Origin of the sequence: Thioalkalivibrio sp. ALM2T (assembly GCF_000381505.1) — a bacterium.
GTDB classification, from domain to species: domain Bacteria; phylum Pseudomonadota; class Gammaproteobacteria; order Ectothiorhodospirales; family Ectothiorhodospiraceae; genus Thioalkalivibrio; species Thioalkalivibrio versutus.
Window position 1 is genome coordinate 1 of sequence record NZ_KB906568.1, and the last position, 57,671, is coordinate 57,671.

Annotated in this window: 51 protein-coding genes and 1 tRNA gene (1 of these 52 running past the window's edge); 27 read left to right on the top strand and 25 right to left on the bottom strand. The window is 64.8% G+C overall.

The genetic code is table 11. The annotated features are described in order from the left end of the window. On the top strand, window positions 1-303 hold a 303-nt coding region (locus tag F816_RS0111740), incomplete at its 5' end, for a transposase (protein WP_019594878.1). Window positions 304-405: 102 nt separating this feature from the next. On the opposite strand, the gene F816_RS0111745 is transcribed toward F816_RS0111740, so the two are convergent. From F816_RS0111745 to F816_RS0111780, 8 genes are all read right to left on the bottom strand, one after another. Then, window positions 406-1,680: a DUF2254 domain-containing protein gene (locus F816_RS0111745; RefSeq protein ID WP_026333253.1), complete on the bottom strand. Its 1,275-nt coding sequence runs from the start codon at window positions 1,678-1,680 to the stop codon at window positions 406-408. 172 nt (window positions 1,681-1,852) lie between these two features. Continuing rightward, a complete protein-coding gene (locus tag F816_RS0111750; protein ID WP_231363400.1) occupies window positions 1,853-4,222 on the bottom strand; it encodes a catalase in 2,370 nt (789 codons plus the stop codon). Between the two features lie 129 nt (window positions 4,223-4,351). Then, window positions 4,352-5,638 (bottom strand): mechanosensitive ion channel family protein, encoded by a 1,287-nt coding sequence (locus F816_RS0111755; protein ID WP_026333254.1) that lies wholly within the window; start codon window positions 5,636-5,638, stop codon window positions 4,352-4,354. A gap of 93 nt (window positions 5,639-5,731) precedes the next feature. Beyond that, the gene (locus tag F816_RS0111760; RefSeq protein ID WP_019594882.1) at window positions 5,732-6,184 is read right to left on the bottom strand and encodes an MgtC/SapB family protein; all 453 of its coding nucleotides are present in this window, start codon (window positions 6,182-6,184) and stop codon (window positions 5,732-5,734) included. Then, a complete protein-coding gene (locus F816_RS0111765; protein ID WP_019594883.1) occupies window positions 6,169-6,795 on the bottom strand; it encodes a DUF1989 domain-containing protein in 627 nt (208 codons plus the stop codon). Before F816_RS0111765 ends, F816_RS0111760 begins: the two co-directional genes overlap by 16 nt. After that, complete coding sequence (gene gntA, locus F816_RS0111770) at window positions 6,792-7,433, bottom strand: guanitoxin biosynthesis heme-dependent pre-guanitoxin N-hydroxylase GntA (protein ID WP_051080103.1); 642 nt, start codon at window positions 7,431-7,433, stop codon at window positions 6,792-6,794. Before gntA ends, F816_RS0111765 begins: the two co-directional genes overlap by 4 nt. A gap of 428 nt (window positions 7,434-7,861) precedes the next feature. Beyond that, entirely contained in the window at window positions 7,862-8,179 is a 318-nt protein-coding gene (locus F816_RS0111775; protein WP_019594885.1) for an HPF/RaiA family ribosome-associated protein, read from the bottom strand. A gap of 10 nt (window positions 8,180-8,189) precedes the next feature. Then, a complete protein-coding gene (locus tag F816_RS0111780) occupies window positions 8,190-9,344 on the bottom strand; it encodes a hypothetical protein (protein ID WP_019594886.1) in 1,155 nt (384 codons plus the stop codon). Between the two features lie 315 nt (window positions 9,345-9,659). Between F816_RS0111780 and F816_RS0111785 the strand changes: the two genes are divergently transcribed. The 8 genes from F816_RS0111785 (at window position 9,660) to F816_RS0111820 (ending at window position 17,100) form a co-directional block, all read left to right on the top strand. Then, window positions 9,660-10,934, top strand: coding sequence for a DUF2254 family protein (locus F816_RS0111785; RefSeq protein WP_019594887.1), 1,275 nt, complete (start codon window positions 9,660-9,662; stop codon window positions 10,932-10,934). 384 nt (window positions 10,935-11,318) lie between these two features. Continuing rightward, window positions 11,319-12,596, top strand: coding sequence for a GGDEF domain-containing protein (locus F816_RS0111790; protein WP_231363401.1), 1,278 nt, complete (start codon window positions 11,319-11,321; stop codon window positions 12,594-12,596). Window positions 12,597-12,915: 319 nt separating this feature from the next. Next, entirely contained in the window at window positions 12,916-14,181 is a 1,266-nt protein-coding gene (locus tag F816_RS0111795; RefSeq protein ID WP_019594889.1) for a phosphatidylserine/phosphatidylglycerophosphate/cardiolipin synthase family protein, read from the top strand. A 296-nt stretch (window positions 14,182-14,477) separates the two neighbouring features. Continuing rightward, window positions 14,478-14,657 (top strand): CsbD family protein, encoded by a 180-nt coding sequence (locus tag F816_RS0111800; protein WP_018146287.1) that lies wholly within the window; start codon window positions 14,478-14,480, stop codon window positions 14,655-14,657. Next, window positions 14,654-15,061 carry a PRC-barrel domain-containing protein gene (locus F816_RS0111805; protein ID WP_019594890.1) on the top strand — a complete coding sequence of 136 codons (408 nt, stop codon included), beginning with the start codon at window positions 14,654-14,656 and terminating at the stop codon, window positions 15,059-15,061. Before F816_RS0111800 ends, F816_RS0111805 begins: the two co-directional genes overlap by 4 nt. A gap of 163 nt (window positions 15,062-15,224) precedes the next feature. Beyond that, on the top strand, window positions 15,225-15,458 hold the full coding sequence (locus F816_RS0111810; RefSeq protein ID WP_019594891.1) for a DUF3185 family protein: 234 nt from the start codon (window positions 15,225-15,227) through the stop codon (window positions 15,456-15,458). A gap of 14 nt (window positions 15,459-15,472) precedes the next feature. Beyond that, complete coding sequence (locus F816_RS0111815; protein WP_019594892.1) at window positions 15,473-16,654, top strand: AI-2E family transporter; 1,182 nt, start codon at window positions 15,473-15,475, stop codon at window positions 16,652-16,654. Continuing rightward, the gene (locus F816_RS0111820) at window positions 16,651-17,100 is read left to right on the top strand and encodes a hypothetical protein (protein ID WP_019594893.1); all 450 of its coding nucleotides are present in this window, start codon (window positions 16,651-16,653) and stop codon (window positions 17,098-17,100) included. Before F816_RS0111815 ends, F816_RS0111820 begins: the two co-directional genes overlap by 4 nt. Before the next feature lie 7 nt (window positions 17,101-17,107). Here F816_RS0111820 and F816_RS0111825 read toward each other — a convergent pair whose 3' ends face one another. The 8 genes from F816_RS0111825 to guaB all read right to left on the bottom strand — a co-directional run bounded on the left by F816_RS0111825 (window position 17,108) and on the right by guaB (window position 30,042). Beyond that, window positions 17,108-17,341, bottom strand: coding sequence for a hypothetical protein (locus tag F816_RS0111825; RefSeq protein WP_018146292.1), 234 nt, complete (start codon window positions 17,339-17,341; stop codon window positions 17,108-17,110). A gap of 41 nt (window positions 17,342-17,382) precedes the next feature. Then, the gene (locus tag F816_RS0111830) at window positions 17,383-17,667 is read right to left on the bottom strand and encodes a YqjD family protein (RefSeq protein WP_019594894.1); all 285 of its coding nucleotides are present in this window, start codon (window positions 17,665-17,667) and stop codon (window positions 17,383-17,385) included. A gap of 429 nt (window positions 17,668-18,096) precedes the next feature. Then, window positions 18,097-19,779 carry a diguanylate cyclase gene (locus F816_RS0111835; RefSeq protein ID WP_019594895.1) on the bottom strand — a complete coding sequence of 561 codons (1,683 nt, stop codon included), beginning with the start codon at window positions 19,777-19,779 and terminating at the stop codon, window positions 18,097-18,099. Then, window positions 19,776-20,159, bottom strand: a complete 384-nt coding sequence (locus tag F816_RS0111840; RefSeq protein ID WP_019594896.1) for a response regulator — start codon at window positions 20,157-20,159, stop codon at window positions 19,776-19,778. The genes F816_RS0111835 and F816_RS0111840 overlap by 4 nt, the downstream gene beginning before the upstream one ends. Window positions 20,160-20,245: 86 nt before the next feature. Continuing rightward, complete coding sequence (locus F816_RS0111845) at window positions 20,246-23,449, bottom strand: PAS domain S-box protein (RefSeq protein WP_019594897.1); 3,204 nt, start codon at window positions 23,447-23,449, stop codon at window positions 20,246-20,248. Further along, entirely contained in the window at window positions 23,446-26,784 is a 3,339-nt protein-coding gene (locus tag F816_RS0111850) for a PAS domain S-box protein (protein ID WP_081622702.1), read from the bottom strand. The genes F816_RS0111845 and F816_RS0111850 overlap by 4 nt, the downstream gene beginning before the upstream one ends. Window positions 26,785-26,932: 148 nt before the next feature. Then, window positions 26,933-28,510 carry a glutamine-hydrolyzing GMP synthase gene (gene guaA, locus F816_RS0111855; RefSeq protein WP_019594899.1) on the bottom strand — a complete coding sequence of 526 codons (1,578 nt, stop codon included), beginning with the start codon at window positions 28,508-28,510 and terminating at the stop codon, window positions 26,933-26,935. Window positions 28,511-28,581: 71 nt separating this feature from the next. Then, window positions 28,582-30,042 (bottom strand): IMP dehydrogenase, encoded by a 1,461-nt coding sequence (gene guaB, locus F816_RS0111860; RefSeq protein WP_018650432.1) that lies wholly within the window; start codon window positions 30,040-30,042, stop codon window positions 28,582-28,584. Window positions 30,043-30,232: 190 nt separating this feature from the next. On the opposite strand from guaB, the gene F816_RS0111865 reads away from it, so the two are divergent. Further along, complete coding sequence (locus F816_RS0111865) at window positions 30,233-31,006, top strand: DUF4197 domain-containing protein (RefSeq protein WP_019594900.1); 774 nt, start codon at window positions 30,233-30,235, stop codon at window positions 31,004-31,006. Window positions 31,007-31,020: 14 nt separating this feature from the next. Next, entirely contained in the window at window positions 31,021-32,430 is a 1,410-nt protein-coding gene (xseA, locus tag F816_RS0111870) for an exodeoxyribonuclease VII large subunit (protein ID WP_019594901.1), read from the top strand. A gap of 372 nt (window positions 32,431-32,802) precedes the next feature. Here xseA and proB read toward each other — a convergent pair whose 3' ends face one another. From proB to rplU, 4 genes are all read right to left on the bottom strand, one after another. Continuing rightward, a complete protein-coding gene (gene proB, locus F816_RS0111875) occupies window positions 32,803-33,936 on the bottom strand; it encodes a glutamate 5-kinase (protein ID WP_026333256.1) in 1,134 nt (377 codons plus the stop codon). Continuing rightward, a complete protein-coding gene (gene cgtA / locus F816_RS0111880) occupies window positions 33,933-35,015 on the bottom strand; it encodes an Obg family GTPase CgtA (RefSeq protein WP_019594903.1) in 1,083 nt (360 codons plus the stop codon). Before cgtA ends, proB begins: the two co-directional genes overlap by 4 nt. A gap of 78 nt (window positions 35,016-35,093) precedes the next feature. After that, the gene (gene rpmA, locus F816_RS0111885) at window positions 35,094-35,354 is read right to left on the bottom strand and encodes a 50S ribosomal protein L27 (RefSeq protein WP_017941884.1); all 261 of its coding nucleotides are present in this window, start codon (window positions 35,352-35,354) and stop codon (window positions 35,094-35,096) included. A gap of 29 nt (window positions 35,355-35,383) precedes the next feature. Beyond that, complete coding sequence (rplU, locus tag F816_RS0111890) at window positions 35,384-35,695, bottom strand: 50S ribosomal protein L21 (RefSeq protein WP_018146302.1); 312 nt, start codon at window positions 35,693-35,695, stop codon at window positions 35,384-35,386. A gap of 323 nt (window positions 35,696-36,018) precedes the next feature. Between rplU and ispB the strand changes: the two genes are divergently transcribed. The 7 genes from ispB (at window position 36,019) to F816_RS0111925 (ending at window position 42,247) form a co-directional block, all read left to right on the top strand. After that, window positions 36,019-36,987 carry an octaprenyl diphosphate synthase gene (gene ispB / locus F816_RS0111895; RefSeq protein WP_019594904.1) on the top strand — a complete coding sequence of 323 codons (969 nt, stop codon included), beginning with the start codon at window positions 36,019-36,021 and terminating at the stop codon, window positions 36,985-36,987. A 107-nt stretch (window positions 36,988-37,094) separates the two neighbouring features. Then, a tRNA-Pro gene (locus F816_RS0111900) sits at window positions 37,095-37,171 on the top strand. A 101-nt stretch (window positions 37,172-37,272) separates the two neighbouring features. Continuing rightward, complete coding sequence (gene gmk / locus F816_RS0111905; protein ID WP_018146304.1) at window positions 37,273-37,923, top strand: guanylate kinase; 651 nt, start codon at window positions 37,273-37,275, stop codon at window positions 37,921-37,923. A gap of 37 nt (window positions 37,924-37,960) precedes the next feature. Next, complete coding sequence (gene rpoZ / locus F816_RS0111910) at window positions 37,961-38,236, top strand: DNA-directed RNA polymerase subunit omega (protein ID WP_018146305.1); 276 nt, start codon at window positions 37,961-37,963, stop codon at window positions 38,234-38,236. Window positions 38,237-38,248: 12 nt separating this feature from the next. Then, window positions 38,249-40,429 carry a bifunctional (p)ppGpp synthetase/guanosine-3',5'-bis(diphosphate) 3'-pyrophosphohydrolase gene (locus F816_RS0111915; RefSeq protein WP_019594905.1) on the top strand — a complete coding sequence of 727 codons (2,181 nt, stop codon included), beginning with the start codon at window positions 38,249-38,251 and terminating at the stop codon, window positions 40,427-40,429. A gap of 78 nt (window positions 40,430-40,507) precedes the next feature. After that, entirely contained in the window at window positions 40,508-41,584 is a 1,077-nt protein-coding gene (locus F816_RS0111920; RefSeq protein WP_019594906.1) for an SO_0444 family Cu/Zn efflux transporter, read from the top strand. Next, entirely contained in the window at window positions 41,585-42,247 is a 663-nt protein-coding gene (locus F816_RS0111925; RefSeq protein WP_019594907.1) for a class I SAM-dependent methyltransferase, read from the top strand. A gap of 83 nt (window positions 42,248-42,330) precedes the next feature. Here F816_RS0111925 and F816_RS15150 read toward each other — a convergent pair whose 3' ends face one another. Further along, window positions 42,331-42,753 (bottom strand): hypothetical protein, encoded by a 423-nt coding sequence (locus F816_RS15150; RefSeq protein ID WP_369773420.1) that lies wholly within the window; start codon window positions 42,751-42,753, stop codon window positions 42,331-42,333. Window positions 42,754-42,872: 119 nt separating this feature from the next. On the opposite strand from F816_RS15150, the gene F816_RS0111935 reads away from it, so the two are divergent. The 3 genes from F816_RS0111935 (at window position 42,873) to F816_RS0111945 (ending at window position 46,204) form a co-directional block, all read left to right on the top strand. Then, the gene (locus F816_RS0111935) at window positions 42,873-43,412 is read left to right on the top strand and encodes a hypothetical protein (protein ID WP_019594909.1); all 540 of its coding nucleotides are present in this window, start codon (window positions 42,873-42,875) and stop codon (window positions 43,410-43,412) included. After that, window positions 43,412-43,936 (top strand): cytochrome c, encoded by a 525-nt coding sequence (locus tag F816_RS0111940; protein WP_019594910.1) that lies wholly within the window; start codon window positions 43,412-43,414, stop codon window positions 43,934-43,936. Before F816_RS0111935 ends, F816_RS0111940 begins: the two co-directional genes overlap by 1 nt. Window positions 43,937-44,128: 192 nt before the next feature. Further along, entirely contained in the window at window positions 44,129-46,204 is a 2,076-nt protein-coding gene (locus F816_RS0111945; protein WP_019594911.1) for a bifunctional diguanylate cyclase/phosphodiesterase, read from the top strand. Between the two features lie 45 nt (window positions 46,205-46,249). Here F816_RS0111945 and F816_RS0111950 read toward each other — a convergent pair whose 3' ends face one another. Both F816_RS0111950 and F816_RS0111955 read right to left on the bottom strand, forming a co-directional pair. Continuing rightward, a complete protein-coding gene (locus F816_RS0111950; RefSeq protein ID WP_019594912.1) occupies window positions 46,250-49,009 on the bottom strand; it encodes a cation-transporting P-type ATPase in 2,760 nt (919 codons plus the stop codon). Window positions 49,010-49,108: 99 nt separating this feature from the next. Further along, window positions 49,109-49,651 carry an outer membrane beta-barrel protein gene (locus F816_RS0111955; RefSeq protein WP_019594913.1) on the bottom strand — a complete coding sequence of 181 codons (543 nt, stop codon included), beginning with the start codon at window positions 49,649-49,651 and terminating at the stop codon, window positions 49,109-49,111. Between the two features lie 293 nt (window positions 49,652-49,944). Between F816_RS0111955 and F816_RS0111960 the strand changes: the two genes are divergently transcribed. Together F816_RS0111960 and F816_RS0111965 are read left to right on the top strand one after the other, a co-directional pair. Further along, entirely contained in the window at window positions 49,945-50,265 is a 321-nt protein-coding gene (locus tag F816_RS0111960) for a high-potential iron-sulfur protein (RefSeq protein ID WP_019594914.1), read from the top strand. 237 nt (window positions 50,266-50,502) lie between these two features. Beyond that, on the top strand, window positions 50,503-53,733 hold the full coding sequence (locus tag F816_RS0111965) for an EAL domain-containing protein (RefSeq protein WP_019594915.1): 3,231 nt from the start codon (window positions 50,503-50,505) through the stop codon (window positions 53,731-53,733). 27 nt (window positions 53,734-53,760) lie between these two features. Here F816_RS0111965 and F816_RS0111970 read toward each other — a convergent pair whose 3' ends face one another. Further along, on the bottom strand, window positions 53,761-54,486 hold the full coding sequence (locus F816_RS0111970) for a hypothetical protein (RefSeq protein ID WP_019594916.1): 726 nt from the start codon (window positions 54,484-54,486) through the stop codon (window positions 53,761-53,763). Between the two features lie 63 nt (window positions 54,487-54,549). Here F816_RS0111970 and F816_RS0111975 point away from each other — a divergent pair, with 63 nt between their 5' ends. From F816_RS0111975 to F816_RS0111990, 4 genes are read left to right on the top strand one after another with little or no spacing between them, the layout of a single operon-like run. Continuing rightward, window positions 54,550-55,191: a TetR/AcrR family transcriptional regulator gene (locus tag F816_RS0111975; RefSeq protein WP_019594917.1), complete on the top strand. Its 642-nt coding sequence runs from the start codon at window positions 54,550-54,552 to the stop codon at window positions 55,189-55,191. Further along, window positions 55,181-55,741, top strand: coding sequence for a carboxymuconolactone decarboxylase family protein (locus F816_RS0111980; RefSeq protein WP_019594918.1), 561 nt, complete (start codon window positions 55,181-55,183; stop codon window positions 55,739-55,741). The genes F816_RS0111975 and F816_RS0111980 overlap by 11 nt, the downstream gene beginning before the upstream one ends. Window positions 55,742-55,777: 36 nt before the next feature. Next, complete coding sequence (locus F816_RS0111985) at window positions 55,778-56,155, top strand: DsrE family protein (protein WP_019594919.1); 378 nt, start codon at window positions 55,778-55,780, stop codon at window positions 56,153-56,155. Window positions 56,156-56,208: 53 nt separating this feature from the next. Beyond that, the gene (locus F816_RS0111990; RefSeq protein ID WP_019594920.1) at window positions 56,209-57,303 is read left to right on the top strand and encodes a DUF3524 domain-containing protein; all 1,095 of its coding nucleotides are present in this window, start codon (window positions 56,209-56,211) and stop codon (window positions 57,301-57,303) included. On the opposite strand, the gene mltF is transcribed toward F816_RS0111990, so the two are convergent. After that, a protein-coding gene (mltF, locus tag F816_RS0111995) for a membrane-bound lytic murein transglycosylase MltF (protein ID WP_019594921.1) crosses the window boundary here: on the bottom strand, window positions 57,290-57,671 show its 3' portion. 1,085 nt of this gene lie beyond the right edge of the window; only the last 382 of its 1,467 coding nucleotides appear in the window; its start codon lies beyond the right edge, outside the window; the stop codon is at window positions 57,290-57,292. The genes F816_RS0111990 and mltF overlap by 14 nt on opposite strands.

Here is a 57,671-nt window from a genome sequence, read left to right on the forward strand (position 1 = left end):
CTCTTACGCGACGAACTCAAGAGACTGTGGTTCCAGCGCAGCCCCGAGCGGACGTACCAGGCGTGGCGGCAATGGGTGCAGCAAGCGCACGAGAGTGGAATCCAGGCCCTGCAGCGCTTCGCACGCCTGCTGGAGCCCTACCTACCCGGCATCGTCTCGCGCTGCCGCCACCGGCTGAACACCAGCGTCGTCGAGGGCATTAACAACACGATCAAGGTCATCAAGCGTCGGGCCTATGGCTACCGCGACCAGGAATACTTCTTCCTCAAAATCCGCGCAGCCTTCCCCGGTAATGCTCGATGAACCTTTTTTATGCCTGGACTCCACATCTCCAGTACCACATACCTGCACGCAATAGTGTTCGCTATATCGATTTCCGCCCGGCGGCGTTCTACTCGTCCTGTACTACTCGGCCGAAAATGCTGCTGCCCTGCGTACCGCCTCGATATCGTCCTGCAATGACATGGCCTGTTCGGAACGGGCCAGTGCCATGCGTGAATGCCTTTTGGCGACTGCGACCATCGCCTGGTCATCGGTCTCGGCCAAGGCACGAAAAGCCTTCTGCAGTCGGATCGCCACTTCCACGAAACCGGCACCGTCACGAGCCAGAGCCGTAAATGCGTCGTCGAACAAGTCGTCGATCTCCAAGCTCGGCACGAATACCCGGTCATAGGTGATTTCCGCCACCCGGTCCTTCTCCAGCGGTGACACCCAAAGTGTAAACAGTCGGACCATTGAGCCGATTACATTGATCGCGGTCCCCGGATCATTGGTGCCAGGCGACAGCGCCTTGTCGGCGATCTCCGACAACGCGACAAGCGCGAACCGCGGGTCATCATCAAACGCACGGTTGGGACAAATCTTGAAGGCGACAGCAAAGGCCTCCGGGTCGAACGCCTCGCATCCTTCAATGCGAAGAAGAGGACGGCGCGCGCTGACGAACGTACCCGGCAGAGCCGTCACCAAAACGCGGCAGTTGGCATCTTCGGCGACCGACTGCAACGTCTCCAGATCAATATGCTGGACATAACCAACCGTTGGCGAGAATACCGGGGCCCCAATGCCCCTGGTCGGATTCATGGGGCCTGCCAAAGCGCCCAGCGTGGGCGCATGACGACGCCGATCGAGTGCATCCGTGGCCGCCTCTTCCACTTTCTCAATGGTGTTGACCACGCGCCCCAGTCGGGCAATTCGGTCGACCCAGCGCACGAAGGTGACGATAACAATCACAAACACCAGAAGGGTCAGCGAAAAAATCGAAAACAGGCCGGCATGGCCAAATATCTCATTTTGCACGGATATTAGAGAAACAATACTAAAGATGAAGGCCCCTATAAACGCCGACAATGCGTTCTGGGTAACATCATCGGAAATCACGAGCGGGATGGATCGGGGGGTCGCACTGACACTGGCCGACGCATAAGCGGCGACCATGGCGCCTACTGCAAAGGTCGCAATAACCAGCATGCTGGACGCCATGATGGTCAACAAGGATTCGACAGAGTCCAGCTGGATGCGGGGCAACACCTTTGCAAGCCCCGTGCCGTCAGCGAGCCGGGCAACGAACGTACCGCCCACGGCAAGCACGCTAAGGCCCAGTGGCCTGACCCATAAACGATCTTTGAGCCGACTGAAAAAGACGCGCAGCCGGTCGGTCGTCAACCGGCGTAACTGGGGCATGATTTCGCTCTCCGACCGCGAGGGAAACACGGGTTTTCGATGAAACGGCTACGTTGTAGCGGGTCTGCGGCGGGGCCCCCACAACCAGGCGAGGCCCCACCCCGCTTTGGCGAGGCACGGTAACGTCTTCGGAAGACCGCGTAGTCGCGAGATCGCCGAAGGTTGGGTTGCATCACTTCGCGGGTGGATCGCTGTCGCGGGAGAAATGACGATGAGCGGTGAGCGCGTCGATGAATGTTGATGCGCCCTCGGTCACGCCGCCAGCGTCCGTCAACAGGATGCCCGGATCTTCTTGCATGGCGGAGTCAATGCCCGCCTTTTCCAGAAGCTCGCGACCGGCCCCCAAGGCCAGGATCGTCTTGCAGTGCCTGAACTGGTCCTTGATGAACTCCATGGTGTGTCCGTTGGCTGCGAGCGTCTGGACCGCATCGCTCCCATCGGGCAGCACCAATGCATCGAACAGGACGGCCGGAGAATTCTCCATGGACTTGTTGGCTTCGATCTTTTCGCCGGAATCGCCGACGAACGTGCCCACTCGTGAACCCACAAAATGCACGATGCCACCCGCGTCCGTCAGCGCGCCATGAAGATCGACGAGCGAGGCATGGTGGACGCACTCCTCGACCAGTACCGCAATCTGGCGTGTGCGGATTCCGGTTTCGCCGGGCCGCGCCATCAGCGACAACGCTGGCGACTCGGTGATCTCCGGCGGTTCCGGATCGGTGACGGCCTTCGGCATGGCATCCGGCACCTCCATGCCCAAGCCAGTGGCGACCTCTGCAGCCAGTTCCCGTGAAACATTCACCAGCGAGGACACCATCCGTTCGCGGATCGCGCGGACATCGACCTTGCTCAGCTCGAAGCGGAATGCGGCTGCAATGTGCGCCTTCTCGACGTCGGTCTGACTCTCGAAGAACAACGTGGCTTGCGCATAGTGCTCGGAAAACTTCTCCGGCTTGCCACGGACCTTGTCCTCCGCATGGGCATCCGGGAACGACACGAAGCCGGCGGTCCCGGCCTGAAACGGGCAGCCACCCCCCAGTGAGTTCGGCTCGTAGGCCACGCGCCCGCGATGCACGGCCTGGCGGTGCATGCCGTCGCGCTGGTTGTTCTGCACCGGGGCAAGCGGCGAATTGATCGGGATCTCGTGGAAATTGGGCCCCCCGAGTCGCGTGATCTGCGTATCCGCATAGGAATGGATCCGACCGGCGAGCAACGGATCATTGGAAAAGTCGATGCCGGGGACGACATGCGCCGTGCAGAACGCGACCTGCTCGGTTTCGGCGAAGAAGTTGTCCGGGTTGCGGTTGAGCACCATGCGCCCCACGGGCGTCAGCGGGACCAGCTCTTCCGGCACGATCTTCGTGGAGTCGAGCACGTCGAAGCTGAAGCCGTCGGCCTGTTCCTCGGTGAAGATCTGCACACCCAGTTCCCATTCCGGGAATTCGCCCGATTCGATGGCCTCCCACAAGTCACGCCGATGAAAATCGGCGTCGGCGCCCGCGATCTTCACGGCTTCGTCCCAGACCAGCGAGTGCGTTCCCTGGAGCGGCGTCCAGTGGAACTTGCAGAACACGGACTCGCCCTGCTCGTTGACCAGGCGAAAGGTGTGCACACCAAAGCCCTGCATCATCCGGTAGCTGCGCGGTATCGCGCGATCCGACATGGCCCACATCAGCATGTGAGTGGACTCCGGCGACAGCGAGACGAAGTCCCAGAACGTGTCATGTGCGGACCCCGCTTGAGGCATGCCATGATGCGGTTCCGGCTTGAGGGCGTGGACCAGATCGGGAAACTTCATCGCGTCCTGAATAAAGAACACCGGGATGTTGTTACCCACCAGGTCCCAGTTGCCTTCGTCGGTATAGAACTTCACCGCAAAGCCACGAGCATCGCGCGCAGTGTCCTTCGAACCGCGTTCACCCGCCACCGTGGAAAATCGCACGAACACCGGCGTGACCTTGCCCTTCTCGGCGAACGGCGCTGCCCGGGTGTATTGGGTCAGTGCATCGTAGGCTTCAAAGTATCCGTGCGCCCCGGAGCCGCGTGCATGGACGATCCGCTCCGGGATACGCTCGTGATCGAAATGCGTGATCTTCTCCCGCAGGATGAAATCTTCGAGTAACGATGGCCCGCGCAGCCCCGCTTTCAGGGTGTTCTGATTGTCGCCAATCCGAACACCTTGGTTGGTGGTCAACGGTTGATCGCTGGGATCGACCCGGACCCGGTCGAGCGGGGCGACCGTCGCGTTCGTTCCGAGCCGAGCCGGCCCGCCAGTTTTCGACGTACCGGGTTCCTCGGTCATCGTGCTCGCAGTCAACGCACTGGACCCCGGCTCCGTAGTAGGACCGGCCGGCGGCGCCACCGCGTTGTCGTGACCGTGGTCTTGCTCCTTGATGGTGTTGTAGGGCATCGCGGCAACAAAATCGTCGCTGGCCGCAGCTTGCTCCGCAACGATGTCGTTGGTTCTGAGCGCGGCTGGGGCAGATTTACCGCCTTTGCCTGGCGCCTGTGATGAACGACCTGTTTTTTTCTTGGCCATGATTTTTCTCCAGGGCGTCGGGGGATGGACGCACCCTGGCATCGATACCACGGGGGACGGGGACGCTCTGTGCGGCAACAAACGGAGTGGCAAGAAATACCCGGAGACGTCGATGGCGGTTCAACTGGATCACTGGTCGAGCAGGTTTTCTCCCTTTTCCGGCATGGGCGCAAGCGCGGCCTGGTTGCGAATGACCTCGCCTTCCGGGCGGGTCTCGGCCTCGGACACGGTCATGGCTGCCGCCGATTCTTCCGCGGGACCGACTGCAATCGGTTCCACGTATTGACGTTGTTCGGCCTGAATCGTCATGCCGGCCTCCAGCAGCGCGCGCTTGGTGAGCCGAATGAGCGCCGAGCGCAACTGCTGGCCATTGGTGTTTCGTGAATCAAACCAGAACGACAGTTTGATCAGCACGGCCGCATTGCGAATCTCCTCGGCGACAACCCATGGCTCGGGGTTCTCCAGCACCGCCGGGTGACCCGCAAGCACGGCCAGGCCAATCGCCTGGGTGTCGGTGATGGAGTCGCTGAGACCGATCATCACGCCGAACTCCATGCGGTCATTGGGGTTGGCCGAGAAGTTGGTGATGTCGCTCTTGTAGATGGTCGCGTTGGGTACCTGCACGTGGTTGCCGTCCAGGGTCATCAGCACCGTGGCCCGAATCGTCATGCTTTGCACGAACCCGCGGGTTCCCCCGACCTCGATCAGATCACCGGTCCGGAAGGGGTTCTGTGCGCTCAGAAAGATGCTCGCCAGAAAATTCTCGGTAATGTCGCGAAAGGCGATACCCAGCGCGATGCCGGCAAGCCCCGTACCACCCAGAACGGCCAGCGCGACGTTGGTCAGCCCGGCCACGTGGAACACGCTGTACAAGCCGGCAACGAACACCAGGACACCCCCGCCCCGGGCGACCACGTCCTTCAGCAGATTGTTCCGTTTACTGGTCTTTGTGGTCCAGCGCAGCAACCGCGTGACAAGCACGCCCAGGGACCAGGCCAGCGCGAGGAGCAACAGACTGAAAAGCACGTAAGGCAGGCTTCTCAGCACCGTTCTGCCGAGCTCGTTCAAACCACTGAGCGCTGGGCTCAGGTCCCAGATCGACGGCTCGATCAACTCAAGGTGATTGACGACCGCGACCACGTCCTGGGTGCTGCGTGCCAGATCGCCGGCCCACTGACGGTGGGTCTGGCGGCGGACCTGGCCATACAGGAATGCCACCCCTTCATCGACCGTGACCGCCGGCTGCTCGTACCAGCCCGTTGCAACCAGAATCCGCTCCAGCCGGGCGGCGATGGCCTCGTCGGACGCTTCCGGCACAATGCCGACACTCGCCGGGGCCTCCAGCCGTTCCTCCGACTCCAGGGGCGTCAGGACGAGCGGTGGCTCGGCCGCGATGCCCCCTCCCGGCAGGGCCATGCCTATAACAACCAGGACAACGGCAATCCGCATCATCCCGAGACAGTAGCCAGCCGACCCGGAACCGTTCCGTGCGGTACCGAACCCAGCCTGTTATTCCCCGGATTTCTCGGAAGCATGCATTAGCGGCTTGAGATAGCGCAGCGTCAAAAACGTCGCGATGCTGATGAGGATCGCAATCTCGAACCGGTGCGCGGCGACTGCCAGGCCGATCGCGCCCGTTGCCCAAAGGCTGGCCGCCGTGGCCGTACCTTCCACGCTACCACCGCTTTTGAGGATCGCTCCGCCACCGATGAACCCAATGCCGGTGATCAGGCCCTGCATGATCCGGGCCTGTGCGTCGGGCGACTCTAGTACCGAGAAGCCGATCAGCGCGTAGCCACAGGCGGCAACGGCGACCAACGGGAACGTCCGCAGCCCCACGGCGCGATCGCGGACTTCCCGGTCCCAGGCACTCGGAATCGCGAGCAGGTAGGCCAATACAAGATCGCGCAGGTGACCGAGCATGCGGTACCCATCGAATTCCGGTGTCAGCCATTCGAGCATGACGGCGGATTTCTGCGCACAACTTGAAAATCGATCGGCTTGAACGAGAAATTATTCGACTGCCCGGCGGAACATGCGGACATCGCCACCACGAGGGGCATCTCGGCGCGCAGGCGAACGAAATCCCCGGCTTTACTGAGCGGAGGCAGAACGCCGAACGCCCCCGTTGTGGCGTCGATCGACACATGCATGAACGCATTGAATGCGATGGGAATACGATCGACACCAATGCCGTAAGGGGCCAGTGCCGTCGCCAGATTGCCTTCGCAACCCGGACGACCCTCGTGCTCCCCATAGATGATTCTGAAGGTGTCTTTCGAACAAGGTGTCAAAGTGAAGTCATGCCGGCCGCAGGTATCCTCCATGATGGTGAACATTGGCCGACTGCGGTTCGAGTACAGTACATCGCCCGTCGTGAGCCAAAGGCGTGAGGCATAGTCAAGAGAACGCCCTGAAGACAGATACTCCCCATGATCCGGATTCCCGAATGCGACCACATCGCTTACCTGCTGGCCTTCGGGATCGATCACCACCAGTTCGTCTCCAGGGCCAAGCTCGACCGTCTGCGCGGAGCAGGGAGGGATTCTCACCGTCGGTACGTCCGTGTTCACGGCTTCTCCTTGAAATGAAATGGGCATTTCCAGTTGGCTTCGACTTCACGGCCACTGTACTGCCTGGCCTCACTTGCTTCTCCAAACTCGGCCAGATTGGGGTTTCGGGATCCTTGCAACGCGATATCACGTGCCCGAGTCGCTGCCTGAATCTTCTTGAAACGTCCATCCTTTCTTAGCTTCTCGAACTGGCGGTGAGAATTGAACACCAATACCGGGTTGGAAAACCCTCTGGCGAGCCGCGAAGCGTTTGCGTGAAGCCCAATGGCAAAGAACGGATGCCCCGCTATGCTCAGGCTGAACAGCGGGCTGTCACTATCGCTGCTGACATCGCCGGCAGGAGGATTGCCTGCCAGAACGTCCAGCTTGTGGATTCGCCACAACTGCGACCACATCAAGGACTCGAAACGAAGCTCGCTCATATCGCCTGGCCCACTGAACAGGGCGACATAAGAGTGCACGATATCCTCGTTGCAAGTACTGGCTTCGATCAGGGCAACGAATCGAGAAAGGCCATCCAGGATCGCCCGGTCATTGCCGGGATCCCCTAGGGAAACACTGATCAATGAACGCGTTCGCGCTCGAGTCGCTTTTGCGTGCGAACAAGGCGCGGTGACTGCCGTGCAGTCATTCTGCACAAGGGAGCCGCAACGCTGTGCGCGCGCCCGTTTTCGTCCGCAACGGGCGGCCGAGCCCCTCCTTTCAATAACTTGCGGGGTTGGCACCCCAGGTTCCCCGATCCTGCGTTGCGCCGCTTACAGGTAGAACCACTACCTGTTGCACGACGCGCCTTGTCTCGGAAAACCTGGGGTACCAACGCGAACGCGTTCATTGATCAGTGTTTCCCTAGAGCGCCGAACTCATGAGTTTCGATCGAGCCACGGGCCAACGCGGACTTGGCCCCCACACAGGGATACGTAGCCTCGGCGAGCAACGCCAGAAAGCGCCCGCCCAGGTCCGGAACGGGCTTGAGGCCCACTTCGTTAGTACCAGGATCTCCAGGGTGTTTCATCCGCTTTTCGACAGGTCACCATTGGCCAACGGCGATCGGTGCTGGCCGGTAACCTCAGTGGTTCTTCCGCTTTCCAAGCGTGCTGTCCAGGGAACGCCTCATCTTGCGTGCTGCGCCATCGACAGCCTGTCCCACGGTCATCGCTTCGTCGGTCACGGCCACGGGCTGGAGACCTTCGACCCTGACTTCCAGCAGACAGCGTATGTCGGCGTTGCCGGATTTCTTGTCACTGTTCTCGTCGCTGAGGTGAACCTCCACGCGCGTCACCTGATCCGCAAAGCGCTCCAGGACGTTTCTGATGGTGGCTTCGGTCTGCTCCGGCTGTGCACCGGACTGGTCGATGTTGTCATCCGTGTTGATCTGAATCTGCATGTCACTTGCCTCAGTAGCGGTAGATTGCGGCGATTCCCGTACCGGTCGGCATCCGTTCCTTCGGCACCACGACCACCTCGCCGCCCATCTTGAGCACCAGGGCTCCCAGGTCATCGAGCACGTCGTCCGTTTCGGGGTGGGAGAGATCGTCGAACTCAAGCTCACCGGTCGTCGCATCCACCCGACCGGGGATTTCCCGGCGCGCTTCGATCAGCAGGGTCGCCACGCGCCCGCCCACGGCGGCCCGGGCCACCTCGGCCAGGTCGTCGGAGCCGAGGCCCTTCGGCTGGTTACTGCCGAAGGCATCCACCAGCCCGGACAGGCGCTCGAGGTAGCGGGGTTCGATGGTTTGCCAGACCCGCTCGCGAAAGTCGTCGTTCGACGCAAGCGCATCCGGATGCACGTCCAGGCTCTCGGAAATCAGGAAAGGGTTGTGGCTGAGCGCGTGAAACATGTGGTGGTGCTCCGGCAGGGCGGCGAGTAGCAGCGGCAGGCCGGAGGGCTTGGAATGGTGTTCCAGGACCGCGCGATCGACCGCGCGGAAGAATCGCTCCGCATCGTCGTCCAGTTCGGCTTTCCTGCCCCCATGGCCATGGTGCATGGGGGCCTGGCCACCGCCGCTGCCGCCGTAGGCCGAGACCGTCTGGCGGGAATCGGTGAGTTCGTCACCGAGCGCCTCGGTGATCGTCTGCGGCACGCCATCGGCAGGCGTGATCTGATCCAGGGCGTCACGGTTGCCCTCGAACACCTTCATCTCGTGCCGGTTCAAGGCGAGCACCTGATAGCGATCCGCCGATTGCAGGATGCGCAGCAAGGGCTTGGTGTGGAAGCTGTCCGCCACAACCGCCAATTCGGGTACCGGGCGCTGGAGCTTGTAGACCCGAAACCGATTCCTGTCGCGCAACACGGCCAGGCCGTCGAAGGTGCAGTTCCAGAACTCGCGATCGTCCGCGAGGGCCAGCAAGGGTTCGAGCAAGAGCTGGATCTCGTCGCTCGCAAACTTTTGTCGCAGCGAGTCCTCCAGCGCTTTCACCAGATTCTTGAAGCGTATTGGATCCTGCTCATTGTCCGGGTGATCCCGATGAGTCGGTTGATAAAGCGAAAGGCACGGCGGGTCACATTCTTCCCAGAGCCCCGCTGCGGCATCCTGGTCGACATGGTTCATTGGCATTCTGAATGGCTCCAACAAGGCACACGATCCGTATAGCACGCCGGCACGTCCATTTATGTGCGGCGTCGCGCTTAGCTCCGCGCGGCCGATGGCACCAGCGCACCCCGATTCCAGCTCATGTCGACATGGCTGCCGCGGGCTTCTGCTCCCGGGTCCAGATGATCAGAGTGCTGCGCCCCTCAGTGTGGCAACGCACCGACACAACGATCCCGCCCGGTGACTCTACGGAGCACATCCGCCCGAACTGATTCGTCAGGAATCGCCGAGGGGCCTCTACACGCCAATCAGTCACCACTTGGAGGTGACAGCATGGGGGAGACGAACCGCGGCAGGCCCCGGCCCTACTGGGCCACCCTCCGCCTTGGCGAAATCACGGTGGCGATGGGCATGGCGATGGCGGCCGGTGTGAGCGTGGGCCTGGCGGCGTTGGCCGTGGACACCGCATGGCTGTGGCCCCCGCCCGTCGAGCTCGGCACTGTGGGTAGCGCGCGGGTCCTGCTGGGGTCAGTGACCGGGGGCCTGATCACGGTCGCGGTGTTCGGCCTCTGGATGCGCACCGTCGTGGTTGGCCTGATGGCCGCCCACTTCTCGCCCCGGACGCTGCTGACCTTTCTGGACGACCGCTTCCAGCGGAATCTGCTCGCATTCATGTCGGCAGGCGTCGTGGCCGTGCTGGTCATCCTGGTAAGGATGCCCTCCGACGAACAGGCGGCCGCGCCCATTGTCAGTACGGTGCTGGCGGTAATCATCGCACTGGCCGCGATGGCGGGAGTACTGCTGGCGATCCAGCACGCCACGCGCAGTCTGTCGCTGTCGGAACTGGTCAGCCATCTCGCCGATAACGCCCTCAAGGTACTCGATCGCCACCCCGGGGCTCGGGTCGAGATCAGCGAGGTGCCACCGCCCACGTCCGCAGCGCGGACGGTCCTGGCCCCGGGCACCGGCTGGGTTACCGGCATCGACATCGACCGGATGCGCAAGGCGCTGCCGGCCGGCGGGGTCGTACATCTCCGTTGCCGCGTTGGTGAGTTTGTCACCCCCCGCTGCACGGTCGCGCTCGTCTCCCCCGCCGATGCCAACCTCGACAGCGTGGCCGAAGCGATCAGCCTTGCCCGCACCCGCAGCGCTGATATGGACCTCGCCTTCGCCGTGAGCCAGCTGGTCGACGTCGGGACGTTCGCGTTGCAGGCACACGCGGACACCGCGACCGCCCACGAGGTGCTGGTCCACCTGGAAGCCGTCCTCGTGGAGATCGTCGAGCGGGGGCTGCCGCGGCTGCACGACAAGGACCAGGACGGCCGCTGTATCTACGACGAGTTCGGCTGGGACCCTGCCGACCTCGTGCAGTTATGCGCGGAACGACTGCGGGAGCCCGCCGCCCGCGACCCGGAAACGGCCCGGCACCTGATGCACATGCTCGATCGGGTCCGCGAGGCCGCCGAGGAACGCGAGGCGTTCGCGGTCCTCTCGGAAGTCCGACGCCAGGTGGAGATGGTGCTGGCTCAGGCAGACGCCAACGGAATGCTGGCTCGCGACCGTCAGCGGCTTGAGCGGGAGGCCGAGGCTTTTGTCGAAGGACACTGACGGGGCTCGGAGCGACGTCTTGTGGGATAGCACATCGTGCAATCGACACCCCCGCAAGCGCCCCCGAAGAACGCCATGACCGGGCCGCAGCGCTGCTGGCGCATCCCCCCTGCGGCGAAGCCCACGACGTCGGTGTCAGGGATACGCTGATTAACAGGCGAGCGCGTGACATCATCCAAAATAACACTCATCAGAACCCGCGGCGCATGATAACAAGTGCAAACCCGTTCACACTTTTTAGGAAGTTAGCTCGCATTCCTGACATGAATCTAAAAACACCAATATCCCAACCAACACAAACGGACCCGCCAACCCCTTCTGCTATTATTACCAACCCAATCCATGAATACCCCTATGCACCTCGCTGAATTTCTCAGGAAAGAAATGGAGCCGATTCTTCAGGACTGGGAAGAATTTGCCGGAACCCTTCTTCATGCCAGCCAGATGGGGACGACCGGACTGCGTGACCACGCCAGGGACATGCTGCTGACCATTGCCGACGACCTCGAGTCCCACCAGAGCGAATCGGAACAGGCCGACAAATCGAAAGGCTGCGAGCCGAAGACGGGGGACGAGTCCTGGGCAGAAGTCCACGGCGGTGATCGACAGACCAGCGGCTTCAGCGTCATTGAGACCGTTTCCGAATTTCGCGCCCTGCGCGCGAGCGTGGTCTCACACTGGACGAAAGATTACCCAACGATCGCTGGCCAACAGCTTGAGGATCTCACCCGGTTTCATGAAGCGATAGACCAGGCCGTCGCCGAATCGCTGGAACAATATGCGACCGTCAAGGAGATGGAAACCCGACTGTTCGGGGCCATTCTGGTCGCGTCGCCAGATCCGATTCATGTGCTGGACCCCGAGGGGCGATTTGTTTACGCAAACAAGGCCACAGCCGATCTTTTCGGTCTCGCGCCCGAGGCGATCATCGGCAAATCCAGCTTTGACCTCGGCTTCCCGTTCGCCCCGGCCTTCCAGCACAGCATCGACAAAGTCGTTGCTGACCAGTGCACGCAACGAGGAAAATTCGTCCACATGTTTCCCTCTGGTCAGGGTGACCGATTCGAGTATGTGCTTGCGCCCGTACTCGACGAGCATCGCAACACCGAAGCAATTGTCTGCACCTCTCGGGATATTACAAAACAAGCCGTCGCCGAGGAAAAAATATGGCATCACGCCAATCACGACCTGTTGACTGGGCTTCCGAATCGACGTCTTTTTCTTGATCGCCTGGAACAGGGCGTCAACCATGCGAAACGCAGCGGCCAGTCCCTTGCGGTCCTCTTCATGGACCTTGATGGCTTCAAGGCGATCAACGACTCGTTTGGGCATGAAGCGGGTGACCACTTACTTTCGGAGGTCGCCAAGCGACTCACGCATTGCATCCGGGAGGAGGATACGGTTAGCCGCTTGGGCGGCGACGAATTTACCGTCCTGGTGACGGGCGTCAAACAGCTCAAGGATGTCGAGCGTGTGGCCAGAACCATTACTCGGGAACTCGCCAGGGCCATCGATATCGGGCAAACCTCTGTCCACATCTCCGCGAGCATTGGCATCTCGTTCTACCCCAAGGACGCGACCTCTCCGGTCTCTCTGCTGGAAACGGCCGACAAGGCCATGTATCAAGCCAAAAAGAGCGGTTCGCGCTGGATGTGTGCCTAGGGAAACACTGCTCACGAACGTCACTCGCTTCCAGCGACCGGGCGGATGGCATCCGCACCTCCGAGATAGACCACCCCCGGCACGCTGCGTGCGGTTTCGCACGGACGGGCGTCTACAAGCGTCGCATCATCCGACTTGCGCCGTTGGCATGGTTGGTGAGCTGACCACTTGAGTTCGGTCACCCCGCGCGTCGTGGACCGACCATGAACGTGCTCCCCCTCGCGTTTTTGGCGCCAGCCAGGGAGCCACTTCGCAATGCCTGGCCGCTACACCCGATTGGAGTACCTCCGCGATGTCACTGGCTGGGAGCCGACGATCGATGTTCTGGGTTATTGGCATCACCGCGCTCGCCACCACACTGACCCTGGTTCTGTTGCAAAACTTCTCCACATCCGCGGAGGTGGTCGATCGCAAGATCGAACATCGCTACGGGGTCTCCGACCCGCAGTTTCGGCGCGAGATGTCCGTGATGCTGGGCCCCGCCATCGTGCGCGGCAATCAAGTGACCGCGTTGCAAAACGGCAACGAGATTTTCCCGGCAATGTTGCTGGCGATTCGCTCGGCACAAACCTCCATCACCTTCGAGACGTTCATCTACTGGTCAGGCGAGATTGGAGCAGAGTTCTCACAAGCCCTTTCCGACCGTGCGCGCGCAGGCGTGCAGGTGAGCGTCATCATCGACTGGGTCGGTAGCGCCAAGATGGATCAGTCGCTGCTGGATGCCATGCAGGCCGCCGGGGTGCAGCTGCATCGCTATCGGCCATTGCGCTGGTACAACCTCGGACGCATGAACAACCGCACCCATCGCAAGCTTTTGGTGGTCGACGGTCGCATTGGCTTTACCGGAGGGGTGGGCATCGCGGACCAGTGGGCCGGCGACGGAGGGGACCCAGAGCAATGGCGTGATACGCACTTTCGGGTCGAAGGGCCCGTAGTGGCGCAGTTGCAGGCAGCCTTCAACGATAACTGGATCAAAAGCACCGGCGAGGTGCGAAACGGCCCGAGCTACTTTCCGGCCTTGCAGGAGGAGGGCCAGATCGACGCGCACGTGTTTATCGCTTCGCCGTCCGGCGGCAGCGAGAGCATGCATCTAATGTACCTGCTTGCCATCGCAGCGGCCGAGGCGACAATCGACCTGGCCGCGTCGTATTTTGTGCCCGACAAGCTGTTGCTCGACGCCTTGGTGGCGGCGCGCGGTCGCGACGTCCGCGTCCGTATCCTGTTACCCGGACCACACATCGACGCGCTTACCGTCAAAATCGCCTCGAAGGCCGACTGGGGCGAGCTCCTGCGCGCAGGGGTCGAGATCCACGTCTATCAGCCCACCATGCTGCATACCAAGCTCCTGGTCATCGATGCCGAGTTTGTCTCGGTCGGATCGACCAATTTCGACATGCGATCGCTTCGGCTCAATGACGAAGCGAGTCTGAACATCTACAACGACGCATTCGCCAGGGAGATGACGGGCGTCTTCGAGACAGACCTGCTGGCCGCAAAGCCGTATTCCCTTGAGCGCTGGAATACCCGCCCACTGCGGGAAAAGCTCTCCGAGAAGCTCCTGCTACCGATCAAGTCCCAGCTCTGATCCGGCGATGCCTCCACGCGGCATGCAGGGATCTCCATCGGAACCCGCCTCGCTCGTGCGAAAGCCCTCGCGGGCGCACGGGGCGCCACGCCCTCCCCACCGCCCATGATCCCACTTCGCCTCCAACATCCTTGCACACGGGCTCTTGATCCCGTGGTCTTCCAGGGCCTCTGTATATGTTGGGCAGCGCACAGACCCACCCCCGGGCTTGCCCTAGTTTGGAAGCTTCAAGCTGCCTCTACTGACCGCCTGGAAGAGGCCGACAACGAGCGGTACCACTACCTGGAGATTATCTGATGAACAAGGATCAAACCAAAGGTCATGGGAAAGAAGCCAAAGGGAAGCTAAAAGAAGTTGCTGGCAAGGCTACCGGCGACAAGAGCACCGAGGTCAAGGGTAAGGCCGAAAAGCATGCCGGCAAGGCTCAAGCCAAGTACGGGGACCTCAAGAGCGACGCCAAGAAGAAAACCGAATGATCGGCTCTGCACCCGGCGCGAAAGGTGGCCAAGAAGCCTCCAACGACACCCATGTCGGACCCACGCTAGTGAGCGCCAGCACCATTACCGGTGACGAGGTCTGCAACCTGCGGGAAGAGAAGCTCGGCAAGATCCTGGACGTGATGCTTGACATCAGCGAGGGCGAAATACGGTACGCGGTCCTGGCCTCAGGCGGTTTTCTAGGCATGGGTGACCGTTTATTCGCGATCCCGTGGAAGGCCTTGAAGCACGACAAGGAGCACAAGCGATTTTTGCTTGACGCCGATCCCGAGTGGTTAAAGAACGCACCAGGGTTTCCCAAGGATGAATGGCCCAACATGGCCGACGCCACCTGGCATTCAACCGTGGATTCCTACTACACCAGGGATCACGCTGCAGGGTGATCGCGCGAGGTACCGATGGACCCTTGTGGCCGGCTTATCCGTGTAGGCGCCCCCATGCATGGTGGACACTATTGACGGTCGCGGTTTCCAGCACCGCGACTTTTCCCGAACGCCATCATTGAATAACGGATTAACGACCCCTCATCCATTAGGACGATTAACCATGGCGACTAATGAAACTCTGGCACTGAACAAGATCCTGGCAGTTGTTTTGATTGTTGTGGGCCTGATCCTGCTGTTCTTTGCGTATCGGTCCTCCCAAAGTCTCGGCGACCAGGTGACCGAGGCCGTTACCGGCCGTTTCACGGACTCCACGATTTGGTTTCTGGTCTTGGGCGCGGCTTCCGCAGCGGCCGGTGTCGGGTTGTTCTTCTTCGGCAAAACGTCAAGGACCTGAGCCAGGCCCCCACAATGCCCCACGACACGGAGGAATCCCTCGATGAAGGGGGCAGGAGGGCTGCTCAGGACCGCGCCGAGTTAGGCCCGCATAAACGATTGTTCAACGCGGCCGAGCTTCGCTTGTTCCGCTATACGGCGGTCTTGCTGTCCCTGGTGGCGTTGACCGCGCTGATCGCGATTGTTGCGTGGTCTCTAGGCTGGATACTGAGCACGTTCTACAACCTGCTCCTGTCGCTCTCGATCGCAGGCATCCTGGCGCTGGTGCTCCATCCAGTGGTGAATTTTCTCGAGACCCGGCTTCGCTTACCCAGATGGCTGGCCATCATGCTGCTGATGGCGATTTTCTTTCTTGGGGTCGGCGCCCTGTTGTTCTTTCTTGTTCCCACCCTGACCGCCCAGATCGTTCAGCTGGTAACCGCCTTGCCCGAGACCCTGGCGCGCTGGGAGGATCATTTTTCGTTTTACTTTCCAGAAATTAGCGCGATGATTTCGGATCGCCTGGAAGCCGGAAAAGGGGAGGAGTCCGAGTCTTCTCTGGAAGTCACCGGAGAGACCGTTATGTCCTATTTGGGGATGTTGGCGGGTATCAGCTTCGTTCCGCTGTTTCTCTTCTTCGCGCTGCTCTCGGGTGACTCGCTGCGGGGAAAGGCATCGGAGTTGCTATCCATATTCCAAGGGCGCACTCAGCAGAAATTACTCTATTTTATGGATGTTTTCGTGGGATACATGACCGCCTTCTTCCAGGGCCAACTGATGATCGCCATGATCATGGGTGCCCTGTATGCACTCAGCTTTACGCTGATCGGCCTGCAATACGGCGTGCTTGCCGGGCTCGTGCTGGGACTGCTGAACATCGTCCCCTTCCTGGGAACCCTGATCGGACTGTTGGTGATTCTGCCCCTGGCCTACCTTCAACCGGATGGCGGCATTGAGCTATTGATGCTGACCGTACTGGCGTTCGCAGTGATACAACTGATCGAAAGCTGGTTGCTGACGCCGAAGATCATGTCCAACCGCTCTGGCCTGCACCCCGCACTTGTCATCATTTCCCTGTTCTTCTGGGGCACAGCCCTGAACGGGATTATCGGGATGGTACTCGCGATTCCTTTGACGGCATTCTTTGTGGCCATCTGGGGTGAAATCAAGTCCAGCCTGAAACACGCGCTGAGCAGCCGGGAGGACGCACGACCATGAAGGAAACAGATCCCAGTCAGGACGAGGACGGCGGTCACGACCACAGCCAGGACATCACGCAAATCCTGAAGACCCTGGCGGCGGACATCGCTCGCCTTCTTGCGGTAGAGGCGCGGCTGTTCGGACACACGGTGCTGATGATGATCGGGCTCACCGTGATGATTGCGCTTCTGTTGGTGGGCGGCTGGCTGTTTGCCGGGGCGAGTCTCGTGGTCACCCTGGCCAGCCTGCAGGCCTTCAGCCTGACGGGCGCGTTGCTGACGGTAACGCTGGCACATCTGGTGCTGGCGGCGCTGGCCTTCTGGCGACTCCGGCACATCACCCGCGACCTCACGTTCCGTGAAAGCCGGGCGAGCGTTAACAGCTTGCTCGTCCAGGCGAGATCGCTCGTTGACGCTGCAGAGCAGCAACCCCCGGAAGCAGAACCGCAATCCCCCGAGAAATAAGTCGCGGTCAGCGAAGCGGCGAGCCGATCAGACTGGATGCAATCCGCCAGGCTTTCATCTGGCCTGCCAGAATTCCATAGGTATATTTGATGCCGGGCATATCCAAGCGACCGGCCAACAGGCCACACCCAAAGGCAATAGCCAGCACAGCAGGCCGGCGGGCCAGGGCCCGTGCCCGGTGCAGCAAGCGGTCGATCCGCCAGCGAACAAGGCCGGCACCGTGATCAATTCGGCCGCGCAAGTGCGCGGCCTCCTGCCTTAACTGGTGGCCACGGAACACGATCAACGGCGTCGTAAAGCAGAGACCAAGGTCCCCGCGGCGAAGGCGAGACCCAGGGAAAGCAAAGGATTGTCCCGCACGAAGCCACTAATTGATTGCAGGGCCTCGTCGGAGTGTTCCTTGACTTTCGCCCCGGCCTCCCTCGCTTTCTCCTCCGCGCTCGCGGCCTCATGGCGGATCCTTTCTTCGGCCTTGCCCGCGCCCCTGGCGGCTTTGTCTACGGTCTCGTGGGCACGCTCGGAGAGCCGGTCTGTAGTGGCGTGTTCGCTACTGCCTGGAGTATTCATGGTGATTTCCCGTTGCTGTGGTGGAAAATGGATAAACGCCGGTCAGATTCCACTGACAAGCAACGAAAAGTTTCTCGCACAGGCCACCCCCCGTCTGCGCGGTAGCGAACAAAAGCACCAACTCCACCCCCATCACGGACCAACACACTCATCCGCCGAGCCACGCGGGCATCCGCATCTAGGCCGGGGATACGCCAACGGGGTATGGCTCCATATTCAGCGCGCCCAGGTGAACCTGCATCGGCCGCCAGGGGAGGAGCGAGTGCTGCGCGAGCAGTCACTGGATAGTCGGAGATTCTCGATGAAGCCAAATACTGTAGTGGATCACGCTGTTGTCATGAGCCGATGAGTTCTTCGCCTTCATCTCATCCAAGGCACGCAGCACCAAACTTGTAAAACCCTAGCCCCACCCCGGTCATACGGGCGACCTCAGTTCGTCTTACCGCGCGCGAAAGACGGGGGCGGCTGCTGGACCTGATTGCGGCCACCCCGCTTCGCCGCGTACAACGCCTCGTCGGCGGCAACCAGCAGGTCGTCACCATCGGACTCGGGGTATTGGCCTGAACACGCCAGGCCGATGGAGACGGTGCAGCCGAAACGCTCACCTAGCTGAGCGAATTCCAGCGAGGCGAAATTCAAACGGATATCCTCCATTACCTGACGGGCGTGCTCCGCCTCACAATCCGGAAGCACGGCCACAAACTCTTCCCCGCCATAGCGGCCGATGATGTCGGACTGACGCAGACGCTGGCGCAGCAGGGTCGCGATCGAGGCGATCACCACGTCGCCCGCCGCATGGCCATAGGTGTCATTGACGACCTTGAAATGGTCGATGTCGAGCATCGCCAGCGTCACGGGGCGACCGATCCGCCGGGCGCGCAGCACCTCGCGACTGGCCGCCTCCTTGATACTGGCATGCTTGAGCAACCCGGTCAGGCTGTCCTTGCTGATGTATTCCTCTAGCTGGCGGGCGCGTGCAATCCGCGAGCGCGCTGCCGCCACCAGTTGCAGATCGGGAATCGGCTTGGTCAGGAAGTCATCTGCACCCGAACGCATGGCATCAATCTGTCGTTCGAGATCGGTCTCTGCAGAAAGATAGACGATCGGAAGATTCGTGTAGGCCTCGTGCTGACGTATCACCCCGGCCAGATCGGTCCCCGCGTACTCGGGCATATACAAGTCCATCAGAACCAGTTCCGGCCGAAACGCGGCAATCGTGTCCATGATCTCCTGCGGTGTCTCCAGTACCCGGGCCTCCATCCCGGCCACTTCGAGCACCAGGCGCATGTACTCGGCGAGATCGGCATCGTCGTCCACGATCAGCACACGTTGCGGTGGCGCACGTTGCGCTTCGAAAATCTGCGTGATGCGATTGACCAGACGCGGCACATCTAGGGGTTTGAGGAAATAGCCCTGCGCCCCCAGCTGCACCGCGCGCACGCGCGACGGGAAATCATCATGCGCGGAGAGGAAGATCAGCGGACACGTCAGCGCCTGAATCTCCGGACAGTCCGCCAGCCGTTCGGTCGCATTTTCGCGGCCCTGCTCCAGCGTCACGTCCACTAGTAGCAGATCCGGCTGCTGATTTTCGATTGCCCGCTTTAATTCGTCGACGCCCCGAAACCAACGCACCCGGTAGTTGAAGGACTCGAGTTGTTGCCCGAGTTGCCAGCCCAGGTCCGCATTGTCCTCCACCAGCCAGATTGATCGGGCCTCGTCCGCGATAGCGCGATCCGCCGGAAGCACCGACGCGGCCGGGCTTTCCGGGCTTTCGCTGATCGTATGGGCCAGTGCCGCGATGTCCTCCGCCAGGGATTGCCGAGCCGATGCTTCCAGGGAAAACTCGTTCGCCTCCAGCCAGCCCCCGATGCGCTGCTCCAGCGCGCGGGCCGCGCTGCTCAGTACCGGGCAACCGAAACTGCCACCGGAACCCGCCAGCTTGTGCAGGCGCTGCTCCAGTTCCGCCAACACGTCGCGGTCCTGCTCAAGGCCCGTCAGCGTGCCCTGAAGCGCATCCAGTTCGGCCAGCTCGCCCGGCAGGCGCTCCAGGTAACGGGCTCGCAGTTGTTCCAACCGCTCAGTCAGGGCCTGCTCGGCATCATTCGGCGTCATACCGCCCCCTGCCAGATCCGCCGTACCTCATCTGCCAGCTGCATGGGGTCAAACGGCTTGGCAATCACGTCACGTGCCCCCAGTGACTTGTAGTGTTCGATCTCGGAGGGCTGCACCTTGGCGGTCATGAACGCCACTGGCACCTCGACCAGCGCCGGAATCTCGCGCAGGGCCTCAAGGGTCGACGGCCCGTCCATACCCGGCATCATCACATCCAGAAGAATCAGGTCGGGCGCGAAGTCCTCGGCATCATGGGCCGCCTCCTCGCCCGAGCCGCAGACCTTCACCGTAAATCCCCCGACCGTCTCCAGTGCCAACTGGGCAACCGCCCGAATATCCGGTTCGTCTTCGACATAGAGAATGCGCTGCAATTCGGCCACTTCGAATTCCTTCAGTCTGGATGGTTCCGGTACTGCGTTCATTTCGGTCCGAGCGGCTACCGGCCTGCAATCGGTGGCACGGACACTCAGTCCCGAACCAGGGGGAGTTCGAACCAGAACGTGGCCCCCTCGCCCTCAACCGAATCGAAGCCTATGCGCCCACCCATATGTTCCACCAGTTCCCGGCTAATCGCCAGGCCCAGTCCGGTGCCCCCCTTCTGCCGCGTATCGGAAGCATCGGCCTGGGCGAACTTCTCGAAGAGACGGTCGCGAAAGTCGTTCGGCACGCCGGGGCCCTCGTCCACGACGCTCACCCGCACGCAGTCGCCCGGCGCGGTCAGCGCCTGTGCCACCACCCGCACCGCCCCACCCGGGGGCGAGAACTTGACCGCGTTCGACAACAGATTGGCCATCACTTGCATCAGGCGTTGACCGTCGACCCGAACATCACCTTCGGGCACGTCGCCTTCCAGTATCAGTTCTACACCGTGCTGTTCGCCAAAGCTGCGATGGCTCTCCAGGGCCTGCTCAAGCAGAGGCTTGAGCGTCTGCGATGTCATCTCGAAGTGCAACTTGCCCGCCGCGATCTTCTCCATGTCCAGCAGATCGTTGATCAACAGCATCAGTCTCTGGCTGTTGCGCTGGGCAATCGCGACCATCTCGTCCACTTTTTCCGGCAGTGGGCCGAGGGCTCCGCTGGCCACCATGCCGAGGGAGCCGGAGATCGACGTAAGCGGGGTGCGCAGCTCGTGGCTGACAGTGGAGACAAATTCGTTCTTCATACGCTCCACCCGCTTGCGTTCAGTGATATCGCGCACCATGCCCACGTAAAGGGGCTGACCATGCTGGGTGATCTCCGACAGCGCCAGCTCCATCGGGAACAGACGGCCATCCTTGCGCTGCCCCTCCACCTCGCGACCCATCCCGATAATGCGCGCCACTCCGGTAGTCTGGTACGTGTGCAGGTAGCGGTCGTGAGCGCTGCGGTGCGGTTCAGGCATGAGCGTGCTCACGTTCCGACCCAGCACGTCGTCAGGCGTGTAGCCGAAGATCCTCTCGGCGGCGGGATTGAAGGAACCGATGATTCCATCTGCATCGATAGTGATGATCCCGTCCACCATGTTGTCGAGGACCGCCTGGGTGTGCTGGGCCTGCTCTGCCAGTGCGATTTCGGCCTGCTTGCGCTCGGTGATGTCTTCGTTGATACCGATCATCCGTTCTACCCGGCCTTCCGGACCGGGTATGCCCTGGGCCATGGCGCGTATATGACGGATGTGTCCATCCGCACGACGAATGCGAAATTCCGACTCATAGGGACTCTCGGGGTGAGCTAGTCCACGCTCGAAGTCCGCGGTCGCCTGCTCCCGGTGTTCCGGCAACAGGGCGTGGGTCCAGTCTTCCACGGCATGCCTGAAATCCTGCTTCGCGACACCGTAGATCCGGAACATCCCTTCGTCCCAGTCAAGCCGGCCACTGACCCGATTCAGATCCCATATGCCCAGTTGTGCCGCCTTGGTGGCCAGGGTTAGCTGCTGGGCGGTATCCCGAAAGCGTTGTTCGCTCTCGCGCAGGGCCTGCTCGGCGGCCTTGCGCTCGGTGATGTCCTCGGCGATCCCCAGGTAACCGGTGATATTCCCCTCTTTGTCGACCTTCGGAGTTACTGTCAACGAGACGGGAATGTGCTGCCCATCCTGGCGCACAAACGTCCATTCCCTGGTTTCCGCGCCCTCGCGATCCGCGATCTCGACAAATGCCCGGAAACCCTCGATAGACCGCCCATAGGCCGTGCTCAGTTCAGCGCCGCGCGCGGCAATCTCCTCGGGCAGATGGAACAGGGCGGGTGACTGCTTGCCCACCAGGTCGTCGGCGGCATAACCGGTGATCTTTTCCGCACCCGGATTGAACAGGGTGACCAGGCCATTGCGATCCGTGACGACAATCGCGAACTCCGACGCAGCCGCCAGCACTGCCTGCAACTGATCCGCCGTGTGCGCGAGTTCCGCGGTACGTTCGCGAACCTGGGACTCGAGCTCAACCCGGGCCTGGGCTTGCTGGCGAAAACTGGCACCCAACTGCCGGGACATATCGCGCAGGGTCCCTGCCAGGCCGTCGTACTCGAAGATCCGGCTGGCCGGAAGCGCCGGTGAACGTCCCTGCGCGATGTCCGTCCCCAGTCCGGCGCTTACTGCTTCCAGTTTGCGCAGGGGGCGGCTGATGGCATGACTCAGCCCGGCGGAGACCAGAATGGCCAGGGCGATGATCACCGTCAGGAGTGCAAACAACTCGACCCGCTGTTCCTCCAGGGCCCTGACCACCGGGGCGGCCGGCATCTGCGCATACACCCGGTCGATTCCGGGGTCGGCCTCTACCGGTACTACCAGAAAGTAGGAACCCTGTCCCCAGCGACCCACGGCCGACATCGATCCACCCGGCAGCCAGATCGAGAGTCCGTCGCTGCGGACCTCTATCGAGCCCTCCGGGCCCTCGCCCACGATCGGCGCATCGCCGCGGCTGGCGAGCATCTGCCCGTCCGGCGAGACAATGGCCAGCACAAGGTCCTCGCGACTCTGCACGCGTGCCAGGTGGTAATCGTAGCGCTCGCGGCCCTGCCGGTAATCGGTTTCAAGCCGACCCGCCAGATCGACGGCACGATCATGGAGACGCTCCGCCATGAAGGCCTCCTGCTCGCCGCGCTGGGTATAGCTTTCGTGCAGGATCGGGGCGATACCTGCCAGCAGGGTCACCGGAAGCATCGCATGAAACAGCAGGCTCGCCAGCGAAGGCCTGTCGCCCCGGGAGGCCTGCTCACCGCGTCCCGACAGCCGCCAGAGCATCACCAGCAAGCTGGCGATCAGCGTGTTGAACAGCGCGTTGACCCCCTGTTTCAGGGCAATCATCGTGGTCGGTTCCCAGTCCATCCCGACCAGGCCGCGGTAGAACAGCAGCACCAGCGGAATACCGATGACCAGCCAGTACAACAGATCGGCCAGCACCACATTGCGCACCCAGCGCCGGTACACGAGGCCGACCACCAGGGCCTCGATCACGAACACGATCATCGGATAGGGGACGCCCCACAGGACCAGGGTGTAGAGACCCCCGGCGATCGCGACGATGACGGCAGGCAGCGTTCCCAGGAGCAGAACGGCCAGCATCACCGCAATGGACCCGAAGATGAAATCCAGGCCGAACAGGAGCGGCAGGTGGAAGTAATTGCCGGCCACCGCCAGCAGCGCAAGCGCGAACGTCGCGAGTCCGCGATACGCCGGATCCGACAGACGCGGCATCATGCGGCACCCCCTTCGCGGGTGCAGGCCAGTTCGAACCAGAAGGTCGCACCCGCACCCGGCACCGATTCAAACCCGACCTCGCCACCCATGCGTTCCACCAGTTCGCGGGTAATCGCCAGCCCCAGACCGCTGCCGCCTTTCTGACGGGTGTCCGAGGCGTCCGCCTGGGAAAACTTCTGGAAGATGTGTTCGCGGAATTCTTCCGGGACGCCGGGTCCACGGTCCGTGACCGAGACCCGGACACGATCCTCGTCGGTGGCGACAGAAACCCGCACTTCGCCGTCCTCGGGCGAAAACTTCGCCGCATTGGAGAGCAGATTGGCCAGCACCTGCTGCAGACGGTCGGCATCCACCTCGACCCGGATCCCGGCATCCACCGCGTCCAGCAACAAGCGGACACCGTAACGATCGGCGTAGCCCTGGTGGTCCCGAACGGCCTGCTCCAGCAATGGAAATAGCGCCTGCACCTGCATCGCGAAGCGCATCTTGCCCGCGACCAGCTTTTCCATGTCCAGCAGATCGTTGATCAGAACGCCCAGGCGCTGGCTGTTCTTGTGCGCGATATCGAGCATCTCCTGCATGCGCTCCGGCAAGGCGCCCGCCGCACCCCCTGTCACCAGGCCCAGGGCACCGGAGATCGAGGTCAGCGGTGTACGCAACTCGTGACTCACCGTAGAGATGAACTCGCTCTTCATGCGCTCGATGCGCTTGCGTTCCGAGATGTCCTCGATGATCGACCAGATCAGTTTGCGCCCGGTGTTGTCGTGCACCACCATCCCGTTCAACAGCACTGGATAGCGGCTGCCGTCCTTGCGGATATATTCCTTCTCGAACGGGCCGTAATGGCCGGTACGCTGCATGCTCTCCAGTTGCTGCAACTCCTGGGGCTCGTATTCCCGGGGAGTCACATCCCAGTAGCTCAGGGCAGTAAATTCTTCGCGGGTATAACCGGTCGGGCGCACCAAGGCCTCGTTGAGGTCCACGAATGCGCCGGTATCAAAGTCGTTCAGGGCGATCCCCACCGGCGAGAGCTCGAACAGCCCGCGCAGGCGGGCCTCGCTGAGCCTCAGCGCACGTGCAGCCTCGTCGCGCTCGATGGCCGAACCGACCCAGCGCGCAAGCAGAAGCACGAACATGCGCTCGCCATCTCCGAACGGACCCAGGCGCGGCTGGACCGAGGAGAAATTCAGGGTACCGTAGCGCTGCCCCTGCACCTCCAGCATGGCCCCGATGTAGGCCTCCAGCCCGAAGTGTCCGTAACACGGATGCCCACGGTTTTCCGATGCGGCCATATGCTCGATAGCCACCAGATCGTCGCTCGCCAGGGTCAGGTCGCAATAGGTGTTGCCCAGTTCAAAGCGCTGGCCACGCGCCAGCGGCGAGCCGGGCGGAGCGACAAAGGCGCGCACCTCGTAATCCTCACCCCGGACCCGGCTGACGATCCCCAGCTCCAGCCCCAGGAAGTTGGCCCCCAGCCGCAATGCCCGCTCGAGCTGTTCGTCCAGCCCGAGGGTCGTCGTCGATGCAATATCGTTGAGCGCCGCGAAGGCCTCGAGCTGGCGCTCTCGCTGTTCGCGGTTTTCCCGGTCGCGGGTCACATCCAGGATAAAGCCATCGAGATAGCGCACTCGACCCGCATCGTCCCGCACTGCGCAACCGCGTTCCTGGGCCCAGCGAATACCGCCATCGCGATGCCGGATCCGATACTCGACGAGCCAGTCGGTCCCGGCACGCAGCGCCTGCTCGACGGCGTCACCAACCGCCGCCACATCCTCGCGATGGATCACACTGGCATAGCTGCGCACCGCGTTGTCGATGAAATCGCTCGCCGGATAGCCGGACAAGGGGTCTACCTGGTCGCTCATGTAGAGCATGGTCCAGTGCTCATCCATCAGGCAGCGATAAGTGATGCCGGGGATGTTGCCCACGAGCGAGCGGAACTGTTGCTCGCTCTCGCGAATACGTGCGGCGTCCTGTTTCTCGCGCGTCACGTCGGACTCGATGGCCATGAACCCCTGCCGTGCCCCCTGCTCGTCACGCAGCGGATTGCCGTAGATCCGGACCCAGTACGCCTGGCTATCCCGGCGGTAGTTCAGCATATCGACTTGAAAGGGCTCGCCCCGAGCGACGGCTTCCCCGATCCGCGCTGCCGCCTCCGGATCCGTCCCCTCTCCCTGCAGGAGCTTGCCGGGCTTGCGCCCGCGCAGTTCGTCCAGGGTATAACCGCTCAGCCGGGTAAAGCCGTCATTGATCCACTCGACCCGGCCCTCGGCATCGGTGATGATCACGCCATTGGTGGTCTCGCTCGCCACCCGCGACAGCCGCGCCAGTTCCACCTGATTGGCGCGGTACCGACGCTGGGTATGCGCCGCATCGACAAGCTGGCCCAGGGTGACCAGCAACGGCTGCAGAAAGTCGACCAGACTCGGGTCGTAGCCGCCGGGGCGGTTGGCGATACCCAGCATGGCCACCCGCTCGCCGCCGTACTGGATGGGGATACCGAGAAACGCCTCCAGCGCCGGATGCCCCTCGGGCAGACCGCCGCTGCGCGGGTCGCGAGCCGGGTCGTTGGCGATCACCGGCTCGCCGCTGGTGAGAGCGACACCGAACAGGGTCTCCAGGTTGTGGAATTCCATCCCCTGGGAGGCATTGGCCGCGTAGAAGGCGCGGGTCTCCGCGTTCCAGGTGATGTCGGTAATGGCGTAGGTCTTGAGGTAGGGCTGCCCTTCCGGGGCGTGCAGCACTTCGCCGATGAAGCCGTATTCGCTGTGCGTCAGCTCCAGGATATCCGTGAGTAATTCATCGAAGACGTGGTGCCGATCGCGATCCTCTTCGCGAATGAACTCCGACTGGGCACGGGTGATGACTTCGCCCAGCCGACGCATGTCGTCCAGGGCAGTACTGAGCGCCTGCAACTCGCCCGAGTTGATTTCCGCTTCGACGGCATCGGCAAGGTCACGCAGGACCTGCCGTTCGTCCTCGCTCAACTGCCGCGGCTGGCCGTCAATCAGGCAAAGTGTCCCAATCCGATACCCATCGGAAGTGGTCAGCGGCGCGCCGACGTAAAACCGGATAAACGGCTCGCCCGTGACCAGTGGGTTGTCGGCAAACCGGGGATCCGCGCGGGCATCGCTGATCTCGAAGATACCGTCCCCGAGAATCGCGTGACCGCAAAACGAGATATCACGCGGCGTCTCCAGGGCCTCAAGCCCCTGCCGGGATTTGAACCACTGACGGTCTTCGTCCACCAGCGAAACCAGCGCGATCGACACCCCAAACAGCCGCCTGGCAACACGGGTCAACCGGTCGAACCGCTCTTCGTCCGGGGTATCCAGGAGCGCTCTCGCCCACAGAGCCCGCAACCGTTCCTGTTCGTTTCCGGGGTGGGGAGGCGTTTGCAAACGGACTTTCCGGGTTTAGGCGGCGATAGACCAGGATACTGCCACGTCTACCGCCCCATCCCAACCAGTGCCCTGACTGATGTTATTCCCACTCGATGGTGGCGGGGGGCTTGCCGGAGATGTCGTAGGTAACGCGGGAGATGCCGGGGATCTCGTTGATGATGCGGCGCGAGACGTGGTCGAGGAACTCGTACGGCAGATGCGCCCAGCGCGCGGTCATGAAGTCGATGGTCTCCACCGCGCGCAGGGCCACCACGTAGTCGTAGCGCCGGCCGTCGCCCATGACGCCTACCGACTTCACCGGCAGGAAGACCGCAAACGCCTGCGAGGTCTTGTCGTAGAGATCGGCCTTGCGCAGCTCCTCGATGAAGATCGCATCGGCGCGGCGCAGCAGGTTGGCGTATTCCTTCTTCACCTCGCCAAGGATGCGTACGCCCAAGCCCGGCCCGGGGAACGGGTGGCGGTAGACCATCTCGGTGGGCAGACCCAGTTCGACACCAATCTTGCGCACCTCGTCCTTGAACAGTTCGCGCAGCGGCTCGACCAGACCCAGCTTCATGTTCTCCGGCAGACCGCCCACATTGTGGTGCGACTTGATCACGTGGGCCTTGCCGGTCTTGGAGTCGGCCGACTCGATCACGTCCGGGTAAATCGTGCCCTGGGCCAGCCACTGCACGTTGTTCAGCTTCGCGGCCTGTTCGTCGAACACGTCGATGAACAGCCCGCCGATGATCTTGCGCTTGGCCTCCGGGTCGTCGATCCCGGCCAGCGCGCTCATGAAACGCTCCTCGGCATCCACCCGGATCACCTGCACACCCATGTGGCGGGCGAAGGTCGCCATCACCTGGTCGCCCTCGCCCTCGCGCAACAGACCCGTGTCCACGAACACGCAGGTCAGCTGATCGCCGATGGCCTTGTGCAGCAGCGCGCCGACCACCGAGGAGTCCACCCCGCCGGACAGGCCCAGGACCACGTGATCATCACCGACCTGCTCGCGCACCCGCGCGGCCATGTCGTCGATGATGTTGTCGGCGGTCCACAGCGCCTCGCAGCCACAGATATCGTGCAGGAAGCGCTCGATGATGCGCTGTCCCTGGGTGGTGTGGGTCACCTCCGGGTGGAACTGCACGCCGTAGAAGCCGCGCTCCGGATCGGCCATGCCGGCGATCGGCGCGGAGTCCGTGGAGGCCATCAGGCGAAAGCCCTCCGGCAGTTCGGTCACGTGGTCGCCGTGCGACATCCACACGTCCAGAAGACCGTAGCCCTCCGGCGTGGTGTGATCCTCGATGTCACGCAGCAGCGGCGTGTGACCACGAGCGCGCACCTGCGCATAGCCAAACTCGCGGCGCTCCGACGGCTCGACCCGACCACCCAGCTGCGCGGCCATGGTCTGCATGCCGTAGCAGATGCCCAGCACCGGAACCCCCAGCTCGAACACCGCGTCCTCGGCGCGCGGGGGCTGGTCGACATTCACCGACTCGGGGCCGCCGGAGAGGATGATCGCAGTGGGATTGAACGCACGGATGTCGGCCGCCGGCATGTCCCAGGCATGCACCTCGGAGTAGACCCTGGCCTCGCGCACGCGGCGGGCGATCAGCTGGGTGTACTGGGAACCGAAGTCCAGCACCAGAATGCGGTGGGCGTGAAGATCCTGGGTCATGAGGTCATCCGGTATCCCGGCCTGCGGGCCGGGAGTATGTCAGGTAGGGATACCCGGCCATCGGGGCCGGGTCAGTCCATGCGGTAGTTCGGGGCTTCCTTGGTGATCGCCACGTCGTGCACATGGCTCTCGCGCATGCCAGCGGCGGTCACGCGGACGAAATGCGGCTTGGTCCGCATCTCTTCGATGTTGTGTGCGCCGACATAGCCCATGGACGAGCGCAGCCCGCCCATCAGCTGGTAGATGATGGCGACGATCGAGCCCTTGTACGGCACCCGGCCCTCGATCCCCTCGGGCACGAACTTGTCGGCCGAGCTGTTCGGATCCTGGAAGTAGCGATCCGAGGAGCCCTGCTGCATCGCGCCCAAAGAGCCCATACCGCGATAGATCTTGTAGGAGCGGCCCTGGTACAACTCGACCTCGCCCGGGGCCTCTTCGGTCCCGGCGAACATCGAGCCCAGCATCACGCAATCGGCGCCCGCGGCGATCGCCTTGGCCAGGTCCCCGGAAAAGCGCACGCCCCCGTCGGCGATCATCGGCACACCCGTGCCCTTCAGCGCCTCGGACACATCGGAGATCGCCGTGATCTGCGGCACGCCCACGCCGGCCACGATGCGGGTGGTGCAGATCGAGCCCGGCCCGATTCCGACCTTCACGCCGTCGGCCCCGGCCGCGACCAGCGCCTTGGCAGCATCGGCGGTGGCGATGTTGCCACCGATCACTTGCACGTCCGGGTAGTGCTTCTTTACCCAGGCGACGCGATCCAGCACGCCCTGGGAATGCCCGTGCGCGGTATCCACCACCAGCACGTCCACCCCGGCCTCGACCAGCGCGGCCACGCGCTCATCGGTGCCCTCACCCACACCCACCGCGGCACCCACGCGCAGACGGCCCCGCTCGTCCTTGGAGGCATGCGGGTGCTCGGTGGACTTCTGGATGTCCTTGACCGTGATCATCCCGCGCAGCTGGAAGTCGTCGTTGACGACCAGCACCTTTTCGATCCGGTGCTTGTGCAGTAGCTCCAGCACCAGCTCGCGGTCAGCCCCCTCGGGCACGGTAACCAGGCGCTCGCGCGGGGTCATGATCTCCGAGACCGGGGCGTTCATGCGGGTCTCGAAGCGCAGATCGCGGGAGGTCACGATGCCCATCAGGTCATTGCCGGAGACGATCGGCACGCCGGAGATGTGATTGGCGTCGGTCAGCGCGACCACGTCGCCGATGCTCGCATCCGGACCGATGGTGATCGGCTCGCTGATCACACCGCTTTCATATTTCTTGACCTGCCGGACCTCGGCGGCCTGGGCCTCCGCCGACATGTTCTTGTGCACGATCCCGAGCCCGCCCTCCTGGGCCATCGCGATCGCCAGGTTGGCCTCGGTGACCGTATCCATCGCGGCCGACACCACCGGGGCGGACAGCGTGATCTCGCGGGTAATCCGGGTACTCAGGTCGACATCACGCGGAACGACATTCGAATGCCCCGGGATCAGCAGTACATCATCAAAGGTAAGGGCTTCACCGAGTATCCGCATGCACCACTCCAGGCCAGGCCCGCCGGGACGCAAGGGAGAAAACCCCGGGGGCGGATAAATAGCCGTTCAGTATAGAATTCGGGCCCTTCCGGGACAAGCACAGACACATATGCGAGGGCCGTGCGCAGACGCCCGGACAGCGCCCTGATAGGATGCGAATCCATCCCGAGCCCCCTGCCAGGCGAGACCCATGCCCGAGCGCGCGCCTACGGCCCGCATCACCCGACGCACCGCGCTGGCCCTGTTGCTGGCCCCCGGCCTTGGCCTGGCCACTGCGTCCAGCGCCCGCGCCGACTGGTGGCGCTTCGGTCAGGACATGTTCCGCTCGCTGATCACCCGGCCACCGGAACTCTCCGGGCTGTCGACCGCGGAGTTGATCGAGGCGGTGCACGAAGCGCTGGTCATCGCGACCCACGCCGCCTCCGAGACCCTCAGCCGGCGCAACGGCTTCTACGGCAACCCGGACGTGCGCATCCCCCTGCCCGAGGTGCTCGCCACCACACGGCGCTCGCTGGGTCGGCTCGGCATGGCCGCGCCGCTGGACACCCTGGAGGAACGCATGAACCGCGCGGCCGAGGATGCGGTATGGCAGGCCCGGGAACCCTTCATCCGGGCGATCTTCGCGCTCGATCTCGACGATGCCCGCGGCATCCTGCTGGGGCCCGAGGATGCCGCCACCCGCCATCTGGAAACCCAGATGCGGCCGCGCCTGACTGAGGCCATGCGTCCCGCGATCGAGCACAGTCTGGACGCCGTGGAGGCCATGACGACCCACCGCGAGCTGGAGTCGCGGATGCGCGACATCCCGTTTCTGGCGAACGTCCGCCTGGACCTGGCCGAGCATGTGCTGGACCACACCATGGACGGCCTGTTCCACGCCCTCGCGGAAGAAGAGGCCCGCCTGCGGGTCGACCCCGTCGGGCGCGGCACCGATGTCTTCCAGCGCGTCTTCACCCGTCTGTAACCATCGAGTCCCCCATGAGCGACGCCCCCGTCTTTTCAGTAACCGAGCTCAACCAGTGTGCCGACGGCCTGCTGCGTGACGGGCTTGGCCTCGTGCGCGTGGAGGGCGAGGTATCGAACCTGCGTCAATACGCATCCGGGCACCAGTACTTTTCGCTGAAGGACGAGAACGCCTCGGTGAGCTGCGTGCTGTTCCGCGGGCGCTCCCGCCAGGCCGCCCGCTTTGCCGACGGCGACGCGGTACAGATCCAGGGGCGTGCCGGAATCTACGGCGCCCGCGGACAGTTCCAGCTGATCGTCGAGGCCCTGCAACCGGCCGGCGAAGGCCGCCTGCTGGCCGCCTTCCAGCGCCTGAAGGAAAAGCTCGCCGCCGAGGGCCTGTTCGACACCGAACGCAAGCAGCCGCTGCCCGCCTGGACCCACCGCCTGGGCGTGATCACCTCCACCCAGGGCGATGTGCGCCACGACATCGAGCGCACCCTGGCGCGGCGCTTCCCGCTGTTGCTGCCGGTCACGCTCTACCCCACCGCGGTGCAGGGCGCCCAGGCCGCCGGCCAGATTGTCGCGGCCCTGGAACAGGCCGCGGCCGAGGTCCAGGTCGACGTGCTCATCCTCGCCCGCGGCGGCGGCTCCCTGGAAGACCTGCAGGCCTTCAACGAGGAAAGCGTCGCGCGCGCCATCGCCGCCTGCCCGATCCCGGTGGTCAGCGGCGTAGGACACGAGACCGACACCACCATCGCCGACTTCGTCGCCGACCTGCGCGCCTCCACGCCCACCGCGGCGGCAGAGGCCGTCAGCCCGGATGCCGCCACCCTGCGCCACCAGCTAGCGCGCGCCCGCGAACGCCTGGGAGGGCTGCTCGGCCAGCGCGTAGCGCGCCACCAGCAGACCCTGACCGCCCTGCATACGCGACTGGAACGCCGCCACCCGAGGCAGATACTGGAACGCGACGCCCAACTTCTGGACGACCAGCGCGAACGCCTGCAGCGCGCCTGGTCGCGCCTCGAGGAACGCGCCCGAGTGCGCTTGCAACACGCCCAGTTGCGTCTGGCCGGCGCCTCGCCCGGCAACCGGCTGGCCTCCGCCCGCATGCGCCTGGATCACCTGCGCCAGCGCCTGGCGCGGGTGCGTCCGGACCACGACATCGCCCAACAACGTGACGGCCTCGCCCGCCTGCGGCGCCAACTGCAAACCGCGACCCGTCAGGCCCTGGCGACCCGCCAGCGGCAGCTGGATGCCACCGCACGCCAGCTACGCTCGCTGGGTCCAGAGGCGGTGCTGGACCGCGGCTACGCGATCCTGCAGACACCGCAGGGCGAGGTCCTGCGCAGCGCGGAACAGACCGCGAACGGCGAGCGCCTGCGTGCCCGCCTCGCCCGCGGCCACCTGGACCTCGAAGTCACCGGCACTCACACCGAGGACTAAGACTCAGTAGTTTATTAACCACAGAGCACACGGAGAGCACGGAGAAAACCGCGGAGGACAGGAAGACGGGAAGCACGCGAGGGCCCTGCAAAGAAGGGCTCGAGATGCCGGGTGCGGCGGTAGGATGCGGTTGAGCGCAGCGAAACGCATCAATCCGGGAACTGGGGCAACCTGGGCCGCGACACGATGCGATTCGCTGCGCTCATCACATCCTACCCGTCTGGGCTGCGCTCATCACATCCTACCCGTCTGGATGGAACGGCTTTCGACCGACAGATATGGGGTCCTGCCGACTGCAGCGATTCACCCACCCCAGTCGTCATCACCGCCGGAACGAAGCGGAGAGCCGGGGTGGCGTGGTTCGAGCGCGGGTCAGGAGAGCAGGACGAGGTTGTCCCGGTGGATCAACTCCGGCTCCAGCAAGTAGCCCAGCTCGGCCTCGATACGATCCGCGCGCTGCCCGCGGATCCGCTGGATCTCGCTAGCCGCATAGTTGGTCAGCCCGCGCGCGACGGCGACACCCTCCGGGTCCACGCAGGTGACCATCTCGCCGCGGCGAAAATCCCCCTCGACGCTGACCACACCTACCGGTAGCAGGCTGCTGCCCGATTCGCGCAGCACGCGGGCGGCCCCGGCGTCCAGCTGCAACTGCCCGCGCGAGTGCAGCTGATCCGCCAGCCAGCGCTTGCGCGCCGCCAGCGGTTCACGGTCCGGCTTCAGCCAGGTCCCCAGGGCCTCACCCTTCAGCACCCGCCCCATCACCTGCGCCTCGCGTCCGGAGGCAATCACGGTATGCGTGCCGGAACGTGCCGCGCGTTCAGCAGCCAGCAGCTTGGTTGCCATGCCACCCCGGCCCAGGCGACCGAAATCGGCGGCCACATAACGGTGAAGCTCGGCATCCGAGGCCCGGCCCTCCTGGATCAAACGGGCATCCGCATGCTTGCGCGGATCGCGATCGAACAGGCCATCCTGGTCGGTCAGGATCAGCAGCAGGTCGGCCACCACCAGGTTGGCCACTAGCGCGGCCAGGGTGTCGTTGTCGCCGAGCCGAATCTCCTCGTAGGCCACCGTGTCGTTCTCGTTGACTACCGGGATCGTGCCCATCTCGAGCAGGGCCAGCATCGTGCTGCGGGCATTCAGGTAGCGCGAGCGGTCGGCGAGGTCATCGTGGGTCAGCAGGACCTGCGCCGCATGCAGATCGTGGCTGGCGAATTCGCGCTCGTAGGCCTGAACCAGGCCCATCTGTCCGACCGCGGCGGCGGCCTGCACGTGGTGCAACTGGTGCGGGCGCTCGGTCATGCCCAGCCGGCGCATGCCCTCGGCCACCGCCCCACTGGAGACCAGGATCACCTCCAGCCCGCGCCGGCGCAGCGCCGCAATCTGGTGCGCCCAGGACTCCAGCGCCGGGCGGTCGAGCCCGGCACCATCGGCGGTGATCAGCGCGCTGCCAATCTTCACGACGACCCGACGAATGGCGGGGAGCGCCCGTGTGGCAGACGCTGTCACGCGGGGTCCTCCGGCTTGTCCTCCGGCGTCCCCATCGCACCCCGCCGATCCGCCTCGGCAGCCGCCTGCGCGGCCTCCTCGACATGGCGCATCACCGCCTGCAGCAGGGCGTCCACGCCCTCACCGGTCGCCGCGGAGATGGTAAACACCGGATGCGCCTCGCCCTGGTCCGCACGCACGCGCTCGACCAGCGCCGCGAGTTCGTCGGCATCCAGCAGCTCCTTCTTGTTCAGCACGATCCAGCGCGGGAGGGCCGCCAGCTTGTCGCTGTGGTGCTCCAGTTCGGTGATCGCGGTGCGCAGGTCCACCAGCGGATCGGCCTCCGGGTCCGGCGGGGACACGTCCACCACGTGCAGCAGCAGGCGGGTGCGGGCCAGATGCTTGAGAAAGCGCGTCCCCAGTCCCGCGCCCTCGGCCGCGCCCTCGATCAGCCCGGGGATGTCGGCGATCACGAAACTCTGGTTGACCCCGATGCGCACCACGCCCAGTTGCGGGATCAGGGTGGTGAACGGGTAGTCGGCGATCTTCGGGCGCGCGGCCGAGGCCCGCGCCAGCAGCGTGGACTTGCCGGCATTCGGCAGCCCCAGCAAACCGACGTCGGCCAGCACCATCAGCTCCAGCGACAGCTTGCGCAGGTCGCCCGGGGTGCCCGGCTTGCTCTGACGGGGCGCCTGGTTGGTGGAGGACTTGTACCGGGTATTGCCGAGCCCGTGGAAGCCACCCTGAGCGACCAGCAGACGCTGACCCTCGTGGGTCACATCCCCCAGGATCTCGTCGGTCTCGGCATCGCGCACCTGAGTGCCGATCGGCACTGCGATCTCCAGATCCTCGCCGGAAGACCCCGTACGATTGCGCCCCTTGCCGTTCTCGCCACGCTCGGCATCAAACCGGCGCTGGTAGCGAAAATCGGCCAGGGTGTTAAGGCCTTCGTCGCCCACCAGCCATACGGAGCCGCCATCTCCGCCGTCACCCCCGTCGGGCCCGCCAAAGGGGATGTATTTCTCGCGGCGGAAGCTGACACAGCCATTCCCGCCGTCGCCGGCCTTTACGGTAATAGTGGCCTCGTCGATGAACTTCATTGCTTGCTTCCCGAAGTACAGAACAAAAAAAGCCCCGTCGAACGGGGCTTTTCGCGAACGCTTCGCTGTCCGGCCAGCTTACTGCTGCGGCTGGATGCTCACGAAACGACGGTTGTGCGGACCGCCCACCTTGAAGACGACCTGGCCGTCAACCTTGGCGAACAGCGTATGGTCCTTGCCACAACCCACGCCCTCGCCGGGATGATACTGCGTCCCGCGCTGACGAACGAGGATGTTGCCGGCGCGTACGACCTGACCGCCAAAGCGCTTCACGCCCAGGCGTTTGCTCTCGGAATCGCGCCCGTTGCGGGTACTGCCGCCTGCCTTTTTATGTGCCATGGTTCAGCTCTCCTGAATGCCTGCGGCGATCAGCCGGCGATGCCGGTGATGCGCACGGTGGTGTAATGCTGGCGGTGTCCCATCTGCTTCTGGGAGTGCTTGCGCCGCCGGAATTTCATGATGTGGATCTTCTTGGCGCGGCCATGGTCTTCGACCTTGGCGGTGACCTTGCCACCGTCCACCAGCGGGGCCCCGACGCGGACATCGTCACCCGCACCGACCATCAGCACCTGGTCGAACTCGACCTCGGAACCGGCCTCGGCCTCGAGCTTCTCGATGCGAATCACGTCGCCTTCGGCGACGCGGTACTGTTTACCACCTGTTGCGATGATCGCGTACATTTCCCTGGGACTCCGTTGCGATACCTTGTGTGGACCAGCCAATTGGGAGCTGGTCTCGCGAAAGGGCGGAAATGCTAGCAGCGCTTCGCCCCCGGGTCAATGCCGGGAAGCCGTCAAGCGGCAGGAACGCGCAGGGGCTGGTGCGCGCTGGCGCACCGTTTTCCCAATCTCCGCCGACGCCCGGCAACACCGCACTCCCCGTCTTTCAGCAGGCCGCCTTAGATCGGCGCGCCGGCGTCCACGCGAACTTGTACATTGGGCAGCGTTTCCCTAGCATGCCTTCGCCCCTCCCGACGAGCTCACGAGCCTGCTTCCCTGCCCCTATGTCCATTGATTCGATCCGAGAACTGGCGGCCGACGACATGCAGGCCGTCGACCAGTGCATCCGCGAACGCCTCAGCTCGCCGGTGGTGCTGATCAACCAACTCGGACACTACATCATCCATTCGGGCGGCAAGCGCCTGCGACCGCTGCTGGCCACCCTGTCGGCGCGGGCCTGCCATGTGCAGGGCCAGGACCCGGTGACACTGGCGGCGGTGGTGGAGTTCATCCATACCGCGACCCTGCTGCACGACGACGTGGTGGATGCCTCGGAGCTGCGCCGCGGCAACGAGACCGCCAACCACATCTTCGGCAACGAGGCCGCCGTCCTGGTCGGCGACTTCCTCTACTCGCGCGCGTTCGAGATGATGGTCGAAGTCGGCTCCATGCGGGTCATGGAGATCCTCTCCCACGCGACCAACGTGATCGCCGAGGGCGAGGTGATGCAGCTGATGAACTGCCACGACGCCGACGTTGACGAGCAGCGCTACATGCACGTGATCCAGTCGAAGACCGCCAAGCTGTTCGAGGCCGCCTGCCAGCTGGGCGCCATTCTGGGCGAACGCTCGGAACACGACGAGCAGGCGCTGGCCCGCTACGGCATGCACCTGGGCACCGCCTTCCAGCTGATCGACGACGTCCTGGACTACTCCTCCGATGACGAGGTGACCGGCAAGCGCATGGGCGACGACCTCGCCGAGGGCAAGCCCACGCTGCCGCTGATCCATGCGCTGCGCGTGGGCTCCCCCGATCAGCAGGCCGTCGTGCGCCGGGCGATCGAAGAAGGCGGCCGCGATCAGGTCGACGCCGTGCTGCAGGCCGTACACGGAACCGACGGCCTGGCCTACACCCGCTCTCGCGCCGAGGCCGAAACCGACGCCGCCATCGAGGCGATCTCCACGTTGCCCGATTCGCCCCAGCGTCAGGCCCTGATCGATCTCGCCCGTTTCGCCGTCGGGCGCAACCACTGACGCGGCGCGACCCACGCCGCATGGCGGGGCGACCGTTACCGATAGGATTTTCAGCGCCCGGGGCATGGACACGCCCCGCGAGGCTCGGCATAATAGCGGGCTCGGTTCGGAGTGTAGCTCAGCTTGGTAGAGCACTGCCTTCGGGAGGCAGGGGTCGAAGGTTCGAATCCTTTCACTCCGACCAACCTTCTTCTTGACCCTGGTCTTCCGGCCTGTGGCCCGATTCAAGCGGCCCATCCGGAAGCGGCCAGATCCCGATCACGTTCAGGCCCTGCGGACACGTCCATGACCGCCAATACCCCGGCCGTTCGCGGCACCCTCTATATCGTTTCCGCGCCCTCGGGTGCCGGCAAGACCAGCCTGGTCGCCGCACTGCTTGAATCGGTGACGGCGGTGGAGGTCTCGGTTTCGCATACCACACGGACGCCGCGCGCCAGCGAGGTCGACGGACAGCACTACCACTTCGTCAGCGCCGAGACCTTCCTCGGGATGATCGAGGACGGCCAGCTGCTGGAACACGCCAAGGTGTTCGACAACTTCTACGGCACCGCGCTCGCCAGTGTCGACGAACGCCTGGACGCCGGGGTGGACGTGATCCTAGAGATCGACTGGCAGGGTGCGCGCCAGGTGCGCGCCGCCGTGCCGGATGCGCATTCCATCTTCATCCTGCCGCCCTCGCGCGACGAGCTGGAACGCCGCCTGCGCGGCCGCGGGCAGGACGAGGAAGACGTGATCCAGCGCCGTCTGCGGGATGCCGAATCCGACTGCACGCATTTCCGCGAGTACGACTACACCGTGGTCAATGCCGACTTCGACCAGGCCGTGCGCGATCTGGCCTGTATCTTCCGCGCCAACCGCCTGCGCACCGTGGAACAGGAGATCCGATCCGCATCCACGATCGGGAATCTGTTGGCGGGCGCGCATGGGTCGGCGTAACATGCAAGTTTCAAGAATTTACTGACCGGAGTATCCGATGGCACGCGTCACCGTCGAGGACTGCCTCGAAAATGTCGAAAACCGTTTCCAGCTGGTGCTGATGGCTGCCCGCCGGGCCCGCCACATTGCCCACGGAAAGGAAGCCCGCGTACCCGAGGACAACGACAAGCCCACGGTAATCGCCCTGCGCGAAATCGCCGCCGGCGTGGTCGGTATCGAGGTGTTCGACGAACACGACGAACGGCCCCAGAACCAGATGCTGGACTTCAGCACCATCCGTCATCTGGAACAGCTGGAAGCCGACGAGCGCTAGGAGATTTTCTGAATGGCCGCTGGGCAGCCAGCTTCGCCCGGGGCCCCCTCCTCGGTACCGGGCGACTCGACCCGATTCCTGATCAGCGATTTATGTTCCGAGCTCGAGTCCTACCTCGAGCCGGAAGAGGTCGAGGAGGTCTATCGCGCCTATCTCCTGGGCGCGGAGTCGCACGAAGGCCAGACCCGCAAGACCGGGGAGCCCTACATCTATCACCCGCTCGCCGTGGCTCGCACCATGGCCGAGATGCGGATGGACCACCAGGCGATCAGCGCCGCCATCCTGCATGACGTGATGGAGGACACCGCCACCAGCAAGGACCGTATCCGCGCCGAGTTCGGCGAGGAGGTCGCAGAGCTGGTGGACGGCGTGTCCAAGCTGACCCACCTGCAGTTCCAGTCGAAGGCCGAGGCGCAGGCGGAAAACTTCCGCAAGATGATGCTGGCGATCACCCGCGACATTCGGGTGATTCTGATCAAGCTGGCCGACCGCCTGCACAACATGCGCACCCTCGGTGTGATGCGCCCGGACAAGCGCCGCCGCATCGCCAAGGAAACCCTCGAGATCTATGCCCCGATCGCGCAGCGACTGGGCATGAATGCCATGCGCCGCGAGCTGGAAGAACTCGGTTTCTCGGCCAAGCACCCGTGGCGCGCCGCGGTACTGGAACGCGCGGTACACCGGGCCGGCGGCAACCGCCGCGAGCCGATGAAGAACATCGAGCAGGCGATCTGCTCGCGCATGGAGGCTTCCGGGATCACCGGGCGCATCTCCGGGCGCGAGAAGAGCCTGTACAGCATCTACCGCAAGATGCGCGACAAGCACCACTCGTTCGAAGACGTGTTCGACGTCTTCGCCATCCGCATCATCGTCGACGACGTGGACACCTGCTACCGCTCCCTGGGCGTGGTGCACAACCTCTACAAGCCGGTTCCGGGGCGCTTCAAGGACTACATCGCGATCCCCAAGTCCAACGGCTACCAGTCGCTGCACACCATCCTGTTCGGCCCGCAGGGCGCCCCGATCGAGGTGCAAGTCCGCTCCACCGAGATGGATCGCGTGGCCGAGAGCGGGATCGCCGCACACTGGCAGTACAAGGCCGGCAGCGAATCCAGCCGCACGGCCCAGAGCCGGGCACGCGAATGGCTGAAGGATGTCCTCGAGATCCAGAACAGCGTCGGCAACTCCATCGAGTTCCTGGAGAACGTCAAGGTCGACCTGTTCCCCGACGAGGTCTACACCTTCACCCCCGAGGGCGACATCCTGGTGCTCCCGCGCGACGCCACCCCGATCGACTTCGCCTACGCCGTGCACTCGGACGTCGGCAACCGCTGCGTGGCCGTCAAGATCGATCGCCAGCTCGCCCCGCTGTCGGTACGCCTGCAAAGCGGCCAGACGGTGGAGATCGTCACCTCGCCCGGCGCCCGCCCCAACCCAGCCTGGCTGTCCTTCGTGGTCACCGGCAAGGCGCGCACCGGCATCCGCCACTGCCTCAAGTCCATGCAGTCCGAGGAGGCCCGCACCCTCGGCGAGCGCATGCTGGAAAAGGCGCTGGAATCCATGGATACCAGCCTGCCCCGCATCTCGCCGGCCCGCCTGGACCAGATGCTGGACGCGATGCAGCTGGAAGACCTGGACGCGCTGTTGATCGATATCGGACTGGGTAATCGCATGGCCTCACTGGTGGCCCGCCAGATGGTCGGCAAGGAAAGCCCCGACCCGACCGCCACAGAACCCGCCACTACGACCACGCTCGCGGTCAACGGCACCGAAGGGCTGGTGCTGAATTACGCCCGTTGCTGCCACCCGATCCCGGGCGACCCGATCATTGGCCAGTTGAGCGCCGGGCGCGGCCTGGTGGTCCACCGCGAGAACTGCCGCAACGTCCTGCACGAGAGCCGCGACCGGTCCGACCGCACCATCGCGCTGGAGTGGTCGCATGAGCCCCAGCTGCAATTCACCGCCGCCGTACGCACCCGCACCGCCAACCGCCGCGGGGCGCTGGCCGACATGGCTGCGGTCATCGCGGATCACGGCTCGAACATCGAGCACATCTCGTTCAACGAGCAGGACGGCCACTCCACCGCGATGACCTTCCTGCTGACCGTACGTGACCGCCAGCACCTGGCCCAGATCATGCGCGGCCTGCGGCGGCTGTCCGACGTCCTGCGGATCTCGCGCCAGCGCGGCTGACACGCAACGCTCCCGCTGATCCGCCACCCGGCGGGCGGGCTTCTTGCAGGCGCCCCGTGCGCAACGGAAGATCGAGGCATGATCGCCGACATCCTCAACGAAACACTGAGTGTCGCGCTCACCGCGGCGCCCTGGCTGCTACTGGGCCTGCTGGCCGCCGGCGCGGTCAAGGCCCTGATCCCGGAGGCCGTCCTGCAGCGCTGGCTCGGCGGCGCCGGCCTGGCGGCCACGGCGCGCGCCGCCGTGGTCGGGGCCCCGTTGCCGCTTTGTTCCTGCGGGGCCATCCCCACCGCCCTGGCCCTGCATCGCGGCGGTGCCGGTCGCGGGCCCACCACCGCCTTCCTGATCGGAACGCCGGGTGTCGGCGTGGACTCGCTTGCCATCAGCTACGCCCTGCTGGGCCCGGTAATGGCCGTGTCCCGCGCCCTTGGCGCTATCGTCACGGCCATCACCACGGGGTTACTGGTGGGGCGCACGCGCGCCGCGACGGACCACCCGGAGGCAACCGGGGCCGAACCCGACACCTGCGGCGGATGTTGCGGGACCGACACGGGCTACGCCACGCCCGAAGCCCCGGAACGTCTCCCCGCGCGGCTCCGCCGCGGACTGCACTACGCCTTCCACAACGTCCTCGACGATATCCGCCTGTGGCTGGTGATCGGCCTGCTGGTCGCCGGCGCCCTGCTCGCCCTGGTCCCGCCGGCCACCCTGGCCGCCTGGGGCTCGGGCCTGGCGGCGATGCTGGTGATGGCCGTCATCGGCATCCCGATGTACCTGTGCGCGACCGCCGCCACGCCCATCGCGGTGGGCCTGATCGCGGCCGGGGTCTCGCCCGGCACCGTGCTGGTGTTCCTGCTGGCCGCGCCGATCACCAGCCTGGCGACGCTGGGCGTGTTCCGCCGCGAACTCGGCACCCCGGCGCTGGTGCTCTACCTGGCCGGAATCGCGGCCACCACCATCGCGCTGGGGCTCGCCCTGGACGCCGGACTGGCCCGCACCGGGGTCGACATCACAACCCAGATGGGCGCCGCCGGCGAGTTGCTGCCCACCTGGCTCGAGTGGAGCGCCCTGGTCATCCTGATCGTCCTGGCCACACCGGTCCTGCGCCGGTGGCTGGACCACCTGATCCCTCACCCACACCCGCGGAGCGCGTGAATGTCCAATCGTTCCATCGGACTCGATGAACCGCTGTACCACTACCTCCTGGAGCACTCGCTGCGCGAGCCCGACGTACTGGCGCAGCTGCGCGCCGAAACGGCCAGCCTGCCCGAGGCGAACATGCAGATCGCCCCGGAACAGGCGCAGTTCATGGGGCTGCTGGCGAAGCTCATGGGCGCACAGCGCTATCTGGAGATCGGCACCTTCACCGGCTACAGCGCGCTGGCCCTCGCCCTCGTCCTGCCGGAAGACGGCGAGGTCGTCACCCTGGACAAGAGCGCGGAATGGACCGCCACGGCCCGGCGCTACTGGAAACGCGCCGGGGTTGCCGGACGCATCCGACTCGAGCTGGGCGAGGCGCGCAACACGCTGCAGGCGCTGGAGGCCGCCGGCGAGACCGGTCGCTTCGATCTAGCCTTCATCGATGCCGACAAGACCGGCTATCCCGACTATTTCGAACACTGCATGCGCCTGGTACGCCCCGGCGGCCTGATCCTGATCGACAACACCCTGTGGCACGGTACCGTCGCCGACCCGGACGATCAGCGCGACGACACCCGCGCGATCCGCGCCTTCAATGACGCCCTGCATCACGACGCACGCATCGACCTCTCGCTGGCCCCCATCGGCGACGGCCTGACCCTGGCCCGCCGCCGCTGAAGCAGAGGCTGCCCTGGATTCACCACAAAGCCTCCGGAGCGCATGGAGAAGGGCCAGGTCAAGGGCGAATCCTCCACGAAGCCTTACCGGCAAAGGCCGCTGGCGCCAAGGCCACGGCGGCAGATGGCACGGCGCTCCACTGACTGCACCACCCAGCCCGCCTCAACCTCGTCCAGCTCCAGGCGGAATTCGTAGGCACTGACGGCATCGTCACGCAACCCGGTCAGACGGACCTCGGCGCGCTCCGGACGCGGCTGTTCGATCTCCAGCCCGGCGTAGTCAACCGCCAGTCCAGAATGCCAGGGGCTGGCCGCCAGCCACGCCATCACCGCGGCACCGGGCATCGCCGAGGGCGCCTGTGAAGGCACCACCTGCGCCTCGAAGGCCGTAGGCGCCGGCTCCCAGCCGTCCGGCGCAGTGCCCGTTTCCGGGGCCGAAGAGGACGCGGCACAGCCCGCCAGCAGTACCGTCAGACACCCCCATGCAACCCGCCATCCCCATCGCATCCCGTGGGTCCTCTCGCAAAAATTTCCTTGCGCACGAACATACCGGACCGCTAAACGTCCTACCATGGCAGAAAGACCAGATCAGTCCGCCGCCCTGCGCGGACCGGGAGGAAGACACCATGAAGCTGTTCAAGCTGCGCTACATCCTGATGACGAGCCTTTGCGTCCTGTTGCTGGCCGCAAGCCCTCTCCACGCCAACGAGCATGAGACCGCCGCAGAGGACGACACTACCGCCAGCGAGATGGAGGAGCTGCGCGAATCCTGGGCCGAGACCCGCGAGGAGATCCAGGAAGAAAGCACCGGGGCCGGTGAGGCCACCCGCTCGCGCACCCGCGATACCCTGGACGCGATGGACCGCGAACTCGGCCGCCTGGGCGACAACATCCGCGAGGGCTGGGATGACCTGAGCGACGCGACTCGCGAGCGCCGCGAACGCGCCTACGACGGACTGGTCGAGGAACGTGACCGCCTGGCCGAATGGTCGAGCGAGATGCGCGAGCGCTCCTCCGGCGCCTGGGGCGGTATTCGCGACGGGGCAAAGGACGCCTGGGGCGGCGTGCGCGACGGCTCGCGCAAGGCCTGGGGCTCGGTACGCGACGCCTTCCGCGGCGGCGACGAACCGGCCGGGAACGCGAGCGAGCCGGGTGTTCAGGACTGATGCGGCAACACCCATCACTCATCCCCTGGATCGGCAGCGCGGCGCTGATCCTCGCATCCGCCAGCCTGACCGGTTGCGACGGCTTCGGCGGAGCATCCGGGACCCCCGACCACCTCGAACGCACCACCGATCCGGAGGTCCTCCAGCGTGGTGAGCGCCTCTACCAGCAGCACTGCATCGCCTGTCACGGGGCGCAGCGCGAGGGCGCCGAGGACTGGCGCCAGCGTAACCCGGACGGCACCCTGCCCCCGCCACCACTGGATGGCAGCGCCCATACCTGGCACCACCCCTACTGGCAGCTGAAGGACATGATCCGTTACGGCGCCGAGGCGCGTGGCGGCGCCATGCCCAGCTTCGAGGACACACTATCGGAGGCGGATGTCGAGGCGATCATCGGCTGGCTGCAGTCGCACTGGCCGGACGAGATCTTCGAGGCCTGGACACGCTACGACCGCAACCACCCCACCCAGGCCGACTGGGAAGAGGCCATGGGCGAACCCTGGGTGACCCACCCCGACGGCTAACCCGACGCCGAGGCATACGCACACCGCCGCAGCCCCGATACAATGCACACGGAATGAGTCGGCCTGTACCGGCGTCATTCGAATGAGACGCTGCGCGGTCACCGCTTGGCAGGGAATGCAGTAAAACAAGGACGGCCGGGAGGGGCCCATGCATGACGCCAAACAGCGCGCGTGTCACAACGAGCACCGGGGGTGCGCGTGAATCGACGCGCCAACGACTTCGCGGCGGTTAGCGAACAAGCCCGTCTGCAAGGCCTGGTCGAGCAGGAACGCCAGGCAAGGCGCCGCGCCGAGACCCTGGCCGAGACCCGGCTGCAGGACGTCTACGCCAAGCAGAAACAGATCGAGCTGCTCAACACCATTGCCTCGACGGCCAACCAGTCGGACTCCATCGCGCATGTTCTGCGCTCGGCCCTCGCGGCCATCGGGCAGTACCTCGACTGGCCGGTGGGGCATGCCTATCTGGCCCGACACGACGAAAACAGCGACTACAGAGAGCTGAACCCCACCGGCATCTGGCACCTCGCCGCCGCCGAGCCATTCACCGAGTTCCGCGAGAACACCGACAACACGCCCTTTGCCAGTGGCCACGGGCTACCCGGCCGGGTACTGGCACACGGCGAACCAGCATGGATCGAAGACCTGGCCGCGGACGACAATTTCCCGCGGGCACCGCAGGCCGCCGCCAGCGGCCTGCGGTCCGGATTCGCGTTCCCGGTCATGGTCGGCCAGGAGGTCGCCTGCGTCCTCGAGTTTTTCGCCACCGAACCCACCGCCACCGACCCCGACCTGCTGTGGCTGATGTGGCAGATCGGCGTGCAACTGGGCCGCGTGATCGAACGCAACCGCCACGAAGAACACCTGCTCCACAACGCCTCCCATGACCAGCTGACCGGGCTCCCCAACCGCCGCCTGTTCCACGACCGCCTGGCCCATGCCATTGCCCGCGCCACCCGCGAACCCTTCAACCTGTTCGCTGTGCTGTTCGTGGATATCGACCGTTTCAAAGTCGTCAACGACAGCCTTGGGCACCCGGCCGGCGATGAACTGCTGGTGCGGGTCGGGCGGCGCCTGCTGAACGCCCTGCGCCAGAACGACACCGTCTCGCGACCCAAGGGGGACGAGGCCAACCGCCCGGACGACACCCTCGCGCGCCTGGGCGGCGACGAATTCACCATCCTGCTGGAAGGCCTGCACGAGCCGGTGGACGCCCTGCGCGTGGCCGAACGCCTGCAGGCCGTGCTGCACGAGCCGTTCACCATCGCCGGGCAGGATATCTACGTCACCGTCAGCATCGGCATTGCCACCCGCCCCTACGGCCAGAGCTGCCCCGCCCGCGAGACCAACGCGGCGGACGACCCCGCGCGCCCGGCCACGCCGGACGACCTGATGCGCGAGGCAGACATGGCGATGTACCGCGCGAAGTCACTGGGCAAGGCCCGCTGCGAATTCTGCGACCCCGGCATGCAGACCCAGGCGCTGCAAAGTCTGGCCCTCGAGACCGACCTGCGCCATGCGGTGGAGCGCGGCGACTTCATCGTCCACTTCCAGCCCATCGTGTCACTCGGCGAGGACTGCATCACCGGCTTCGAGGGCCTGGTGCGCTGGCAGCGCAACGGCGCGCTGGTCGCGCCGGACGACTTCATTTCCATCGCCGAGGACACCGGGCAAATCCACCTGATCGACATGCAGGTGCTCTACACGGCCTGCTGTCAGCTCGTGCAATGGGGTATCGACTACCCGGAGATGCCGCTGACCATCAGCACCAACCTCTCCGCCCGGCAGCTCACGCGCCCGGGACTGGTCGACGAGGTGCAGACCATTCTTGCCGGCACCGGGGTGTCGGCCTCCCAGGTGCGCCTGGAGATCACCGAGACCGCGACGCTCGGCAACCTCGACGAGCTGATCGAGACCCTGCACCGGCTCAAGGCCCTGGGCATCAGCCTGGCAATGGACGACTTCGGCACCGGCTACTCGTCACTCAGCTACCTGCACCGGCTACCGCTGGACATCCTCAAGATCGATCGCAGCTTCGTCTCCGGGCTGGACCACGACGAATACAGCCAGCGCCTGGTTCAGACCGTGATCCACATGGCCCGCAACCTGGGTCTGGAGGCCGTGGCCGAGGGCGTCGAAAGCCATACCCACGCCGCGACACTGCGCGCCCTCGGCTGCACCTTGGCCCAGGGCTACTACTATTCCCCACCGGTGGACGCCGCCAGCGCCACGGCCCTGCTTTCCGGCGATGCCCTGGTGGGCTGTCGGTAGAACGACCGATAGCTGCATGGACTCGGAAAAGCATGGGGGTGCGTGTCACACGGCCTGCGCTGCCACCCCACGCCGGCGCGCGATCACTTGACGCACCACCAGCTTCTCCAGCTCCACGATCACGAACACCGCCAGCCCGAAAGCCAGGATGCGCGCCCAGTCGTCCGCACCGATGGCGGTGGTCCCGAACAGCGTGTGCATCAGCGGGACATAGGTAAACGCCAGCTGCAGCACCACCAGCACTCCGATCGCCAGCCACATCGCGCGCGAGCGGAACAGCTCCCCGCCCGGTAGCACCGGCTGGTGGATCAGCCGCAGATTCAGCAGGTAGAACGCCTGTCCGGCCACCAGGGTGTTGATTGCCACCGTGCGCGCGACCTCGTCGGCGACCCCGACGAGACTCTCCATGTAGACGAAGTGCCCGAAGGTGCCGGCCCATAGCAGCAAGGCAACGAACGGGATGCGCCACAGCAGGAAGCCGGACAGCAACGGGGCATTCGGCGCGCGGGGCGGGCGCTGCATCACCCCCGGCTCGGCGCGCTCGAAGGCCAGCGCCATCGCCAGCGTGACCGAGGTCACCATGTTGACCCACAGCACCTGCACCGGGGTCAGTGGCAGCGCCAGGCCCATCAGGATGGCCATCATGATGGTCAGCGACTGCCCGGCGTTGGTCGGCAGCATGTGCAGGATGGCCTTGCGGATGTTGTCGTAGACCGTGCGGCCCTCCTCGACCGCATGGGCGATGGACGCGAAGTTGTCGTCCGCCAGCACCATCTCCGAGGCCTCCTTGGCCGCCTCGGTGCCCTTCCCGCCCATGGCCACACCCACATCCGCGCGCTTCAGCGCCGGGGCGTCGTTCACCCCATCGCCGGTCATGGCGACGATCCGTCCGCCCGTCTGCAGCGCCTTCACCAGCCGCAGCTTGTGCTCCGGCGAGGTCCGCGCGAAGACATCCGTGCGCTCCGCGATCTCCGCCAGCGCGGCATCGTCCAGCGCATCCAGCTCGTGGCCGGCGCGCGCCTCGGCATCGCGCCCCAGCCCCAGCTGCTCACCGATCGCCCGCGCAGTGGCCAGGTGGTCCCCGGTGATCATCTTCACGTCGATCCCCGCCGCGCGACAGTCAGCCACCGCGCGGATGGCCTCCTCGCGCGGCGGGTCGATGATGCCCACCAGCGCCAGCAGGGTGAAGCCACCGGCCTCGACATCGTCAAAGCGCAGCTCGCCACCGTCCGCTTCGGCCTCGCGCACCGCGACCGCCAGCAGGCGCTGGCCGCGGGCCGCCACCGCCTCCATGGCCGCATGCCAGTGATCCGGATCCAGCGCCTCGCGGGTCTTGCCATCCACCTGCTGCTCGCTGCAAAGCTCCAGCACGCGCTCGGGCGCGCCCTTCAGGAAGATCCACGCATGCCCCTCGTGGTCGTGGTGCAGGGTGGCCATGTAGCGATGATCCGACTCGAAGGGGATCACGTCGGTGCGCGGCAACCGTTCGCCCTCCAGGTGCAGGTCGAGCCCGGCCTTGCGCGCCAGGGTAATCAGCGCGCCCTCGGTCGGATCCCCCTCCATCACCCAGTCGCCGTCCTTCTCGTAAAGCCGGGCATCGTTGCACAACAGACCCGCCCGCAGCACCTCGCTCAAGAGCGGGTCGTCATCCGGGTCGATCTCCCGCTCGTCCTCGGAGAACTGACCCTGCGGGGCATAACCCACGCCACTGACGAGGATCTCGCGGGTGGCCGTACGCAGCGTCTGAGCGGTCATCTCGTTGCGCGTGAGCGTGCCGGTCTTGTCGGAACAGATCGCGGAGACCGAACCCAGGGTCTCCACCGCCGGCAGGCGGCGGATAATGGCATTGCGCCGCGCCATCTTCTGCACCCCGATGGCCAGGGCAATGGTCATGATCGCCGGCAATCCCTCGGGGATGGTGGACACCGCCAGGCTGGCCGCAGCCAGAAACATCTCGTCCAGCGGATAGCTGCGCACCCAGTAACCGAAGGCAAAGGTGGCCATCGAGATCACCACGATCACCGCGGCCAGCCAATGGCCGAACTGCTCCATCTGGCGCACCAGCGGCGTTTCCAGCCCCTCGACCTCGCCGAGCATGGTGGAGATGCGACCGATCTCGGTGTGCTCGCCGGACGCCACCACCACACCCGTGCCGCGGCCAAAGGCGACCAGCGTCCCGGAGAAGGCCATGCCGCGGCGATCACCGAGGCTCGCGTCGGGGTCCACCGCAGCGGTTTCCTTCTCCACCGCCACCGACTCGCCCGTCAGCACGGCCTCCTCGAGGCGCAAATTCTTGGTCTCGAACAGGCGCAGGTCCGCGGGTACCCGGTCCCCGGCCTGCAGGTACACGATGTCCCCCGGGACCAGCTGCTCCGCGGGGATCTCGCGCCGCTCGCCACCGCGCGCGACCAGCGCGCGCGGGGAGAGCATGCGGCGGATGGCGTCCAGGGCCTTCTCCGCCTTGCCTTCCTGGACGAATCCGATCAGCGTATTGATCAGGACCACGGCCAGGATCACGCCGGTATCCACCCAGTGGCCCAGCAGCGCCGTTCCCAGCGCGGCTACCAGAAGGATGTAGATCAGGACGTTGTGAAAATGGCGCAGGAAGCGCCGGAGAACGCCCGCCCGTTCGGGCGGACGCAACTGATTGGGGCCGTAGTGCGCCAGGCGCTCCTCGACCTGTTCTGCCGTCAGCCCCTCGCGCGAGGCCCCCCAGTGTTCGAGTGCGGCATCCGCATTCTGGCTGTGCCATGCCGGGACATCGCGATCATCGCGGGGCGATTGAGGGTCGGGAGCTTCGGGCATGGGCAACCACTTCCAGGGAAACACTGATTAATGTCGCCCTATCGTCACTCGGGACCCGGGGGACGACAAGCCCCCCAGAGCGCCACACCGGCGAACCGATCAGAACTGCATACCGACCTTGCCCATCACGCGCATGTTGTCGGCATCCGCGCGGCGGCCGTCGAAGCGGTCATTCTCGGTGAACTGATAGCGCGCCTCCAGCCCCAGGAACCACTGACGATCCAGCTGGTACTTCAGGCTGCCGCCCACCTGGGCCGCCCACAGGCCGTTGGTGTCGTCGTCCAGCTTGGCGCGCACGTAACCGATGCCCGGACCGAAACCCAGCGACAGGCGTTCGTTGGGCTCGAACATCCAGTGGCTGTTGATCTCGGCGCTGGTCATCTTCAGCGGGTCGTCGCTGTAGCGGCTCACGCTGAAGTGATGCCGCAGCACCCCGGTGGCCGGCTGAAACAACTGGCAATTGGCACCGATCTCGACCCCATAGGCCGCATCGGAACTGGCATCGGAGAGGTCCGGAGAAACCACCCCGCCCAGCAGGGCCACGCTGGGCTCCATGCCACGCTCGACCGCGCTGGCCTGCGCGAACGGCACCAGCACCAATGCACCCAGGGCCAACATCGACATCGTCTTCTTGTGCTGCATCGCACACCTCCTGATCAACATGAATAAGCAGACGCTAATGGTAGCCCAGCATGGCGTGATCTTCATCACGCGCTCACGGAACGCGTGGCCCGGAATGGAATTTTCCTCCCCGCAGTTGCATCTCTCAGCCGAAGCTCAACCCCGGAAGGGTTTTCCTGATCCCTGAAAAATTCAGGGGAACCCTCGGCGGCCGAAGGCCTCGAAGGGGGTGAACCCGCCCAACCCGAAAAGGCGAAGTTCGCTCTTCCAAGCAACAAGAAGAACCATCCACTCAGAAGCAAACGGAGGACCTCATGTCCGACCAACCGAATGCAAACCGTCGAAAGTTCCTGCGTCAGGCATCCGCGGCCGTGGCGGCTATCCCGGTGATCAGCATGGCTGGGATGTCCACGGCCAAGGCCGACAACCCCAAGGCCGAGGACGGCCATCGCCACGACTACGTGAACAATGCAGCAGATGCTGCCGGTCACGAGGACTACTCGGAAGGCGAGAAGTGCAAGAACTGCGCCTTCTGGGGCGGCGGCGACTCCGAATGGGGCCAGTGCTTCCACGCCGACTTCCAGGGTGTTCAGGTGAACGCCGCTGGCTGGTGTGACGAGTACGTCGGGGCCTGATCCTGACACCTCCGTCCGGTCCGGGTATCCGGGCCGGACGCTTGCCTCCCGCAGCGCTCCCCCGCTGCGACTTGCATCCCCGCCGCACCTCCCCGCAAGCTAGACCCTCAATTCCGTAAACCGGCCTCTCCCTTGTCAAACGTGGCCGAAAGGAATGTGCGTGCCTGACCACTCATCCCGGCCGTCTCGCCGCATCGCCTCCGGCGACCCACGCCCCGACTCGCGAGTCGGCCGCTAATGGACCTCTCGCCCGCCGCCTTCACCATCCTCTACCTGGTCTACGGCCTGGCATTCTTCTCGCTGGGTGTAGTCGCCCTGATCCTGCCAAGGGGCGATGGCACACTGCCGTTTGCCCGGCATTTTTGGCTACTGGCCCTGTTCGGCCTGATCCATGGCACCTACGAATTCCTGCAGGCCGCGGGGTTTCACTATCCGTCGGCACGGGACCCGTGGCTCAACGCCACCTGGCAGCTGCTCTCCTATGCGCCGCTGCTGGAGTTCGGACGGCGCGCCCTGATCACCAGCCATGCGCGCATCCGCCTGGATGCCCTGTGGCTGTACCCAGTCATCGCCGCCGGGCTGTTGCTGGTCATCGGGATGGCGGAGGATCCGGGCCGCGGCCTCGCCAATGGCGGGCGCTACCTGGTCGGCTTCCCCGGCGCGCTGCTCGTCGGCCTGGCCTTCTGGTTCCTGCTGCGGCGCCCCGCCCTGCGCGCGCCGCAACCCGGCGATCATGGCCGCCACCATCCAGCCGTAGCCACCCTGGCACTGGCCTTCCTCGGCTATGCCCTGCTGACCCCGTTCCCGGGGACCGTCGATTCGGGGCTGCCCGGCTGGCTGCCAACCTATGGCGACCTCCTCGAGGCCAGCGGGCTGCCGGTACAGCTATTGCGCATGTTCACGGCCCTCCTCGCCGGCATCGCACTGATGAGCCTGACCCGCACCCTGGGCACCCAGCAGGGCGACGACCTGCTGCGCATCCTCGACACCATCAACGGCTTCGTCTATCGCTGCCGCAACAACCCGAGCTGGGACGTGATCAATGCCGAGGGCGCACTCGAGGAGTTCACCGGGTACCCGCGCGGGGATTTTGTCGAGGGCGGCATGACGTTCGGCGACCTGATCCACCCGGATGATCGCGAACGGGTATGGCGCGAGGTCTCGGAAGGCCTTCAGCGCTCCGGTCAGTTCCAGATCCAGTGGCGCATGATGCGGCAGGACGGCGGCATATGCTGGGTCTTCGAGCGTGGGACCGGCACCTACGACGACCGGGGCCGGCTTCGGTACATCCAGGGCCACGTGATCGATGCCGACGAACTGGTCACCACCAGCGAGAGCCTGCGCGCCAAGACCGACGAACTGGAGGCCTTTCGCTCCACCCTCGATCTGACCCTGGACGCGGTCTTCCTGTTCGACGTCGAGACCCTGCGTTTCATCTACGTGAACCAGGGAGCGGTGGACCAGACCGGCATCCCACGCGAGGAACTGCTGACCCTGCACCCCTTTGATATCAAGCCGGACTTCCCGGAAGGCCGCTTTCGTCAGCTGATCGAGCCGCTGCGCCGGGGCATACGCGACCAGCTCCGCTTCGATACCAACCACCGGAATCGCGACGGCTTCGATGTGCCGGTCGAGATCTCCCTGCAGATGGTGGCGCCCCGCGGCGAGACGGCCCGGTATGTGGCGATCTCGCACGACATCACCCAGCGCAAGCACAACGAAGAGGCGCTGCTGCAGGCCCTGGCCGAGCTGGAGACCTCGCGCGACGAACAATCCCGACTGCTGGAACTGACCCAGCGCGAACAGGGGCGCATGGCCGCCCTGCTCTCCGCGATGAGCATCGGCATCCTGTTCGAGGACCGTGAAGGCCGAGTGGAATACGTGAACCCGGCCTTCCGCCGGATGTGGGACATCGACAACCAACTGGAATTGGTGGGACGGGCCTCACGCGAGGTGCTGGAGCACTCCACCCACCGCTTCGCCCGGCCGGACCACGCCTCGCGCCATGTGCTGCACGTGCTGGATACCCACGAGATCAGCGAACGCTTCGAGGTCGACCTGTACGACGGGCGCATCCTGACCCAGGTCTCCTACCCGGTGCACGATACCGACGAGCGCACCATCGGCCGCCTATGGCTGTACGAGGACGTGACCCACGAACGCCAGACCGCCCAGCAGCTGGTCTATCTGGCCGACCATGATGCCCTGACCGGGCTCTACAACCGCCATCACTTCCAGAAGCGCCTGGAACACATGATCCACAGCGAACGTCGCCGCAAAGGCCGTTTTGCCCTGCTGTATTTCGATCTCGACGAATTCAAGACCATCAATGACACCTTCGGCCACCGCGCCGGAGACACCGTGCTGGTACGCGCGGCCGGCGAGATCGCCGCGCTGGTTCGCAGCCAGGATATCTTCGCCCGCCTGGGTGGCGACGAGTTCGCCATTCTGGTGGATCGCGACTCGGAGCACGAGCCGATCGAGCTAGCCGAACGCGTTGGCCGCGCGATCGCCTCGATCCCGTTCCGCTTCCGCGGCCAGAACTACCGACTCACCGCCAGCATCGGCATCGCCCACTACCCCGAGCACGGTGACAACGTGGAGGACCTGGTGGCCCACGCGGACACCGCGATGTACCAGGCCAAGGACCTGGGCAAGAACACCTGGGCGGTATTCGACCGCAGCCGCAACACCGCCGAGAACATGCTGGAGCGGATGTCCTGGAGCCAGCGCATCGCCTCGGCCCTGGAACTGGGCCATCTGGAGCTGCACTACCAGGGGATCTACGCCATCGATGACGGCCACCTGCACCACCTGGAGGCCCTGGTGCGCATGCGCGACCCGACCAAACCCGACGAGATCAGCATGCCCGGCCAGTTCATCCCGATCGCGGAGAAGACTGGCCAGATCCTGGATATCGACCGCTGGGTAATCCGCGAGAGCATCGCCCGCCTGGCCGGCGATCCGACGATTGCCGGCATCGCGATCAACATCTCTGGGCGCAGCTTCGACGAACCCAGCCTTCCGCAGTACATCGCCCAGCAGCTGGCACAGCATGCAGTCGAACCCCGCCGGCTGATCATCGAGCTGACCGAGACCGCCGCGGTGTCCGAGATGCAGGACGCCCAGCGCTTCATCGAGGCGTTGCAGCAGACCGGCTGCACGGTGTGCCTGGACGACTTCGGCTCCGGCTTCTCCACCTTCGCCTATCTCAAGTACCTGGGCGTGCAGATCCTCAAGATCGACGGCATGTTCGTACGCGACCTACCCAACAACCGCGACAATCAGGCCTTCATCCGCGCGATGGTCGATGTCGCCCGCGGTCTCGACAAACGCACCGTCGCCGAGTGCGTGGAAGACGGCCCGACCCTCGCGATGCTGGCCGAGCTGGGCGTGGACATGGCGCAGGGCTATCACCTGCACCGGCCATCCCTGGAGATCCCCCGCGAACGGGGCGACACGGACTAGGCCCAGCGTTCCTTTCCGGAGAGCGGCTCAGTCCATCACTTCGACACCCTCAACGAGCTCCGCCCCGTCCCCCTCGAAGTGAAAGCCGACGGCATCCGTCGCGACCCGGAACTCGCCTTCCGCCTGTATCCAGCCCTGTTCCAGGACGTTCGCATCGACCCGCTCGAACAGCCGCTGCAGCGCCAACGCAGTGGCACCCCGGGCCGCGTATTCCAGGCCGTGGCGCTCCCATCCGGCACGGGCCGCATCCGCCAGCCCCCAGCCGGTCTCGACGAACCCGGCAATCCACAGCGCGCGCAGCACCCCGTCACCCCACTGCTGGCGCAACTGCGCCATCCCGGATCGCGTATCCGCGGCGGCCTCCACCGTCGCAACCAGCGATGCGGGCAACAGCTCGCGCCAGTCATCGCTCTCGAAAGCGCCCGGCATCAAATCCTCGTCGATAATCTGAACAAAGTCCGGGACCGGGTCGGAACCCGTGCGTTCCGCCAGCTGGATCAATGCCCCGGCCTCGTCGCGATAACCGGACAGGGCAAACCCGCACAAGTGATGGTCCACGATGTCGTGCACGAACACCGACGTCGGGATGCGCTCGCCGGCAAAGGGCGTCGCCGCGATCACGTCCGCGCCGCGTCCTGGCCGATCCAGCTTCCAGCCACGCACCCCAAAGCCATCCGCCCAGGATTCGGCGTAGTGCACCGGGATGGCCACGCCACCCTCGTCCCCACCCTGCATGCCCCGTTCGCGCGTCATTGACTCCTCCGTACCAGGTGTCGTCCTTGCACTTTACCGACCGGTAAACTAGTGTGCAAAGACATGAAAGCCATCACACCCAACGACACCCGCGGTGCAAGCCGCGAAGCCCTGCTGCAGGCCGCCCGCGACCTCATCGTCACGCGCAGCTACACCTCCGTCGGCATCGCCGAGATCTGCGCGCAGGCGGGCGTGCGCAAGGGCAGTCTGTATCACTTCTTCCCCGGGAAGGAGGCGCTCACCCTGGCGATGCTGGACGCGCTCTACGCGGACTTCGAGCGCGAAGTGCTGATCCCCGGGCTGTCGGGCGCCAACGGACTCCGCGCGCGCATCGACGCGTTCGTCCATGCGATCCATGCCTTCGAGGCGCGGATGCAAACGGAATCCGGTCAGCTGCCCGGCTGCCCCTTCGGCAACCTGGCGGTGGAGATGGGTACCCACAACCCGGCCCTGCGCCACGCGATCCGGAAGCACCTGGATGCGGTCACCGCACATTTTCGCACCGTGCTGGACGCGGCCGTACAGAACGGCGAGCTTCCGCCCGAAACCGACACCGGTGCCGCCGCCGAACAGTGGCTGGCGCTAATGGAAGGGATCCTGGTGATGGCCAAGGCCGATCAGGATCCGGCCACGATCCTGCGCCTGGGCCCCGCGCTCGGGGCGCTTCTGCTCAACCCGACCCCGGAGGTCTACCATGAGCGATGAACACTTCCCCCTGCATGACGCCACCAGCGCCCCCGACGCGAAGCCAGCCTTCGAGCAGGCCGAGCAGACCTTCGGCATGGTCCCCAACCTGATCCGCAAGATGGCCAGCGCGCCAGCCCTGGCGGAGGCCTATCTGTCCCTCAATACCCTGCTGCAGCAGACCTCCATGAGCCCGACCGAGCAGTGCACCCTGCTGCTGACGGTCAGCCGCTATCACGAATGCGACTACTGCATGGCCGCGCACAGCATGACCGGCCGCATGACCGGCGTTCCGGACGGCGTGATCGATGCGCTGCGCGAGGACCGGCCGATCGACGACCCGAAGCTGGAGGCGCTGCGCCAGTTCACCCGCGCCATGGTCGAACAGCGTGGCTGGGTCGACGAGGCCACCCAGAAGGCCTTCCTGGACGCCGGCTACACGCACCCGCAGATGCTGGAGGTGATCCTGGCGATCGGCCTGAAGACCCTGTCCAACTACACCAACCACATCGCCGGCACCCCGGTCGACGAGCCCATGGCCGACGAGCGCTGGACGACACCGGGCGCATAACCGCGCCGTGCCGACGTCCCCGAAGGAGAAACCAACATGAGCGAAGAAACCGCCGATCTTGTTGTCATCATGATCACCGGGCCGGAGAACAAACGCCGTCTGCCGTCGGCCTTCTTTCTGGCGGCCACCGCCGCCGCAAGCGAACAGAACGTCATCATGTACTTCACCGGGCCGGCCACGGAACTGCTGAAAACCGGCGTCGCCGAGAACATCCATCCCATGGAGGGCGGCAAGAGCATCGCCGACTTCATGAAGAACGCCATGGACAACGGCGTCCAGATGATGGGCTGCCGGCAATCGCTTGAGCTGAACGGAATGGATGAATCGGATCTGGCCTACTCGGACCTCCCCTTGCTTACGCCCTCGCAGGCCTTGCCTTCGCTGGAGTCGGCCGGCAAAGTCCTGACCTGGTAATCACACGAGGGGCCGCACCGGTGGCCCCTCTCCGACCGGAGGCGTACAGGGGCGTGCCGGACCATCGCAAGCTCATCCTCCTGCTGTCCGCCTATCGCGCCGACAGCCACGCGGCCTGGGCGGACTGGTTAACCAGCACCTTCGATGCGTTCGACTGGCGGCTACTGGAACTGCCGGGGCGCCACTTCCGTTGGCGCATCCGCGGCAACCCGATCTCCTGGCTGGACGAACTGGCGACCACGGAAGCCGACGCAGTCATCGCCACCTCGATGGTGGATCTCGCCACCCTGCGCGGACTCCAGCCCCACCTCGCCGCCCTGCCCACGCTCTACTACGTGCACGAGAACCAGTTTGCCTATCCGCTGGGCCCGCAACAGGTGGATTCGGTGGACCCGCAGATGGTGCAGATCTATGCGGCGTTGGCCGCGGACCGCATCGCCTTCAACTCGGCGTTCAACCGTGACTCGTTCCTGGAAGGGATGGCGACCCTGCTCGGACGCATGCCGGATGCGGTACCTCCCGGGATACGGGACCGACTGACGGAGCGCAGCGCGATCCTACCGGTGCCGATCCAGCCAACGACCGTGGCCAGCGGCGCTCGCGATCCGGGCCTGATCCTCTGGAATCACCGGTGGGAGTACGACAAGGCCCCGGAGGTCTTTGCCGAGGCCATGCTGACGCTGGCCGGGTCGGGCGTGGATTTCCGTCTTGCCCTGCTGGGGCCGCGGCCGGCGAACGTCCCCGAACCCCTGCAAAAGCTGCGCGAGGCCCTGGGGAACCGGATCATCGCCGATGGCAAGCTGCCCCGCTGCGAATATGACGCGTTACTGGGCCGCGCAGGTATCGTCGTCAGTACCGCCCGGCACGAGTTCCAGGGCCTGGCAGTGCTGGAGGCCAGCGCCGCTGGTGCCACACCGCTGGTCCCGGATGCCCTGGCCTACCGCGAACAATACCCCGATGCCTGTCGCTACCCGCAAGGCGATGTAGACACGCTGACGGAGCGCCTACAGGCATGGCTGCAACAAGGGGCCCCACCCGCACCCGACGTCCGCGCGTGGACGCCGGGGCGATTGGAGCCGCACTGGAAAGGGATGCTGGACGACCTCGTTATGGGCGACCGCAAGGGGCCACGGGTCAATCGCGGCTGACGACGACCCGATCCGACATCTCGTCCTCGGCCACGAACACCGGGCGGATCACGTCGCGGTAATTGCGGATGCGCTGCACGTAGTACACCGGCTGATACCCGCGCGCATAGCCGTAGCGCAGATCCTTGTAGTAACGCTCCTCGGTCAGTAGCGGCAGGATCTCGCGCATGTCGGCCCAGCGATCCGGGTCCCGTCCCAGCTCGCGCGCCAGGCGGCGCGCATCCAGCAGGTGGCCCCGGCCGATGTTGTAGGCCGCCAGCGCCAGGTAGGTTCGATCCGGTTCGACGATGTCATCCGGCAGCAACCCGTGCTGACGCTGCAGGTAGCGGGCCCCGCCGTCGATGCTCTCCACCGGGTCCAGGCGATCG

What these genes read in the sequence shown, in the direction of transcription:
- F816_RS0111745 (WP_026333253.1), bottom strand. Translation starts at nt 1,680, where the DNA reads ATGCCCCAGTTACGCCGGTTGACGACCGACCGGCTGCGCGTCTTTTTC.
- F816_RS0111750 (WP_231363400.1), bottom strand. Translation starts at nt 4,222, where the DNA reads ATGGCCAAGAAAAAAACAGGTCGTTCATCACAGGCGCCAGGCAAAGGC.
- F816_RS0111755 (WP_026333254.1), bottom strand. Translation starts at nt 5,638, where the DNA reads ATGGCCCTGCCGGGAGGGGGCATCGCGGCCGAGCCACCGCTCGTCCTG.
- F816_RS0111760 (WP_019594882.1), bottom strand. Translation starts at nt 6,184, where the DNA reads ATGCTCGAATGGCTGACACCGGAATTCGATGGGTACCGCATGCTCGGT.
- F816_RS0111775 (WP_019594885.1), bottom strand. Translation starts at nt 8,179, where the DNA reads ATGCAGATTCAGATCAACACGGATGACAACATCGACCAGTCCGGTGCA.
- F816_RS0111780 (WP_019594886.1), bottom strand. Translation starts at nt 9,344, where the DNA reads ATGAACCATGTCGACCAGGATGCCGCAGCGGGGCTCTGGGAAGAATGT.
- F816_RS0111785 (WP_019594887.1), top strand. Translation starts at nt 9,660, where the DNA reads ATGGGGGAGACGAACCGCGGCAGGCCCCGGCCCTACTGGGCCACCCTC.
- F816_RS0111790 (WP_231363401.1), top strand. Translation starts at nt 11,319, where the DNA reads ATGGAGCCGATTCTTCAGGACTGGGAAGAATTTGCCGGAACCCTTCTT.
- F816_RS0111795 (WP_019594889.1), top strand. Translation starts at nt 12,916, where the DNA reads ATGTTCTGGGTTATTGGCATCACCGCGCTCGCCACCACACTGACCCTG.
- F816_RS0111800 (WP_018146287.1), top strand. Translation starts at nt 14,478, where the DNA reads ATGAACAAGGATCAAACCAAAGGTCATGGGAAAGAAGCCAAAGGGAAG.
- F816_RS0111805 (WP_019594890.1), top strand. Translation starts at nt 14,654, where the DNA reads ATGATCGGCTCTGCACCCGGCGCGAAAGGTGGCCAAGAAGCCTCCAAC.
- F816_RS0111810 (WP_019594891.1), top strand. Translation starts at nt 15,225, where the DNA reads ATGGCGACTAATGAAACTCTGGCACTGAACAAGATCCTGGCAGTTGTT.
- F816_RS0111815 (WP_019594892.1), top strand. Translation starts at nt 15,473, where the DNA reads ATGCCCCACGACACGGAGGAATCCCTCGATGAAGGGGGCAGGAGGGCT.
- F816_RS0111820 (WP_019594893.1), top strand. Translation starts at nt 16,651, where the DNA reads ATGAAGGAAACAGATCCCAGTCAGGACGAGGACGGCGGTCACGACCAC.
- F816_RS0111830 (WP_019594894.1), bottom strand. Translation starts at nt 17,667, where the DNA reads ATGAATACTCCAGGCAGTAGCGAACACGCCACTACAGACCGGCTCTCC.
- F816_RS0111835 (WP_019594895.1), bottom strand. Translation starts at nt 19,779, where the DNA reads ATGACGCCGAATGATGCCGAGCAGGCCCTGACTGAGCGGTTGGAACAA.
- F816_RS0111845 (WP_019594897.1), bottom strand. Translation starts at nt 23,449, where the DNA reads ATGATGCCGCGTCTGTCGGATCCGGCGTATCGCGGACTCGCGACGTTC.
- guaA (WP_019594899.1), bottom strand. Translation starts at nt 28,510, where the DNA reads ATGACCCAGGATCTTCACGCCCACCGCATTCTGGTGCTGGACTTCGGT.
- guaB (WP_018650432.1), bottom strand. Translation starts at nt 30,042, where the DNA reads ATGCGGATACTCGGTGAAGCCCTTACCTTTGATGATGTACTGCTGATC.
- F816_RS0111865 (WP_019594900.1), top strand. Translation starts at nt 30,233, where the DNA reads ATGCCCGAGCGCGCGCCTACGGCCCGCATCACCCGACGCACCGCGCTG.
- xseA (WP_019594901.1), top strand. Translation starts at nt 31,021, where the DNA reads ATGAGCGACGCCCCCGTCTTTTCAGTAACCGAGCTCAACCAGTGTGCC.
- cgtA (WP_019594903.1), bottom strand. Translation starts at nt 35,015, where the DNA reads ATGAAGTTCATCGACGAGGCCACTATTACCGTAAAGGCCGGCGACGGC.
- rpmA (WP_017941884.1), bottom strand. Translation starts at nt 35,354, where the DNA reads ATGGCACATAAAAAGGCAGGCGGCAGTACCCGCAACGGGCGCGATTCC.
- rplU (WP_018146302.1), bottom strand. Translation starts at nt 35,695, where the DNA reads ATGTACGCGATCATCGCAACAGGTGGTAAACAGTACCGCGTCGCCGAA.
- ispB (WP_019594904.1), top strand. Translation starts at nt 36,019, where the DNA reads ATGTCCATTGATTCGATCCGAGAACTGGCGGCCGACGACATGCAGGCC.
- gmk (WP_018146304.1), top strand. Translation starts at nt 37,273, where the DNA reads ATGACCGCCAATACCCCGGCCGTTCGCGGCACCCTCTATATCGTTTCC.
- rpoZ (WP_018146305.1), top strand. Translation starts at nt 37,961, where the DNA reads ATGGCACGCGTCACCGTCGAGGACTGCCTCGAAAATGTCGAAAACCGT.
- F816_RS0111915 (WP_019594905.1), top strand. Translation starts at nt 38,249, where the DNA reads ATGGCCGCTGGGCAGCCAGCTTCGCCCGGGGCCCCCTCCTCGGTACCG.
- F816_RS0111920 (WP_019594906.1), top strand. Translation starts at nt 40,508, where the DNA reads ATGATCGCCGACATCCTCAACGAAACACTGAGTGTCGCGCTCACCGCG.
- F816_RS0111925 (WP_019594907.1), top strand. Translation starts at nt 41,585, where the DNA reads ATGTCCAATCGTTCCATCGGACTCGATGAACCGCTGTACCACTACCTC.
- F816_RS15150 (WP_369773420.1), bottom strand. Translation starts at nt 42,753, where the DNA reads ATGCGATGGGGATGGCGGGTTGCATGGGGGTGTCTGACGGTACTGCTG.
- F816_RS0111935 (WP_019594909.1), top strand. Translation starts at nt 42,873, where the DNA reads ATGAAGCTGTTCAAGCTGCGCTACATCCTGATGACGAGCCTTTGCGTC.
- F816_RS0111940 (WP_019594910.1), top strand. Translation starts at nt 43,412, where the DNA reads ATGCGGCAACACCCATCACTCATCCCCTGGATCGGCAGCGCGGCGCTG.
- F816_RS0111950 (WP_019594912.1), bottom strand. Translation starts at nt 49,009, where the DNA reads ATGCCCGAAGCTCCCGACCCTCAATCGCCCCGCGATGATCGCGATGTC.
- F816_RS0111955 (WP_019594913.1), bottom strand. Translation starts at nt 49,651, where the DNA reads ATGCAGCACAAGAAGACGATGTCGATGTTGGCCCTGGGTGCATTGGTG.
- F816_RS0111960 (WP_019594914.1), top strand. Translation starts at nt 49,945, where the DNA reads ATGTCCGACCAACCGAATGCAAACCGTCGAAAGTTCCTGCGTCAGGCA.
- F816_RS0111965 (WP_019594915.1), top strand. Translation starts at nt 50,503, where the DNA reads ATGGACCTCTCGCCCGCCGCCTTCACCATCCTCTACCTGGTCTACGGC.
- F816_RS0111970 (WP_019594916.1), bottom strand. Translation starts at nt 54,486, where the DNA reads ATGACGCGCGAACGGGGCATGCAGGGTGGGGACGAGGGTGGCGTGGCC.
- F816_RS0111975 (WP_019594917.1), top strand. Translation starts at nt 54,550, where the DNA reads ATGAAAGCCATCACACCCAACGACACCCGCGGTGCAAGCCGCGAAGCC.
- F816_RS0111980 (WP_019594918.1), top strand. Translation starts at nt 55,181, where the DNA reads ATGAGCGATGAACACTTCCCCCTGCATGACGCCACCAGCGCCCCCGAC.
- F816_RS0111985 (WP_019594919.1), top strand. Translation starts at nt 55,778, where the DNA reads ATGAGCGAAGAAACCGCCGATCTTGTTGTCATCATGATCACCGGGCCG.